The 55,983-nt window shown below is 70.3% G+C and carries 53 protein-coding genes and 2 pseudogenes (1 of these 55 running past the window's edge); 31 read left to right on the top strand and 24 right to left on the bottom strand.

Annotated elements, in window-relative coordinates:
* Positions 1-174: transposase (locus tag ABT304_RS22160; RefSeq protein ID WP_350718500.1), on the bottom strand; the 174-nt coding region annotated here is incomplete at its 3' end.
* Between the two features lie 50 nt (positions 175-224).
* Between ABT304_RS22160 and ABT304_RS22155 the strand changes: the two are divergent.
* From ABT304_RS22155 to ABT304_RS22145, 3 genes and pseudogenes are all read left to right on the top strand, one after another.
* Positions 225-977, top strand: a pseudogene (locus ABT304_RS22155) (DUF222 domain-containing protein); the annotation flags it as partial.
* Positions 978-980: 3 nt separating this feature from the next.
* Positions 981-1,193: an HNH endonuclease signature motif containing protein gene (locus tag ABT304_RS22150; protein ID WP_350718498.1), complete on the top strand. Its 213-nt coding sequence runs from the start codon at positions 981-983 to the stop codon at positions 1,191-1,193.
* Positions 1,194-1,399: 206 nt separating this feature from the next.
* Complete coding sequence (locus ABT304_RS22145; RefSeq protein ID WP_350718489.1) at positions 1,400-2,569, top strand: Cmx/CmrA family chloramphenicol efflux MFS transporter; 1,170 nt, start codon at positions 1,400-1,402, stop codon at positions 2,567-2,569.
* Here ABT304_RS22145 and ABT304_RS22140 read toward each other — a convergent pair.
* Positions 2,566-3,831: an alpha-L-fucosidase gene (locus tag ABT304_RS22140; RefSeq protein WP_350718487.1), complete on the bottom strand. Its 1,266-nt coding sequence runs from the start codon at positions 3,829-3,831 to the stop codon at positions 2,566-2,568. The genes ABT304_RS22145 and ABT304_RS22140 overlap by 4 nt on opposite strands.
* Before the next feature lie 5 nt (positions 3,832-3,836).
* Positions 3,837-4,433: a TetR/AcrR family transcriptional regulator gene (locus tag ABT304_RS22135; protein ID WP_160022259.1), complete on the bottom strand. Its 597-nt coding sequence runs from the start codon at positions 4,431-4,433 to the stop codon at positions 3,837-3,839.
* A 145-nt stretch (positions 4,434-4,578) separates the two neighbouring features.
* Between ABT304_RS22135 and ABT304_RS22130 the strand changes: the two genes are divergently transcribed.
* The 4 genes from ABT304_RS22130 to ABT304_RS22115 all read left to right on the top strand — a co-directional run bounded on the left by ABT304_RS22130 (position 4,579) and on the right by ABT304_RS22115 (position 9,165).
* Positions 4,579-5,967, top strand: a complete 1,389-nt coding sequence (locus tag ABT304_RS22130; RefSeq protein WP_350718485.1) for an APC family permease — start codon at positions 4,579-4,581, stop codon at positions 5,965-5,967.
* Positions 5,968-6,012: 45 nt separating this feature from the next.
* Positions 6,013-7,077, top strand: coding sequence for an agmatinase (gene speB, locus ABT304_RS22125; RefSeq protein WP_160022263.1), 1,065 nt, complete (start codon positions 6,013-6,015; stop codon positions 7,075-7,077).
* Between the two features lies 1 nt (position 7,078).
* Positions 7,079-8,431, top strand: a complete 1,353-nt coding sequence (locus ABT304_RS22120; RefSeq protein ID WP_350718483.1) for a flavin monoamine oxidase family protein — start codon at positions 7,079-7,081, stop codon at positions 8,429-8,431.
* A 137-nt stretch (positions 8,432-8,568) separates the two neighbouring features.
* Positions 8,569-9,165, top strand: a complete 597-nt coding sequence (locus tag ABT304_RS22115) for an adenylate kinase (protein ID WP_350718481.1) — start codon at positions 8,569-8,571, stop codon at positions 9,163-9,165.
* Here ABT304_RS22115 and ABT304_RS22110 read toward each other — a convergent pair.
* Positions 9,138-10,028: a LysR family transcriptional regulator gene (locus tag ABT304_RS22110; protein ID WP_350718496.1), complete on the bottom strand. Its 891-nt coding sequence runs from the start codon at positions 10,026-10,028 to the stop codon at positions 9,138-9,140. The two genes, ABT304_RS22115 and ABT304_RS22110, sit on opposite strands and share 28 nt — an antisense overlap.
* A 71-nt stretch (positions 10,029-10,099) precedes the next feature.
* Here ABT304_RS22110 and gabT point away from each other — a divergent pair, with 71 nt between their 5' ends.
* From gabT to ABT304_RS22095, 3 genes are all read left to right on the top strand, one after another.
* Positions 10,100-11,437: a 4-aminobutyrate--2-oxoglutarate transaminase gene (gabT, locus tag ABT304_RS22105; protein ID WP_350718479.1), complete on the top strand. Its 1,338-nt coding sequence runs from the start codon at positions 10,100-10,102 to the stop codon at positions 11,435-11,437.
* Entirely contained in the window at positions 11,434-12,918 is a 1,485-nt protein-coding gene (locus tag ABT304_RS22100; RefSeq protein WP_350718477.1) for an NAD-dependent succinate-semialdehyde dehydrogenase, read from the top strand. Before gabT ends, ABT304_RS22100 begins: the two co-directional genes overlap by 4 nt.
* Before the next feature lie 166 nt (positions 12,919-13,084).
* The gene (locus ABT304_RS22095; RefSeq protein ID WP_350718475.1) at positions 13,085-16,537 is read left to right on the top strand and encodes an indolepyruvate ferredoxin oxidoreductase family protein; all 3,453 of its coding nucleotides are present in this window, start codon (positions 13,085-13,087) and stop codon (positions 16,535-16,537) included.
* Here ABT304_RS22095 and ABT304_RS22090 read toward each other — a convergent pair.
* The 4 genes from ABT304_RS22090 to ABT304_RS22075 all read right to left on the bottom strand — a co-directional run bounded on the left by ABT304_RS22090 (position 16,534) and on the right by ABT304_RS22075 (position 20,144).
* Complete coding sequence (locus tag ABT304_RS22090; RefSeq protein ID WP_350718473.1) at positions 16,534-17,055, bottom strand: hypothetical protein; 522 nt, start codon at positions 17,053-17,055, stop codon at positions 16,534-16,536. The two genes, ABT304_RS22095 and ABT304_RS22090, sit on opposite strands and share 4 nt — an antisense overlap.
* A gap of 56 nt (positions 17,056-17,111) precedes the next feature.
* On the bottom strand, positions 17,112-17,999 hold the full coding sequence (locus tag ABT304_RS22085; protein ID WP_350718471.1) for a bile acid:sodium symporter family protein: 888 nt from the start codon (positions 17,997-17,999) through the stop codon (positions 17,112-17,114).
* A 127-nt stretch (positions 18,000-18,126) separates the two neighbouring features.
* A complete protein-coding gene (locus tag ABT304_RS22080; protein WP_350718469.1) occupies positions 18,127-19,494 on the bottom strand; it encodes a hypothetical protein in 1,368 nt (455 codons plus the stop codon).
* 314 nt (positions 19,495-19,808) lie between these two features.
* Positions 19,809-20,144, bottom strand: coding sequence for a DUF1048 domain-containing protein (locus ABT304_RS22075; RefSeq protein ID WP_350718467.1), 336 nt, complete (start codon positions 20,142-20,144; stop codon positions 19,809-19,811).
* A gap of 218 nt (positions 20,145-20,362) precedes the next feature.
* On the opposite strand from ABT304_RS22075, the gene ABT304_RS22070 reads away from it, so the two are divergent.
* Together ABT304_RS22070 and ABT304_RS22065 are read left to right on the top strand one after the other, a co-directional pair.
* Complete coding sequence (locus tag ABT304_RS22070; RefSeq protein ID WP_350718465.1) at positions 20,363-21,259, top strand: sulfite exporter TauE/SafE family protein; 897 nt, start codon at positions 20,363-20,365, stop codon at positions 21,257-21,259.
* A gap of 129 nt (positions 21,260-21,388) precedes the next feature.
* Positions 21,389-21,748 carry a YciI family protein gene (locus ABT304_RS22065; RefSeq protein WP_350718463.1) on the top strand — a complete coding sequence of 120 codons (360 nt, stop codon included), beginning with the start codon at positions 21,389-21,391 and terminating at the stop codon, positions 21,746-21,748.
* Between the two features lie 31 nt (positions 21,749-21,779).
* Here the strand turns inward: ABT304_RS22065 and ABT304_RS22060 are convergent, their stop codons facing one another.
* Positions 21,780-22,709 (bottom strand): Lrp/AsnC family transcriptional regulator, encoded by a 930-nt coding sequence (locus ABT304_RS22060; RefSeq protein WP_350718461.1) that lies wholly within the window; start codon positions 22,707-22,709, stop codon positions 21,780-21,782.
* 194 nt (positions 22,710-22,903) lie between these two features.
* Between ABT304_RS22060 and ABT304_RS22055 the strand changes: the two genes are divergently transcribed.
* The 4 genes and pseudogenes from ABT304_RS22055 (at position 22,904) to ABT304_RS22040 (ending at position 28,613) form a co-directional block, all read left to right on the top strand.
* Entirely contained in the window at positions 22,904-24,487 is a 1,584-nt protein-coding gene (locus ABT304_RS22055) for a purine-cytosine permease family protein (RefSeq protein WP_350718459.1), read from the top strand.
* Between the two features lie 45 nt (positions 24,488-24,532).
* The gene (gene speB / locus ABT304_RS22050) at positions 24,533-25,480 is read left to right on the top strand and encodes an agmatinase (protein ID WP_350718457.1); all 948 of its coding nucleotides are present in this window, start codon (positions 24,533-24,535) and stop codon (positions 25,478-25,480) included.
* Positions 25,477-26,961, top strand: a pseudogene (locus ABT304_RS22045) (thiamine pyrophosphate-binding protein); the annotation flags it as partial. The gene speB (ABT304_RS22050) and the pseudogene ABT304_RS22045, both read left to right, overlap by 4 nt.
* Positions 26,962-27,128: 167 nt before the next feature.
* Complete coding sequence (locus ABT304_RS22040) at positions 27,129-28,613, top strand: sodium:solute symporter family protein (protein ID WP_350718455.1); 1,485 nt, start codon at positions 27,129-27,131, stop codon at positions 28,611-28,613.
* Between the two features lie 51 nt (positions 28,614-28,664).
* On the opposite strand, the gene ABT304_RS22035 is transcribed toward ABT304_RS22040, so the two are convergent.
* On the bottom strand, positions 28,665-29,405 hold the full coding sequence (locus tag ABT304_RS22035) for a succinate dehydrogenase cytochrome b subunit (protein WP_502890404.1): 741 nt from the start codon (positions 29,403-29,405) through the stop codon (positions 28,665-28,667).
* Between the two features lie 82 nt (positions 29,406-29,487).
* Between ABT304_RS22035 and ABT304_RS22030 the strand changes: the two genes are divergently transcribed.
* The 5 genes from ABT304_RS22030 (at position 29,488) to ABT304_RS22010 (ending at position 32,080) form a co-directional block, all read left to right on the top strand.
* Positions 29,488-30,342, top strand: coding sequence for an esterase/lipase family protein (locus ABT304_RS22030; RefSeq protein WP_350718451.1), 855 nt, complete (start codon positions 29,488-29,490; stop codon positions 30,340-30,342).
* A complete protein-coding gene (locus ABT304_RS22025; RefSeq protein ID WP_350718449.1) occupies positions 30,342-30,977 on the top strand; it encodes a TetR/AcrR family transcriptional regulator in 636 nt (211 codons plus the stop codon). The genes ABT304_RS22030 and ABT304_RS22025 overlap by 1 nt, the downstream gene beginning before the upstream one ends.
* 64 nt (positions 30,978-31,041) lie before the next feature.
* Complete coding sequence (locus ABT304_RS22020; protein ID WP_201450986.1) at positions 31,042-31,365, top strand: hypothetical protein; 324 nt, start codon at positions 31,042-31,044, stop codon at positions 31,363-31,365.
* Complete coding sequence (locus ABT304_RS22015; protein WP_350718447.1) at positions 31,362-31,787, top strand: phage holin family protein; 426 nt, start codon at positions 31,362-31,364, stop codon at positions 31,785-31,787. The genes ABT304_RS22020 and ABT304_RS22015 overlap by 4 nt, the downstream gene beginning before the upstream one ends.
* On the top strand, positions 31,784-32,080 hold the full coding sequence (locus tag ABT304_RS22010; RefSeq protein ID WP_160022326.1) for a DUF3618 domain-containing protein: 297 nt from the start codon (positions 31,784-31,786) through the stop codon (positions 32,078-32,080). Before ABT304_RS22015 ends, ABT304_RS22010 begins: the two co-directional genes overlap by 4 nt.
* Here ABT304_RS22010 and ABT304_RS22005 read toward each other — a convergent pair.
* From ABT304_RS22005 to ABT304_RS21985, 5 genes are all read right to left on the bottom strand, one after another.
* Positions 32,061-33,488, bottom strand: a complete 1,428-nt coding sequence (locus tag ABT304_RS22005; RefSeq protein ID WP_350718445.1) for a pyridoxal phosphate-dependent decarboxylase family protein — start codon at positions 33,486-33,488, stop codon at positions 32,061-32,063. The genes ABT304_RS22010 and ABT304_RS22005 overlap by 20 nt on opposite strands.
* A complete protein-coding gene (locus ABT304_RS22000; protein WP_350718443.1) occupies positions 33,485-34,837 on the bottom strand; it encodes an MFS transporter in 1,353 nt (450 codons plus the stop codon). Before ABT304_RS22000 ends, ABT304_RS22005 begins: the two co-directional genes overlap by 4 nt.
* 53 nt (positions 34,838-34,890) lie before the next feature.
* The gene (locus ABT304_RS21995) at positions 34,891-35,886 is read right to left on the bottom strand and encodes a PGN_0703 family putative restriction endonuclease (protein ID WP_350718495.1); all 996 of its coding nucleotides are present in this window, start codon (positions 35,884-35,886) and stop codon (positions 34,891-34,893) included.
* A 389-nt stretch (positions 35,887-36,275) separates the two neighbouring features.
* A complete protein-coding gene (locus ABT304_RS21990) occupies positions 36,276-36,641 on the bottom strand; it encodes a hypothetical protein (protein WP_350718442.1) in 366 nt (121 codons plus the stop codon).
* On the bottom strand, positions 36,625-37,200 hold the full coding sequence (locus ABT304_RS21985) for a TetR/AcrR family transcriptional regulator (RefSeq protein WP_350718441.1): 576 nt from the start codon (positions 37,198-37,200) through the stop codon (positions 36,625-36,627). Before ABT304_RS21985 ends, ABT304_RS21990 begins: the two co-directional genes overlap by 17 nt.
* A 142-nt stretch (positions 37,201-37,342) precedes the next feature.
* Between ABT304_RS21985 and ABT304_RS21980 the strand changes: the two genes are divergently transcribed.
* Genes ABT304_RS21980 through ABT304_RS21970 form a run of 3 tightly spaced genes read left to right on the top strand, consistent with a single transcriptional unit; the run spans position 37,343 to position 38,990 of the window.
* Positions 37,343-37,810 (top strand): peroxiredoxin, encoded by a 468-nt coding sequence (locus ABT304_RS21980; RefSeq protein ID WP_350718440.1) that lies wholly within the window; start codon positions 37,343-37,345, stop codon positions 37,808-37,810.
* Entirely contained in the window at positions 37,807-38,646 is an 840-nt protein-coding gene (locus tag ABT304_RS21975; RefSeq protein ID WP_350718439.1) for an SDR family oxidoreductase, read from the top strand. The genes ABT304_RS21980 and ABT304_RS21975 overlap by 4 nt, the downstream gene beginning before the upstream one ends.
* Positions 38,646-38,990, top strand: coding sequence for an LLM class oxidoreductase (locus tag ABT304_RS21970; protein ID WP_350718437.1), 345 nt, complete (start codon positions 38,646-38,648; stop codon positions 38,988-38,990). Before ABT304_RS21975 ends, ABT304_RS21970 begins: the two co-directional genes overlap by 1 nt.
* An 18-nt stretch (positions 38,991-39,008) precedes the next feature.
* Here the strand turns inward: ABT304_RS21970 and ABT304_RS21965 are convergent, their stop codons facing one another.
* Complete coding sequence (locus ABT304_RS21965) at positions 39,009-40,187, bottom strand: alcohol dehydrogenase catalytic domain-containing protein (protein ID WP_350718435.1); 1,179 nt, start codon at positions 40,185-40,187, stop codon at positions 39,009-39,011.
* 99 nt (positions 40,188-40,286) lie between these two features.
* On the opposite strand from ABT304_RS21965, the gene ABT304_RS21960 reads away from it, so the two are divergent.
* Genes ABT304_RS21960 through ABT304_RS21950 form a run of 3 tightly spaced genes read left to right on the top strand, consistent with a single transcriptional unit; the run spans position 40,287 to position 42,476 of the window.
* Complete coding sequence (locus ABT304_RS21960; RefSeq protein WP_350718433.1) at positions 40,287-41,333, top strand: NAD-dependent epimerase/dehydratase family protein; 1,047 nt, start codon at positions 40,287-40,289, stop codon at positions 41,331-41,333.
* Between the two features lie 20 nt (positions 41,334-41,353).
* Positions 41,354-41,836, top strand: a complete 483-nt coding sequence (locus ABT304_RS21955) for a hypothetical protein (RefSeq protein ID WP_350718431.1) — start codon at positions 41,354-41,356, stop codon at positions 41,834-41,836.
* A 28-nt stretch (positions 41,837-41,864) separates the two neighbouring features.
* Positions 41,865-42,476, top strand: a complete 612-nt coding sequence (locus tag ABT304_RS21950; protein ID WP_350718429.1) for a flavodoxin family protein — start codon at positions 41,865-41,867, stop codon at positions 42,474-42,476.
* A gap of 5 nt (positions 42,477-42,481) precedes the next feature.
* Here ABT304_RS21950 and ABT304_RS21945 read toward each other — a convergent pair whose 3' ends face one another.
* Positions 42,482-44,620 carry a copper-transporting P-type ATPase gene (locus ABT304_RS21945; protein ID WP_502890403.1) on the bottom strand — a complete coding sequence of 713 codons (2,139 nt, stop codon included), beginning with the start codon at positions 44,618-44,620 and terminating at the stop codon, positions 42,482-42,484.
* Positions 44,621-44,817: 197 nt separating this feature from the next.
* On the opposite strand from ABT304_RS21945, the gene ABT304_RS21940 reads away from it, so the two are divergent.
* Positions 44,818-46,293, top strand: coding sequence for a multicopper oxidase family protein (locus tag ABT304_RS21940; protein ID WP_350718427.1), 1,476 nt, complete (start codon positions 44,818-44,820; stop codon positions 46,291-46,293).
* Between the two features lie 82 nt (positions 46,294-46,375).
* Here ABT304_RS21940 and ABT304_RS21935 read toward each other — a convergent pair whose 3' ends face one another.
* Genes ABT304_RS21935 through ABT304_RS21925 form a run of 3 tightly spaced genes read right to left on the bottom strand, consistent with a single transcriptional unit; the run spans position 46,376 to position 48,993 of the window.
* Entirely contained in the window at positions 46,376-47,200 is an 825-nt protein-coding gene (locus ABT304_RS21935) for a sulfite exporter TauE/SafE family protein (protein ID WP_350718426.1), read from the bottom strand.
* Between the two features lies 1 nt (position 47,201).
* On the bottom strand, positions 47,202-48,683 hold the full coding sequence (locus tag ABT304_RS21930) for a rhodanese-like domain-containing protein (RefSeq protein ID WP_350718425.1): 1,482 nt from the start codon (positions 48,681-48,683) through the stop codon (positions 47,202-47,204).
* 7 nt (positions 48,684-48,690) lie between these two features.
* Positions 48,691-48,993: a rhodanese-like domain-containing protein gene (locus tag ABT304_RS21925; protein WP_350718423.1), complete on the bottom strand. Its 303-nt coding sequence runs from the start codon at positions 48,991-48,993 to the stop codon at positions 48,691-48,693.
* Between the two features lie 144 nt (positions 48,994-49,137).
* On the opposite strand from ABT304_RS21925, the gene ABT304_RS21920 reads away from it, so the two are divergent.
* The 3 genes from ABT304_RS21920 to ABT304_RS21910 all read left to right on the top strand — a co-directional run bounded on the left by ABT304_RS21920 (position 49,138) and on the right by ABT304_RS21910 (position 50,839).
* A complete protein-coding gene (locus ABT304_RS21920) occupies positions 49,138-49,542 on the top strand; it encodes a DUF302 domain-containing protein (RefSeq protein ID WP_350718422.1) in 405 nt (134 codons plus the stop codon).
* Positions 49,542-49,808: a metal-sensitive transcriptional regulator gene (locus ABT304_RS21915; RefSeq protein ID WP_350718421.1), complete on the top strand. Its 267-nt coding sequence runs from the start codon at positions 49,542-49,544 to the stop codon at positions 49,806-49,808. Before ABT304_RS21920 ends, ABT304_RS21915 begins: the two co-directional genes overlap by 1 nt.
* Positions 49,809-49,960: 152 nt before the next feature.
* Positions 49,961-50,839 carry a hypothetical protein gene (locus tag ABT304_RS21910; RefSeq protein ID WP_350718419.1) on the top strand — a complete coding sequence of 293 codons (879 nt, stop codon included), beginning with the start codon at positions 49,961-49,963 and terminating at the stop codon, positions 50,837-50,839.
* A gap of 34 nt (positions 50,840-50,873) precedes the next feature.
* Here the strand turns inward: ABT304_RS21910 and ABT304_RS21905 are convergent, their stop codons facing one another.
* The 4 genes from ABT304_RS21905 to ABT304_RS21890 all read right to left on the bottom strand — a co-directional run.
* Positions 50,874-52,415 carry an aldehyde dehydrogenase family protein gene (locus ABT304_RS21905; RefSeq protein WP_350718418.1) on the bottom strand — a complete coding sequence of 514 codons (1,542 nt, stop codon included), beginning with the start codon at positions 52,413-52,415 and terminating at the stop codon, positions 50,874-50,876.
* 1 nt (position 52,416) lies between these two features.
* On the bottom strand, positions 52,417-53,286 hold the full coding sequence (locus tag ABT304_RS21900) for an SDR family oxidoreductase (protein WP_350718416.1): 870 nt from the start codon (positions 53,284-53,286) through the stop codon (positions 52,417-52,419).
* 57 nt (positions 53,287-53,343) lie between these two features.
* The gene (locus ABT304_RS21895) at positions 53,344-55,179 is read right to left on the bottom strand and encodes an AMP-dependent synthetase/ligase (protein ID WP_350718415.1); all 1,836 of its coding nucleotides are present in this window, start codon (positions 55,177-55,179) and stop codon (positions 53,344-53,346) included.
* Positions 55,180-55,253: 74 nt separating this feature from the next.
* Positions 55,254-55,983: the 3' portion of an SDR family oxidoreductase gene (locus ABT304_RS21890; RefSeq protein ID WP_350718413.1), read on the bottom strand. The gene runs 149 nt beyond the window's last position; 730 of the gene's 879 nt are visible here — the last part of the coding sequence; the start codon falls outside the window, past its right edge; its stop codon occupies positions 55,254-55,256.

Here is a 55,983-nt window from a genome sequence, read left to right as displayed (position 1 = left end):
CTCTGCCTGACGGATCCACTTACGCAGCGTCTCAGCCGACCCGATCCCCAACTTGCCCGCGATCGTGCGGATCGCCTCGAACTCACTGGGGTACTCACCCTGCTCCACCGACTCCGCGACTGCCCGGACCGCGCGCTCACGCAGCTCCCGGGGGTACTTACTCGGACGTGCCATGACTTCATCCTCCAACTAATGAAGTCTCCGGACATCCCGGGGCGGTTCACGCCGACCTCCGGCTCGCCGAGGCTGTGGACCGGACCTACCACCAGGTCGCGGCCGCCATGCGCCGCGGTGACTGCAACCCCGCCCAAGCCCACGTCATCGTCAACGCCCTCGACGACCTCCCCGCCGACCTCGACCCAGAGATCAAGACCAAGGCCGAAGAAGCCCTGGTCGCCTACGCCACCCGGTTCGACCCCACCCAACTGCGACGTCTGGGCCGCCGAATCCTCGACGTCATCGCCCCCGAGATCGCCGAGGCGGAAGAGGCGAAACGGCTCGCCGCCGAGGAGGCCCACGCGCGGAAGAAGACCCGCCTGGCGATGCGGCGGCTTGGGGACGGCACCACCCGGATCTCGGCGGTGGTCCCGGACGCGGCCGCGGACCGGCTGGCCACCACCTTGGAGGCCTTCGCCTCACCCCGACGCGATGACGGCACCCGCACCGAGACCGGCGAGTACCTGCCCTACGACCGGCGCCTGGGACGCGCGTTCTGCCAGCTGCTGGAAACCCTCGACCCATCGCGGTTGCCGATCCATGGCGGGGATGCGACCACGGTGATCGTCACCGTCGACCTCGACCAGCTCCGCAAGGAAGCCGGCATCGCCCAGATCCTCGGTGGCAGCCCGATCACCGCCGCCGAAGCCCGGCGCCTGGCCTGCACCGCGAACATCCTCCCCGCCGTCCTCGGCGGCGCCTCCGAGGTCCTCGACCTCGGTCGCAAGGAACGCTTCTTCACCGCCGCCCAACGCCGAGCCCTCCTGCTGCGTTCGGCCACCTGTGAGGCCGAGGGCTGCGACATCCCCGGCACCTGGGCCGAGGCCCACCACTGGATCGCCTGGGCCCAAGGCGGCGCGACCGACCTCGACAACGCCGCCCTGCTCTGCAGCCATCACCACCACCGCGCCCACGACGCCGCGTACCTCCACGAACGCTTACCCAACGGCGACATCCGCTTCACGCGCCGGACATGAGCCGAGACCGTGGTGACGCCTTCGGGTAGTGTCCGGGGCATGTCGAGTCCCGAGTCGGACAGGTCAGGGGCTGCCGGTCACACCGCCAGCCCCGTGAACCGCTGAGCAGCGCCACCCGCCTTTCGCGCGGGTGAGTGCGGCGTACTCCGGGCTTCCGGCCGTGGTGACCAGAAGCGTCCCTGTGACCTCTCACCTCGGAGTACTCGATGCCTCTTGCTCTCTACCTGCTCGCCCTGGCGGTCTTCGTCATGGGCACCTCTGAATTCATGCTCGCTGGGCTCATCCCCGCGATTGCCGCTGACCTGGACGTCTCTGTCGGTACGGCGGGTCTGCTGACCTCCGCGTTCGCCGTCGGCATCGTCGTCGGCGCTCCTGTGATGGCTGCCTTCGCCCGGCGCTGGCCGCCGCGGCTCGCGCTGCTCGTCTGTCTGCTCGTGTTCGCCGGTTGCCATGTTCTCGGGGCGGTCACGCCCGCGTTCCCGCTCCTGCTCGCGGCCCGCGTGCTCAGCGCTTTCGCCAATGCGGGCTTCCTCGCGGTCGCCCTGAGCGCGGCCACCAGGCTTGTGCCCGACGACCGGAAGGGGCGCGCGCTGGCGATCCTGCTGTCCGGTACGACGATCGCCATGGTGGCGGGCGTTCCGGCCGGGGCGCTGCTCGGCACCGCGGCCGGGTGGCGAGCGACCTTCTGGGCGATCGCGCTGCTGTGCGTTCCCGCGATCGTCGGGATTCTCCGGGGTGTCGGGTCCGCTCCGGGCGGGACCGCCCTCACCCCCGGGCTCCGTGCCGAGCTCGGCCGGCTCCGCTCGCCCCGTCTCCTCCTCGCGATGGCCCTCGGTGCCCTGGTCAACGGTGGCACCTTCGCGGCCATCACTTACCTGGCGCCGGTCGTGACCGGGACGGCGGGCCTGGCCGAGGTGTGGATCTCGGTGATGCTGGTGATGTTCGGGGTCGGGTCGTTCCTCGGGGTCACGCTCGCCGGGCGGCTCTCGGACCACCGGCCCGGCCTCGTGCTCGCCGTCGGCGGCCCGCTGCTGCCGGTCGGCTGGATCGCGCTGGCGCTCGCCGCGCCTCGTCCTGGGCTCTTCCTCGGCCTGGTCCTCGTCCAGGGGATGCTGGCTTTCGGGGTCGGCAGCACCTTGATCGCGCGGGTGCTCTACGCCGCCGCGGGCGCACCGACGATGGCCGGGGCGTACGCGACCGCCGCCCTGAACACCGGAGCCGCGGCCGGGCCCGTGCTCGGTGCTCTCGGCCTGGCGACCGGAGCGGGCGCGCTGGCTCCGGTGTGGGTCGCCGCCGCGCTGACCACGCTGGCGCTCCTGGTCATGCTCCTCTCGAGACGAGCGTTGATGACGTCGGTGCCCGCACGCCTCGGCTAGTGCGACTCGTGCTCGCGGTGCACCGACACCTCGCCGTCGAGCTCGAGGGCGATGACGGTGCACAGTGGGTCGAGGACGTCGTCGGTGGTGAAGACGTACTCCCAGCCGGGGACGTCGTGGAGCCCGCCGATGCGCTGGTGGTCGAGCTCGGCGCCGGACCCGAGGACGTACGCCTTCAGGACCTGGTTGCGCAGGCCGCGGACCACGACGTAGTCGTTGGGCCGGTCGAGGACGTAGAGGAACAGGGTCCGGCCGTCGGCCGAGACGGCGGTCGGACCGTAGAAGTGACCGTGGGGGAGACCGCGGCGGATGCCGTGGACCGCGGGGGAGTGGCGCGCGACCCACTCGCCGAGTGCCTCGAGCCGCTCGGTCTGCTCGGGCGTGATCGTGCCGTCCTCGCGCGGCCCGACGTCGAGCAGCAGGTTGCCGCCACCGCCGATGGTCTCGACGAAGGTGCGCACGAGCTGGCGCGGTGACTTGTGGTTGTGGTCCTGTGGCTGCCAGCCCCAGGAGTCGTTGATGGTCAGGCAGAGCTCCCACGGGCCGTCCGGCGGCACGATCGGAACACCCTGTTCCGGGGTCACGTAGTCGCCGTGGCCGAGCATCCGGCCGTTGACGACCATCTCGGGTGCGAGCTCGCGCAGCTCGGCACGCAGCTCCCGCATCCGCCACTGCCGCTCGTCGCGCTCCCACTCGCCATCGAACCAGAGCAGATCCGGTTGGTAGCGGGTGACCACCTCCCGGATCTGGGTGCGGTGGAACTCCAGGTAGCGCTCCCAGCGCTCGGGCTCCTCCGCACCCGGCCGCGGGACGGCGTACGGGTTGTCCTGCACCACGTGGTGCTGCACCTCGGGCCGCACGGTCGCGTAGTCGGGATGGGACCAGTCGAGGTGGGAGAAGTAGAGGCCGACCTTCAGCCCCCGGCGGCGTACGGCCTCGACGAACTCGGCGACGAGGTCACGACCCGCCGGGCTCCGCTCGACCACGGAGAGGTCGTTGGCGTCGGTGTCGTAGAGCGCGACCCCGTCGTGGTGCTTGGCGGTGAGTACGGCGTACGTCGCCCCCGCCTTCTCGAAGAGCTCGGCCCAGGCGTCGGCGTCGAACCTGGAGGCGGTGAAGCCGTCGAGCTGCGCCATGTAGTCGGCGTAGGGGACCCGGCCGTCGTAGAACGACCAGGACTCCGCGACGCCGTCGACGCTGTAGATGCCCCAGTGGACGAAGATGCCCAGCTGGGCCTCGGGGAACCAGGACGCGATCGGCATGCCCGCTACCCCTCGTGTCCGGCGACGACGGTGCGGGTGTGCGCGAGGGCGTGCTCGCGCAGGGTGGTGCCGCCTCCGGTGACGATGCCGATGCTGAAGCCGTCCCACATGGCGCGCAGGCGCTCGGAGACGGCCTCGCGGTCGGGCACCTCCGGGAGCGCCGCGGCGAACAGCCGGACCAGGTCGGCGTGCCACTCGTCGTCCATAGCGCGCTGCGCGGCGGCGAGCTCGGAGTCGTACGGCGCTCGTGCCCACAGCTCGAGCCAGAGGAGCCAGCGCGGGTCACGCTCGTCGAGGGCGAGGTAGACGTCGGTGAAGGACACCAGCGCGTCGACGCCTCCGGAGCCGTCCTTCTCGGCCTTCTCCAGGATGGGCGCTCGCTGTGCTGCGTACTCGTTCTCGCTCCATCGCAGGGTCTCGAGGAGAAGGCCGTTGCGGGTGCCGAAGTAGTAGAGGAGGTGGCCTCCGCTGGTGCCGAGCCGAGCGGCGAGGGAGGCCATCGTCACCTTGGCGAGCCCCTGCTCGGCCACCATCTCCAGAGTGGTCGCGAGCACCTGCTCGCGCGGTCGTTCCAGGCGTCTGTTGGAGCGTGTGCGCGTCACCTCGACAGTGTCTCCTTGTGCTCGCTCGGTGAAATCTTCGGTCCCACCCCTTGACTCTAGCGGTGATCTGGGTCACTTTGAATGCCGTTCAAAGTTTTGTACGGCGTTCAAAACCCGCTGTACCCTCATCACAAGGAGACCCGCGATGATCGAATCCATGCAGGTGAGCCCCGACGGGGTGAAGCCGGCGCAGGAACGGCGGCGGCTCGCGCGGGTGCTCGGACCCGGCGCCGCGGTCCTGCTCGTGCTGTCGTGCATCACGCCCGCATCGAGCCTGTTCATCATCGTCCCGGAGCTGTTCGCGACCCAGGGGAGCGGCGCGGTGCTGGCCGTCGTCGCCGGCTTCGCGGTCTCGATCGCGATCGCCGCGTGCTACGCCGAGCTCGGCACCCGGACCGCCAGCTCCGGCGGTGAGTACGCGATGGTCACCCAGACCCTCGGCAAGTCGATGGGCTGGCTGACGTTCTCCCTGGCGGGCGTGCTGCTCTGGCTGATCCCGCCGATCTTCGCCCTCGGCACCGCCGACTACCTGGCCGACCTGGTGGAGCTGCCGCGGGCCGCGACCGGTGCGATCGTGATGCTCCTCTCGACCGCCACGGCGATCCTCAACATCAAGGCCAACGCCGTCGTCACCGGCACCTTCCTCGCCCTCGAGATGATCGCCGCCGCCGTCGTCGTCGTGCTCGGGCTCGGCCACGTCCAGCGCGGCCCCGGCGAGCTGGTCTCGCCGCACGTCATCGGTGAGAACGGCCTGGAGCCCTTCACCCTGGCGATCCTCATCTCCGGTCTCGCCGTGAGCACGTTCCTGGTCAGTGGCTTCGGCACCACGGTCTACCTCTCCGAGGAGATCGTCGACCCGCGTCGCAACGTCGCCCGCGTCATCTTCTGGACCCTCGGCCTGGGCGGCCTCGTCATCCTCATCCCGACCGTGACCACGGTCCTCGCGGTCGACGACCTCGGCGATCTCGCCTCCGGCAACTTCTCCCAGTGGGTCGCCGCCTGGGGTGGCGAGCGCGTCGCGGTCGCCGTGAACGTCGCCATCGCCATCGCGATCCTCAACGCCGTCATCGTGATGGTGCTGCAGAACGCCCGGGTCGTCTACGCCTCCGCCCGCGACCGCTCCTGGCCCGCTCCGGTCAACAACGTGCTGACCAAGCTGCACCCCCGCTACGCCACCCCGTGGCTCGCCACCCTCGTCATCGGCATCCCCGGAACGATCCTGGCGGGCGCCGTCGAGATCGAGTCTCTGCTCGGCGTGACCTCGGTGGTCATGTCCACGATGTACGTCGTGGTCGCGATCGCCGCCCTCCGCGCGCGTCGACTGGCACCGGCCGCCGAGAGCTGGAGGATGCCGTTGTGGCCGTTGCCCCCGCTGGTCGTCATCGGCGCGATCGGCTACGCGCTGGCCGGCTCCGCGCGGATGGACGTCCTGATCACGGCCGGCGTCGTGGTTGCGGCCCTCGCCTACTACTACGTCTACCTCGCCCGCCGACCGGGCGAGCGGTTCCTGGTCGTCGACCCGACCGAGGACTGAGCACGACCGACGTATCCAGAGAAACGAACGAGAGAGAAGAACGCCATGGCTCGCTACGGAACCCAGTTCGGCCCCGACATCACCTTCCTGGGTGTCGACCGGTGCGACTGGGCCGACCCCGCGACGTACGAGGGGGCCGACGTGGTCATCCTCGGTGCCCCCTTCGACGGAGGTACGTCGCACCGGTCGGGCACCCGGTTCGGCCCGCAGTTCATCCGGCAGACCTGCTACCTGGCCCACGACGGGTCGCGGCCCTCGCTCGCGATGCGGGTCGACGCGCTCAAGGATCTTCGCGTGCTCGATGCAGGCGACGTGGAGATGTTCTCCGGCGACGCCGAGCGCTCGGTGCGCGACCTGCAGGAGGCCGTCCACGCCGTGACGAGCAACGGCGCCATCCCGCTGGTGCTGGGCGGCGACCACACGATCGCCTGGCCCGACGCCGCCGGCGTCGCCCAGCACCTGGGCCAGGGGCGCGTGTCGATGATCCACTTCGACGCCCACGCCGACACCGGCGACATCGAGTTCGGCTCGCTGATCGGGCACGGCCAGCCGATGCGCCGGCTCATCGAGTCCGGCGCGCTGCGCGGCGACCGGTTCCTGCAGATGGGGCTGCGTGGCTACTGGCCCGAGCCCGAGACGCTGGACTGGATGGCCGAGCAGGGCATGCGGTCCTACGAGATGACCGAGATCGTGCACCGTGGCCTGGAGGAGTGCCTCACCGAGGCCTTCACCATCGCCACCGACGAGTGCGACGGGGTCTTCCTCTCGGTCGACATCGACGTCTGCGACCCCGGCCACGCTCCTGGCACCGGCACCCCGGAGCCGGGTGGCCTGACCGCGCGTCAGCTGCTCGACTCGGTCCGCCGGATCGCCTACGAGCTGCCGGTGGTCGGCATCGACGTCGTCGAGGTCTCTCCGCCCTACGACCACGCCGACATCACCTCGTTCCTCGCCAACCGGGTCGTCCTCGAGGCGCTCTCGGGCATCGCCCGCCGCAAGCGCGACGAGGCCGACGGGACCCGCTGGGACCCGAGCCTCCCGCTGCTGGCCCAGCGTCCCGATCAGCGTCCCGACCGACGGCCCACCGACACTGACAAACAGGAGAACTGACATGACCACCCACGACGTGATCGTGGTCGGCGCCGGCGTGACCGGCCTGACCGCGGCCTGGCGACTGGCCCAGGCAGGCCAGGACGTACTCGTCCTGGAGGCGCGCGACCGTGTCGGCGGCCGGCTGCGTACCGAGGCGCACGGTGCGCCCGGCGAAGAGGCCGACTTCGAGATCGGCGGTCAGTGGGTCTCGCCGGACCAGGACGCCCTGATCGGGATCCTCGACGAGCTCGGCCTGCCGACCTACCCGCGTTTCCGTGAGGGCGAGTCGCTCTACGTCGACAAGGCGGGGGTAGCGCACCGCTTCGGCGACGACCTGCCGGTCGGCGAGGCCACCTCGGCCGCCATCGCGCAGCTCACCAAGACGCTCGACGCGCTGGCCGCGGCCATGGACCCGGCCCGGCCGTGGGAGCTCGACGACGCCGACCACCTCGACAGCGTCTCGTTCCGTGTCTGGCTCGAGCAGCAGTGCGACGACCCGGTCGCGGTCGACAACATCGCCCTCTACATCGGGCCGGCGATGCTGACGAAGCCCGCCCACTCGTTCTCCGCGCTCCAGGCGGTGCAGATGGCCGCCAGCGCGGGGTCGTTCAGCAACCTCGTCGACGCCGACGTGATCCTCGACCGCCGAGTCGTCGGGGGCCTGCAGCGGGTGCCGCTGACGCTGGCCGGGCGGCTGGGCGATCGCGTCCGGCTCGGCCAGGACGTCACCCACATCGAGTGGGACGAGGACGGTGCCGTCGTCCACGTCGGCACCGAGATCCACGCCGCCCACCGGCTGGTCCTCGCCGTGCCGCCGACCCTGGTCAAGCGGATCCGGTTCAGCCCGGAGCTTCCGGCCGAGCACCGGATCGCCCGCGAGCACCAGTCGTTCGGGCTGGTCATCAAGGTGCAGGCGCAGTACGAGACGCCGTTCTGGCGCGCCGACGGGCTCAGCGGCACCGGCTTCGCGCCCTGGCAGCTGGTGCACGAGGTCTACGACAACACCCCCGAGGGCGAGTCGCGCGGGACGCTGGTCGGGTTCGTCTCCGACGAGCGCGCGGACGCGGTCGGCCGTCTCTCCGACTCCGAGCGACGCCGTGAGGTGCTCGAGTCGCTGGCGGCGTACTTCGGGGAGGCGGCGCTCGAGCCGCTCACCTTCGTCGAGAGCGACTGGCAGCACCAGGAGCTCACCGGCGGTGCGTACGGGACGAGCTTCGACCTGGGTGGGCTGACCCGCTGGGGTGCGGTGCTGCGCGAGCCGCTCGGGCCGATCGAGTTCGGCAGCAGCGATGTCGCCGGCCACGGCTTCCAGCACGTCGACGGCGCCGTACGCGTGGGCGAGGAGATCGCTCGCCGGATCGGCGGCCGCTGACCGAGAGGTCTGCCAGAGATCTGTCAGAGGTCGGCACGGATGCAACGTGATCGCAGCGAAGCGGTGCCTAGCCTCCGACCGGGCGCGCTCATCGTGGGGGTGAGCGCGCCACCCCTCGAGAAAGGTCCACCCTTCGTATGCGCCTCCTCCTCATGGGACCGCCCGGTGCCGGCAAGGGCACCCAGGCCGTCGTCATCGCCGAGCGGTTCGCCGTGCCGGCGATCTCGACCGGCGACATCTTCCGGACGAACGTCGCCCAGCAGACCACGCTGGGCGTGGCGGCACAGACCTACATGGACGCGGGCGAGTACGTCCCGGACGAGATCACCAACGCCATGGTCGCCGACCGCCTCGCCCATCGGGACTGTGCCGACGGGTTCCTCCTCGACGGCTATCCGCGCACCCCGCAGCAGGTCGTCGAGCTCGACGCGCTCCTCGAGCTCTCCGGCGTCGGGCTCGACGCGGTGGTGCTGCTCGAGGCGGATCCCGACGAGCTGGTGAGCCGGCTCCTGACCCGGTCCGAGGAGCAGGGCCGAGCCGACGACACCGAGTCGGTCATCCGCCGGCGGCTGGAGGTGTACGCCGCCGAGACCGGCCCGCTCGCTGCCGACTATGCCGAGCGTGACCTCCTCGCCACCGTCGACGGACTCGGCCCGGTCGACGAGATCACCGAGCGGATCCTGGCCGCGCTGACGTCGATGTCCGCTCAGCGGACGGCGACCTCGGCGCCGTAGCGCTCGACGCAGAACACCGAGAGCCGCTCGGCCAGGCCCGCGAGGGCCTCGGCGGCGTGGTGCTGGGGGTCCCAGGCGGCGTACAGCCTGATCCGGACCCTCCCGGCCGGCGCCTCGATGTGCAGGGGCACCAGGCCGAAGCGGGGGTCGTCGGAGACCACCGCGATCCCGCGGCCCGAGGCCGCGAGCGCCTGCGCGACCTGGGCGTTGGACACCTCGAGGACGTCGCCGTAACCCACGGCGGCGTCCTCGGCCGCTGCGTCCAGGAGCGGCCGCGGCCGCAGATCCTCGGTGAGGAGCACCAGAGGCCGCGCCACCAGATCGCGTACGTCCACAGAGCCCCGCGCCGACCACGGGTCGTCCGGCCGGACATAGGCCCACACCGGCAGCACGGCGAGGGCATGGGAAGCCAGGGACCGCGCCGGCGGCCGGGTGACGATCGCCAGGTCGGCGCCGGCGCGGACGGCAGCGGCCGCGCCGCGCGGATCGAGCTCGCGGACCATCGCGACCGGGTCGTCGGGTCCGAGCGTCGCCAGGAACGGCGCGAGCACGTCGGTGAGCGTCGTGGAGGGCACGGCGAGATGGAGCTCGTCGAGCCGGCCGGAGGCCAGGACACCGACCGCGCGCTCGAGGTCGCCGGCGTGCGCGAGCAGGTCCCGGGCGCGGGGGAGGAGATCCTCGGCCGTCCGGGTGAGGCGCAGCCGCCGTCCCTCCCGCGCGAACAGCGGAACACCCAGGTTCGTCTCGAGCTGCCGCAGCTGCCGCGACAGCACCGGCTGGGTCACGTGCAGCACCTCGGCGGCACGCGTCGCCGAGCCCGCGTCGGCGGTGGCGACGAAGTAGCGCAGCAGCCGCAGATCCATGCTCACGAGACATGATTGTAGTAGTCAAAAGGTCTTGGACGACATGTGTCGCCGAGGCTCATGCTGAACCCATGACCGAGTCCTCGACCCTCGAACAGTCCCGTCTCCTGCGTACGCCGCTTCCCGGCCCGCGCTCCCAGGAGCTCATGGCCCGCAAGGTAGCGGCCGTGAGCCAGGGCGTGGCCACGACCATGCCCGTCTTCGCCGCGCGCGCGGCCGGCGGCATCGTCGAGGACGTCGACGGCAACCGCTTCATCGACCTCGGCTCCGGCATCGCGGTGACCACCGTCGGCTCCAGCGCCGCCAAGGTGGTCGAGGCGGTCTCCGATCAGGTGGCGGCCTTCACCCACACCTGCTTCATGGTCACGCCCTACGAGGGCTACGTGGCCGTCGCCGAGCAGCTCGCCCGGCTCACCCCCGGCGACCACGAGAAGCGCACCGCGCTGTTCAACTCCGGCTCCGAGGCCGTCGAGAACGCGGTCAAGATCGCCCGCTCGTTCACCGGCAAGGACGCGGTCGTCGTCTTCGACCACGCCTACCACGGGCGCACCAACCTCACCATGGCGATGACCGCGAAGAACATGCCCTACAAGCACGGCTTCGGGCCGTTCGCGGGCGAGGTCTACCGGGCGCCGATGTCCTACCCGTTCCGCGACGCCCCCGAGATCGACGGCAAGCTGGCGGCGGCTCGGGCGACCTCCCTGATCGAGACGCAGGTCGGTGCCGAGAACCTCGCCGCCGTCGTGATCGAGCCGGTCCAGGGCGAGGGCGGATTCATCGTCCCGGCGTCGGGATTCCTCTCCGCCCTGGCGGAGTGGTGCCGGGCCAACGACGTGATCTTCGTGGCCGACGAGGTGCAGTCGGGCTTCGGTCGCACCGGCACCTGGTTCGCCGTCGAGCACGACGGCGTCGTCCCCGACCTCGTGGTCAGCGCCAAGGGCATCGCCGGCGGCCTGCCGCTCTCCGCGGTGACCGGTCGCGCCGACGTCATGGACGCCGTCCACCCCGGCGGGCTGGGCGGCACCTACGGCGGCAACCCGCTCGCCTGTGCCGCCGCACTGGCCGTGATCGAGACCATCGAGGCCGAGGACCTGCTCACCCGGGCCCGCGAGATCGAGACGCGTCTCCTCGGAAGGCTCCGTGACCTGCAGGCGAGCGACCCGCGCATCGGTGACGTACGCGGCCGGGGCGCGATGATCGCCGCCGAGTTCGTGGACCCGGCCACCGGCAACCCGGACGGCGCGGTGGCCAAGGCCGTCGCCGCCTACGCTCACAGCCAGGGTGTCATCACCCTGACCTGTGGCACCTGGGGCAACGTCATCCGCGTCCTGCCCCCGCTGAGCATCTCCGACGAGCTGCTCGACGAGGCCCTGGACGTACTCACGACCGCACTCGAGGAGACCAAGTGACCACCAGCCCCAAGACCAGCCCCAAGACCAGCATCGAGACCAGCTACCTCGACTCCCTCGAGCCCGGCAGCGGGGTCCTCGTCGGCGGCCGGTGGCGTCCGGGCACCGCCGGGGTCTTCGCGGTCGAGAACCCTGCCACCCGTGAGCTCGTCGCCGACGTCGCCGACGGCAGCACGGAGGACGCGACCGCGGCCGTCGACGCGGCCGCCGCGGCGCTCCCGGAGTGGTCGGCACTGCCGCCGCGGACCCGCAGCGACCTGCTCAGCCGGGTACGCGACCTGATGCTGCGCGACGCCGACGAGCTCGCTGCCCTGATCGCGCTCGAGAACGGCAAGTCCCTCGCCGACGCCCGCGGCGAGGTCGTCTACGCCGCCGAGTTCTTCCGCTGGTACGCCGAGGAGGCCGTGCGTCCGCACGGCGACTTCGGGTCCTCGCCGGCCGGTGGCACCCGCACCATCGTCACCCACAAGCCGGTCGGCGTGGCCGCCCTCGTGACCCCGTGGAACTTCCCGGCCGCGATGGCCACCCGCAAGATCGCTCCGGCCCTCGCGGCCGGCTGCACCGTCGTGCTCAAGCCCGCTTCCGAGACGCCGCTGACGGCTCTCACGGTCGCCCGTCTGATCGCCGAGGCCGGCGTGCCGGACGGCGTCGTCAACGTGGTCCCCGGAACGGATGCCGCCGGCATTGTCAGCACCTGGCTCGCCGACGCGCGGGTCCGCAAGATCTCCTTCACCGGCTCGACCGGCGTCGGCCGCATCCTGCTCCGCCAGGCCGCCGACCGGGTCGTGAACACCTCGATGGAGCTCGGCGGCAACGCGCCGTTCGTGGTGACCTCCTCGGCGGACATCGCCGCAGCGGTCGAGGGCGCGATGGTCGCCAAGTTCCGCAACGGGGGACAGGCCTGCACCGCGGCCAACCGGCTCTACGTCCACGCCGACGTCGCCGAGGAGTTCACCGCCCGCCTCGGCGCGGCCGTGGAGGCGCTCCGCGTCGGCCCCGCCGAGCAGGGCAGCGACATCGGCCCGCTGATCTCCGCGAAGGCGTACGCCACCGTCACCGGCCTCGTCGACGACGCCGTGGCCGCTGGAGCCGTGATCGCCCACCGCGCCGAGATCCCGCAGTCCGCCGGCTACTTCTACCCGCCGACGGTCCTGACCGGCGTACCGGCCGACTCGCCGCTGCTGCGCGAGGAGATCTTCGGGCCGGTGGCCCCGATCGTGGTCTGGAACGACACCGAGGAGCTGCTGGCCTCCGTCAACAACACCGAGTTCGGCCTGGCGGCGTACGTCTTCGGCGAGATGGGCGAGGCGCTGCACGTCGCCGAGCGGATCGACGCCGGGATGGTCGGCGTCAACCGTGGCCTGGTCTCCGACCCGTCGGCGCCGTTCGGCGGGGTGAAGCAGAGTGGCATCGGGCGCGAGGGCGCGCGGGCCGGTCTGGAGGAGTACCTGGAGACGCAGTACCTCAGCGTCGCCTGGTGATCTGCGCCTCAGGAATTGGCAGAGCGCAGGCCCTATCCACGATGATGTGACCCAGGCCACCCGCACACCCTGCGGGTGGTCGCTCGGGACAGCCTCACCCGGCAGTCCCGGCACAACGCTCCAGACGGACCACCAGCGCCGCCCGGCAGATTGAGGAGTCACACCTATGACCGCAGTGTTCGAGCCCGGGACCTCGTTCGAGGCCTACGACCTGGCAGACCGCTATCGAGTCGGAGCCGGACCGGTGTTGCTCACCGGGATCCAGGCGATCGCGCGGATGCTCGTCGAGCAGCGGGCCCTCGACCAGCGCCGCGGCCTGCGGACCGGCACCTTCATCTCCGGCTACCCGGGCAGCCCGCTCGGCGGTCTCGACCAGCTGCTGCTGGGTCTGCCGAACGAGATGGCCGACGCCGACATCACCGTGGTCCCCGGCCTCAACGAGGAGCTCGCGGCCACCGCGGTGTGGGGTTCGCAGTCCGCGGTCACCCTCGACACCGAGCGCTACGACGGCGTCACCGGCGTCTGGTACGGCAAGGGCCCAGGCGTCGACCGCGCGCTCGACGCGATGCGCCACGCGAACATGTACGGTGCCCACCCCACCGGCGGCATGCTGATGCTGGTCGGTGACGACCCGGCCGCGAAGTCGTCCACTGTGCCGGCTGTGAGCGAGCGGACCCTGGCGAGCCTCGGCATCCCGGTGCTGTTCCCGCGCAACGCCTCCGAGATCGTCGAGTACGGCATGGAGGGCATCGCTCTCTCCCGCGCCTCCGGCTGCGTCGTCGCGCTCAAGATCGTGGCCGACGTCGCCGACGGCGCCTGGGTGGTCAACCCGGAGATCGGCGTCCTCGACCCGGTCACCCCGAAGACCGAGTGGGAAGGCGTCCCCTACACCTACGAGCCGACCAAGATCGAGCTCTTCCCCGACCGGATCGTCGGCGCCGAGGCGAAGCTCTACGGCCCCCGGATGAACGTCGTGAAGGCGTACGCCGCCGAGAACCGGCTCAACCGGATCGAGGTCAAGGCACCGAACGCCAAGGTCGGCATCGTCGCCTCCGGCTCGTGCTACGACTCGATGCGCCAGGGCCTGAAGGACCTCGGCCTCGACCGCGACGAGCTGATGGCCGCCGGGATCCGGGTGCTGCGCCTGGGCATGATGTGGCCGGTCGAGCCGACCATCGTCTCGGAGTTCGCCGACGGGCTCGAGGAGATCGTCGTCGTCGAGGACAAGACGTCCTTCATCGAGCAGGGCATCCGCGAGATCCTCTACGGCGCGCCCTCCGCTCCCGTCATCATCGGCAAGAAGGACCGCAACGGCGTCCCGCTGGTTCCGCTCGACGGCGAGCTGACCGCCGGCCGCCTGCTCGCGCCGCTGCGTCGTGCGCTGAAGGGCCACGCCCAGCTGAAGGCCGCCGGGCCCGCCCGGATCGACCTGCCGCTGCTCTCGACCTCGCGCACCCCCTACTTCTGCTCCGGCTGCCCGCACAACCGCTCGACCGCGCTCCCGGACGGGAGCCTGGGCGGCGGCGGCATCGGCTGCCACACCCTGGTGACCGCATCCCAGCGTGAGGACAGCGCTGTCGTCGGCATCACCCAGATGGGCGGCGAGGGCTCGCAGTGGATCGGCCAGGCGCCCTACAGCCACGCCGGTCACACGTTCCAGAACGTCGGTGACGGCACCTTCTTCCACTCCGCGCAGCTGGCCATCCAGGCGTGCGTCGCGGCCGGGGTGAACATCACCTACAAGCTGCTCCACAACGACGTCGTCGCGATGACCGGTGCCCAGAAGCGGCAGGGCGAGGTCGCGATGGCGCAGCTGACCCACAAGCTGATGAACGAGGGCGTCAAGGCGATCATCGTCGTCGCGGACGAGCCGAAGCGCTACCGCCGCGCCCACTTCCCCGCAGGCGTACGACTGTGGCACCGCGACCGCCTCGACGACGCCCAGCGGGAGCTGCGTGAGGTCGAGGGCGTGACCGTCCTGATCTACGACCAGCACTGCGCCGCCGACGCGCGGCGTCAGCGCAAGCGCGGCACGATCGAGGCCCGTAACACCCGGATCGTGATCAACGAGGCCGTCTGCGAGGGCTGCGGCGACTGCGGCGTGAAGTCCAACTGCCTCTCCGTGCAGCCGGTCGAGACCGAGCTGGGCCGCAAGACCCGCATCGACCAGACCTCGTGCAACACCGACTACACCTGCGTCGAGGGGGAGTGCCCCTCCTTCATGGCCGTCGAGACCGACCCGACCGCCAAGAAGGCGAAGAAGCCGACCCCCGAGCCGCCGACGGTGGCCGACCCGGGCTACGGCGAGCTGGAGCGGACGTACGGCCTCTTCATGGCCGGCATCGGCGGCACTGGCATCGTCACGGTCAACCAGGTGCTCGCGACCGCGGCGCTGCGCGCCGGCTTCGGCGTGGAGTCGCTCGACCAGGTCGGGATGAGCCAGAAGGCGGGCCCGGTGACGGCCCACCTGCGGTTCGGCCCGGGATCGATCGACCCCTCCAACCGAGTCACCCCGGGGTCGGCCGACGCGCTGCTCGGCTTCGACCTGCTCACCCTGGCCGAGGGCAAGAACCTCGCCTACGGTGACCCGGCGCAGACCCGTGCCGTCGTGTCGACCAGCAAGACGCCGACCGGGCCGATGGTCTACGACAAGGACATCGCCTACCCGGCCGACGACGAGCTGCTCACCCGGGTCAACAGCGCGACGTCCTCGCTGCGTGCCTTCGACGCACTGGCGGCGGCGGAGACCCTCTTCGGCAACACCGCCGCGGCCAACTTCCTGCTGGTCGGTGCCGCCTACCAGGCCGGCGCTCTTCCGATCCCCGCCGAGGCGATCGAGGAGGCCATCGGCATCAACGGGGTCGCGGTCAGCGCCAACGTCGCCGCCTTCCGCTGGGGCCGCGCCTCGGTCGCCGCGCCGGAGGAGTTCGCCAAGGTCACCGGCACCGCGACCGCTCCGGTCGAGCAGATCGCCGTGCCGGCCCTGGACGCCGCGACGTTCGACGGCGAGGTGCGTCGCCTCGCCGAGTTCCGTGCCCCGAAGCTCGTCGCCTTCCAGAACCAGGCGACCGCGCGTGACTACGTCGAGACCGTCGACCGGATCTGGAACGCCGAGCGTGCGGTGACCGAGGACACCCGCTTCTCCGAGGCGGTCGCTCGCTACCTGTTCAAGCTCACCGCCTATAAGGACGAGTACGAGGTCGCCCGGCTCCTCACCGCTCCGGCCGCCCTGGACGGCGTCCGTGCCGAGGTGCAGGGCAAGATCAGCTTCAAGCTCTCCCCGCCGGTGTTCGGGGCGTTCCTGAAGGGTCGCAAGATGACCTTCGGGCCGCGCACCCACTTCATGCTCCGCCTGCTGGCGACCATGAAGTTCCTCCGCGGCACGGTCCTCGACCCGTTCGGTCAGGCCCACGTACGCCGCACCGAGCGGGCCCTCCTCGCGCACTACTCCGCCCTGGTCACCGGCCTCGCCGAGGACCTCACCGAGGAGTCCTACGCCCGGGCCGTCCGCCTCGCGGAGCTCCCGGACATGGTGCGGGGCTACGAGAACGTGAAGATGCGCAACGTCGAGGCCTACCGCGAGGCGCTCGCCGCCGAGGGGATCGACCTGACGGTCTAGAGCACCTGGTGGGTGCTGGACGGACCGTCACCCACGCCGAACGCCTCTGCCAGCCTCGACGGCGCACCAGCGCTGTCGAGGCTGGCCTCCACCTTGCGGATGTTGCGCGCCGACGGGTAGGCGAAGTAGGCCATCAGCACCAGCGAGACGGCCCCGCCGATGAGGTACGTCATCAGCTGCCCCTCGGTGAGGACGAAGGCCAGGCCGAGAGAGACGAGCGCGACGACCTCGCTGAGGACGAGCCGCAGGATCATCGAGGTCTGGTGCTTCTGCAGGCCCTCGCTGGTCGCCTTCTCCGGCGGGGTCCCGGGCGCGATCGGAACCGCGCGGAACCCGATCGCCGAGCAGAGCAAGGCCATGACCACTCCGGCCGCGACCTGCCCGCCGATGACGTACGCCGAGGGCAGCTGCAGGTCGGCGTCGGGGATGCTGAGCGCGACGACGACCCCCAGCCCCACGACCATGGTCATGAACGCGAGCGCCATCATCTGTGCCGTACGTGCCAGTGGTGCGGTCATCTGAGCTCCTCCTCGACGGGGTGACGACACGCAACCTAGCCGACGGTGCCCGTGCGTCAGGTGATGGCGTCGTGCGGCGCGGCGGGCTGCCCTACCCGCGAACGTGTGATCAGGAAGCCGAAGGCGGTGGCGAGGACGTACATCACGATGCTGTAGACCGCGGCCGGGATCGCCACAGTGGTGTTGTCGAGCACGCTGAGCGCGATGGTGAGGGCGATGGTGGTGTTGTGGATCCCGACCTCCATCGAGGTGGCGATCGCCTGCTTCTCTCCGAGACGGAAGATCCGGGCGCCGAGGTAGCCCAGGCAGAGGCTCGCGCAGCAGAACAGCGTCACGACCACACCGATCTCGCGGAGGTAGTCGGCGATGTTCTCGCGCTCCCCGAGGATCGCGCCGACCGAGACCATGACCAGTACGACGATCGAGAAGATCCGGACCGGACGATCCGCCCGCGCGGCGAACGTCGCCGACCGGCTGCGTACCAGCATCCCGATGCCGACCGGAACCAGCACGATGGCGATGACCTGGACGACCTTGCCGAACTGGAGGCCCAGGGTGTCGCCGGCGTCGAAGTAGGTGATCGCGGCGTTGGTGATCAACGGGATCGAGACCGCCGCGAGCACCGAGTTGACCGCCGTCAACGTCACGTTGAGCGCGACGTCGCCACGGAACAGGTGGCTGAAGAGGTTCGCCGTCGTCCCACCCGGCGAGGCGGCCAGCAGCATGACCCCCACGGCGATCAGCGGATCCACGTCCGCGACCACGACGAGCCCGAACGCGATCATCGGCAGGACCACGATCTGGAGCGTGAGCGCGACGAAGACGGCTCGCGGGGTGCGTACGACCCGACGGAAGTCTCCCGGGGTCAGGCTCAGGCCCAGGCCGAACATGATGATGGCCAAGGCGATGGGGAGGCCGACCGAGAGCAGGGCCGAGTCGTTCACTGTTTTCCTCCAGCATGCAGGGCAGCCGCCACGATCGGCCGTATGAGATGTGCGTCACAGTGGATCATGCGGACGGGAGGAAGCACAGCCTTATGCGGACATTTACCCGCTCGGCGAAGGCGTTCGGCTAAGACAGGGAGATGGACGAGTCCGATGGCGTAGAGGTTTCGGGTCCGTCCTGCGACGAGATCGCCGTCGATGTCAGAGCAGGGCGCTCGTCGGGCACCGGGGCCGGCTCGCGAAGTTTCGGCGCCGCAGGAGACCACGCTTTCAGGTGTTGCACGACGTCGCCGTAGAACGTGTCCAAGAGGTCGATCACGGAGTCGATGAACGCTCCGCGTCCGCGTCCGCGCTTTGCGCCCATAGGCGCCGACAATGCGATGCGGAAGGTCCTGATCTCCTTTTTGGGGTCTGTGATGAGACACGTCGGTTCCTCGCGGACCTTTCCGAGGAGCTCGGCCGATCCTGTGCCTCGGGAGTTGGCCACGAACGACTCGACCCTTGTCGAGTCCGGTGCGTGCTTGAGTTGTCGGACTATCCAGTTGATCCGTGTAGTCGGGCGACCTTCACGAGGTGCGTCGAGGTCGATGAAGCACGTAACGCGCCCTGCCCGGAGATCGGCAAGGATATTGATCGGGCCGACTGCGTTCGGAATACGGATGGATCCGGCGAGCTCGGCCTGGTTGACCATTCGTGTGAGGACGGCCTGTGCGCGGAGGGAGGGATCTGCCTGCTCCTTCCGCGTCAGTATCGGGAGAACGTCGGTGCCAAGTTTCTGGCCGAGCCGAAGGCTGACGTACTGGAGCAGGGCGTCAAACCGCGCCGCGACCTCAGGTGCGCTCTTGTCCGACGCGCGAAGGGTGCCGGCGATGACCGCGTCCCGAACCGCAACCCAGTTCGCTCCCATGTCCTCGAGCTCCATCGCGCCGGAGCGAGGGTGCTCTAGGTAGCGAATCAGTTCGCCGAGAATCCAGGCTTGCTCAGGGTCGGAGACTCCTCGATGCTCCTTCTGCATCACGGCGGTCGACAGAACGTACGACCATGACCAGTGGTGGAGCGCGACCTTCTTGAGTTTGCGCTTGTCGACCTTGGTGGGGTGCTGTCCGGCAATGCCTGGAATTTCGTTGCTGATGGTGATCAGCGCGTCGAATCCCTCGTCGCGCGCGATATCGAGGTAGTTCTCGAGTTGTTCTGCCTGGAGTTCGTTCTTGCCCGTCTTGACCTCGACGAGCGCGGTCCAGGACTTCGTGCCGCGGCTCACGCGGATTAGGCCGTCTGGATAACAGCGTTTGTCGCCCAGCATGAAGGGGACCTCGATGTACGTCTCGACCTGTCCGGCCGGCGCTCCGAGATGTCCGAGAAGGGCCTTTCCGAACTCCTTGACACTGCTCATGACCGCTAGGACCGCGGAGGTGGCGCGTCTTTCTTGTTCTTCCGCGCCACTGATTCCTGAGGTTGGGATCAAGCGTGCTTCATGCCAGGTTTCCTCGGACATGGGTCACGACGCTACGCCGCTCGGAACGTCAATGCTCATCAAACGAGCGAATTGCGTGTCTAATTCGCCTAAATGGCTCACACTTCGTGGAATTCGCGCCCAAAGGTCAGTGCGGGTGGCTGATGCTGATGTGCTGAGCGCGCCTCTTCGGCTGTTCCTCAATGGCTGTCATTGGCTCCGGGTCATTGGATCCGGGCCATGCACGAGGATCGCGCATGGTTGAGCGACGTATCCCCGCGGCGAAGCCTTTCGGTTCGCCGCAGGGGTACGTCGGTCTCCGATGCCAGTTTGACTGGCGGTGCGCGTCGCCGTGCTCATGCCAGCTTCTGGGCGACCTCGTTGAGGTTGGCGCGGAGCTTGGCGCGGTAGGCGTCGTGCTGCTCGGGCAGCCGGGCGTCGCAGAAAGCGGCGAGGTCGGGTCCGGTGACCTCGATGACCGGGCGTCCGGCGGCGGCCTCGGTCTCGAACAGGTCGAGGATCTCGCGCAGGATCTCGACGATGTCCATGCCGTCGCCGGCGGTGAAGCGCCACATGTAGCTCTTCATCTCGGCGTAGACGGTGCGGTAGTCCGCGGGCAGTGCGGCGGCGCGGGCTTCCATGCGCTTCCAGTCCTTCTTGTCACCTACGAGGCGGCTGAGGATGTTGTTCATCGTGGTGCTCCTTCTTCGATGGTTTCGGGTCCCGTGTTCGGGGCGATGGAAGAAGCGTGCAGCCCTGACGCTGCGTCAAGGTCAAGCACCGGTCGAAGGAAAAGTTATCGGCGCTCGCGCTCAGGTCGTGAGATGGCCCGTCGGGCTTTGGCGGGACGGTCTAGAGTCTACTAAATTACGTGACTATCGTAGTTTGATCCCGTCCCTAGGAGGTCCGCGTGGAGCGGCTTCTCATCTTCGCTCTGGTCGGTCTCGCGGCCCAGGCTGTCGACGGTTCCCTCGGCATGGCGTACGGCGTCACCTCGAGCACCCTGCTGGTCGCGACCGGTGTCGCGCCGGCGGTCGCCTCGGCGTCGGTGCACCTGGCCGAGGTCGGCACCACCTTCGTCTCGGGCGTCTCGCACTGGCGACTCGGCAACGTCGACTGGAAGGTCGTGGCCAAGATCGCGATCCCGGGCGGCATCGGCGCCTTCGCCGGCGCGACCGTCCTGTCGAGCCTTTCCACCGAGAGCGCCACCCCCTGGGTGGCCGGTCTCCTGCTCGTCCTGGGCGTCTACATCATCGCCCGCTTCGTCTTCGGCAAGCCTCCGGTCTTCATCCCGGGCCGTCGCCCGGGGCTGGGTCTGCTCGCGCCGCTGGGTCTCTTCGGCGGCTTCATCGACGCGACCGGTGGCGGCGGCTGGGGCCCGGTGACCACGCCGACCCTGATCTCCAGCGGCACCCTGCACCCGCGCAAGGTGATCGGCTCGGTCTCCACCGCCGAGTTCGTGACGACGCTCTCCGCGAGCGTCGGGTTCCTCGTCGGACTCGCCGGAGAGGCGCTCGACTGGCGCGTCATCGCCGGCCTCCTCATCGGCGGCGTGATCGCCGCCCCGTTCGCCGCCTACCTCGTCAAGCACCTCTCGCTGCCGGTGCTGGGCGGTCTCGTCGGCAGCATCATCCTGATCACCAACGGACGTACGCTGCTGCGCAACTTCGACGCCGAGTCGGTCGGTGCCTACGGCCTGCTCTTCGCCGTCGCCGCCGTCATCGTCGCCATCGCGGTGGGCAAGGCCGGTGGCAAGATCGCCCCGGCGCAGGAGCCGACGCCCGAGTCCGAGGCCGCCAACGCCTGAGCGTCGACCTGCCGGCGACCTCGTGACCGGTGGAAAGTTCTTCCGATGTCGATGTCGAAGGAGAACGATGTGGTTCGACGCACAGGTGTCGGCCACCAGAAGCGGTGGCCCTGAACTGAGGAGCACGTCATGCCGCGTTTCATGGGTTTCGTGAAGATGGAAGAGGGAAACGGCCCGGCGCCTGAGGCCCTCTACAAGGCGATGGGCGACTACGTCGGCGAGCTGGCGGCGGCCGGGCACTTCCTCGACGGCGGCGGTCTCTTCGGCAGCGAGGACGCGGTCAACTTCGTGGTGGACAAGGGCGAGGTCACCCGGGTCGACGGTCCGTACGCCGAGGCCAAGGAGGTCGTCGGCGGCTGGGCGCTCACGCGCTACGACACGCTCGAGGAGGCGATCGCCGCGCAGCGGGAGTTCGCGCAGCTGCATGCGACGTACTGGCCGGAGTGCAAGATCGTCGCCACCCTGCGCCAGGTCTCCGAGGGCGACTAGACGTCTGCGAGGGCGATGCCGCGGCGGTCGCTCAGGCGCCGCCGAGGTGCAGGGAGGCGTAGGTCTCCTTGACGAAGCGGAGGTGGCTCCAGGTCTGGACCTCCCGGACGCCGTCGAGCTCGCGGATGTGGTCGAGGACCCCGACGAGGTCGCCGGAGGTGGCGGTGTGGACCGTGAGCAGGGCGTCGTAGCGCCCCAGGGTCCGGGCCACGAAGGTGACCGAGGGGAGCCGGGCGAGCTGTTCGGCGATCGGGCGGTGGGCGGCGCCGTCGAGACGGAGGCCGATGCCAGTCGCCGTACGCCGCTCCTGACCCGAGTGACGCACGACGGCGCCGACCCGGACGACGTTGCCGTTGAGCAGCCGGACGACGCGGCGCCGGGTGCCGGCGGGGGAGAGGCCGACGCTCGCGGCCAGGTCGACGAAGGAGGCGCGGCCGTTGGTCTGCAGGGCGCGCAGCAGGGCGTAGTCGGTCTCGTCGAGCGTCCCGGCGGCGGGTGCGGGCCCGACCGGGGCGGCCACGTCGCGGACGACCTCGGTGTAGAGCAGGGTCTCGGTGGTGACGATGCCGTCGATCGCGCGCACCTCGGCGAGGGCGTCGTCGATCCGGCCGATGTCCTTAGCCCGGAGCTCCAGGACCAGGGCGTGCTGGCCGCTGGTCATCGAGACCAGGGTGGTGTCCTCGCGCGCCGCGGCGGCCCGCGCGACCTGGGTCGCGGAGCCGTCCACCGTGACCGAGACGTGGGCGAGCACGTCATGACCGAGAACGGCCGGGTGGACGACGCCGCGGACGTCGATGTGGCCCTCGGTCAGCAGCCGCTGGACCCGGGTGGCCGCGGCTGATCGGGAGAGGCCGACCTGGGCGGCGATCTCACGGTGGGTGAGGCGACCGTCCTCCTCGAGCAGGACGAGGATCGCCTCATCGGTGCTGTCGAGGACCCCGGGCGTGATTTCGTTCGACATTTTTTGGGAGCGTCTCCAAGGTCGGATCGATCCTCCAGGCGGTGGATCTGGTGCCATTATGACGGATCGTCCGAGCCTGACCGGCATATCGACAGGTATTACGGGCAGGTTAAGAACGAAACGATTGCGGCGGCGTTCCGGGTGCTCCTACAGTGACGCAGATCTCGGCCGACCCACAGACCCAGGAGGCCTCGGTGTCCACGGAACCGATCACCATCCCCTCAGCCACGCCGACCCCGCCGAAGGTCACCGAGGTCGAGCAGCACGGCGTCGAGCCGATTCCCGACCCCGAGCGCAGCGCCCGCCCGCTGGACCTGTTCCGGCTCACCTTCGGTGGTGCCAACACGATCGCCACCGTGGTGCTCGGCAGCTTCCCGATCCTCTTCGGGCTCTCCTTCGCCCACGGTCTGCTGGCCACGCTGCTCGGGCTGCTGCTCGGCGCCGTCGTCCTCGCCCCGATGGCGCTGTTCGGCCCGCGCAACGGCACCAGCAACTCGGTCAGCTCCTCGGCCCACCTCGGCGTGCACGGCCGGATCGTCGGCTCGTTCCTCTCCCTGCTCACCGCGCTCGCGTTCTTCTCGATCTCGGTATGGAGCTCGGGCGACGTGCTCGTCGGGGGCGCCAACCGCGCGGTCGGGCTGCCGGAGAACGACCTGACCCTGGCGCTGGCGTACGGCCTCTTCGCCGTGCTGGTCCTGGTCGTGTGCATCTACGGCTTCCGGTTCATGCTGCTGGTCAACAAGATCGCCGTGATCGCCGCGACGCTGCTCTTCCTGCTCGGCATCGTCGCGTTCGCCGGCGACTTCGACCCCAGCTACGCCGGTGCGTTCGGCTCTGGCTCGGAAGCGTTCGGCGAGCCCGGCTTCTGGGCGGCCTTCGTCGGGTCGGCGCTGATCGTGATGTCCAACCCGGTCAGCTTCGGCGCCTTCCTGGGTGACTGGGCCCGCTACATCCCGCGCGAGACCCCCGGACGCTCTTCGATGGCTGCCGCGTTCCTGGCGCAGATCGCCACCCTCGTACCGTTCTGCTTCGGACTGGTCACCATGACGATCATCGCCACCCGCGAGCCGGAGATCTTCGCCTCCGGTGCGTACGCCTCCGGCCTGCTCGCGATCGCGCCAGGCTGGTACTTCGGGCCGGTCGCCCTGATCGCCCTGATCGGTGGCATGTCGACCGGCACCACCGCGCTCTACGGCACCGGCCTGGACTTCTCCAGCGTCTTCCCGCGCTTCAACCGCGTCCAGTCCACGGTGCTGATCGGGGTCTTCGCGATCGGCGTCATCTTCATCGGCCGTTTCGTCTTCGACGTGGTCTCCAGCATCTCCGCCTTCGCCGTCCTCATCATCAGCTGCACCGTCCCGTGGATGATGGTGATGATGATCGGCTGGTACGTCCGGCGCGGCTGGTACGACTCCGACTCGCTGCAGGTCTTCAACCGCCGTCAGCGCGGCGGCCGCTACTGGTTCGCCCACGGCTGGAACTGGCGCGGCCTGGCGGCCTGGCTGATCGCGGCCGCCGTCGCGCTGACCTTCGTGAACCTGCCCGGCCAGTTCGTCGGGCCGGCCGCACCCCTGATCCCCGGCGGGGTCGACATCTCCATCCCGCTCGGCATGGGTCTTGCCGCGCTGCTCTACCTCGGCCTGCTCTTCGCCTTCCCCGAGCCGCGGGACGCCTACGGCCCCGAGGGAGCCCGGCTGGTGCCCACCGGACCGCCCGCGAACACCCCGGTCATCTCGGTCGACGACGGGCCGGCGCCCGCCGCCTCCGTCGTCGGCTGAGCCGAACCACCCCGCATTACTCGCACCACGCAAGGAGAACCACCCATGCCCATCGGGCCCGTCGACGCCTCCAAGAACCCCCGCTATGCCGGCTTCGCGACGTTCGCGCGGCTGCCCCGCCTCGATCAGGTGGAGCGGGCCGACATAGCGGTCGTCGGAGTGCCGTTCGACACCGGCGTCTCCTACCGTCCGGGTGCCCGCTTCGGCCCGGCGCACGTACGGGAGTCCTCGCGGCTGCTGCGTCCCTACAACCCGGCGCTGGACGTCTCGCCGTTCGCCTCGGCCCAGGTGGTCGACGCGGGCGACATCGCGGCCAACCCGTTCCACATCGAGGAGGCGCTCGACACCGTGCAGGCCTCCGCGCTCGAGCTCACCTCCGACGGCACCCGGCTGGTGACGATCGGCGGCGACCACACCATCGCGCTGCCGCTATTGCGAGCCGCCGCCGAGCGGCACGGTCCGGTCGCGCTGGTGCACTTCGACGCCCACCTGGACACCTGGGACACCTACTTCGGGGCCGAGTACACCCACGGCACCCCGTTCCGGCGGGCGGTGGAGGAGGGCATCCTCGACACCGAGGCGCTGTGCCACGTCGGCACCCGCGGCCCGCTCTACGGCAAGAAGGACCTCGAGGACGACCGTCGCTTCGGCTTCGGGATCGTCACCTCCTCCGACGTCTTCCGGCAAGGCGTCGACGAGGTCGTCGAGAAGATCCGGAAGCGCGTCGGCACCCGGCCCGTCTACGTCTCGGTCGACATCGACGTCCTCGACCCCGCGCACGCCCCCGGCACCGGCACCCCCGAGGCCGGCGGGCTCACCTCCCGTGAGCTGCTGGAGATCCTGCGCGGCTTCGCCGGCCTGAACCTGATCGGCGCCGACGTGGTCGAGGTGGCCCCGGCGTACGACCATGCCGAGCTGACCGGCGTCGCGGCCTCGCACGTGGCCTACGACCTGGTCTCGCTGCTCGCGATGCGCCACTCGGGTCAGGCATGACGAGACGCAACGGCGGCGACGTCACCGTCGAGAGCCTGACCGCTCTCGGAGCGACCCACGTGTTCGGCATCCCGGGCCAGCACGCGCTGGGTCTCTTCGACGCCATCCGCCGCAGCGACCTGACCTTCGTCTCCTCCCGGGTGGAGAACAACTCGGTCTTCGCAGCCGACGGCTACGCACGGACGACCGGCCAGGTCGGGGTGGTGTTCTGCTCCACCGGACCGGGAGCCCTCACCGCGTTGGGCGCGCTCCAGGAGGCGTACGCCGCCTGTGTCTCGATCCTGATGATCACCAGCCAGATCCCGCGCGACGGGCTCGGGGGCGCCCGCAAGGGCTACCTGCACCAGCTCGACGATCAGCAGGCCAGCGCCCGCAACGTCACCAAGACCACGGCCGTCGTCCGGGACGCGGCCGCCATTCCGGGGGTGCTCGCCGATGCCTGGGCCACCGCCCAGAAGGCGCCGGCGGGGCCGGTGTGGGTCGAGATCCCGCAGGACGTCCTCCTCGAGGACGTCACGGTGCCGCCGGTGACCGGTCTGACGGCGGCGGTGCGCACGCCGCGCCGGCCTCGTCCGGATATCGCTGCCGAGGCCGCCCGGCTGCTGGCCGCGGCCGAGCGCCCGGTGATCCTCGCCGGGGGAGGCGTACGCCGCTCCGCGGGCGCTCCGCAGGCGCTGGTCGCCCTCGCCGAGTCCCTGGACGCGCCGGTGGTCTCCACCTCCGGGGGCAACGGCTCGATCCCGCTCGCGCACCCGCTGAGCGCGGGCGCGTGGATCGAGGACCGGTTCACCACCGACCTGCTCGACGACGCGGACGTCCTCCTCGCGGTCGGCACCTCCTTCGGCGAGGTGACCAGCAACTACGGCACCTTCGCGCCGCGCGGCCGGGTGATCCAGGTGGACGCCGAAGCCCGCGTGCTCGGCTCGAACCACGACGTGCTCGGCGTCCATGCCGATGCCGCCGCGGCTCTCGCCGACCTGGCCGCGGCGCTTCCCGGCGCCGGTTCCGGACCGGGCTCGAGGCGATCCGGTGCCCAGGTCGCCCAGGAGCTGCGTACCCGGGTCCAGGCCCGGCTCGACGCCCAGGACCTCGCCGCCGAGCAGCGGCTGCTCGCCGACCTGCGCGCGGCCGTGCTGGACGACACCGACACCTTCTGGGACATGACGATCGCGGCGTACTGGGCCTGGTCGGCCTGGGACCCGCGCTCCGGCGGCTTCCACACCGCGCAGGCCTCGGGCGGTCTCGGACCGGCCTTTCCCTCCGCGATCGGCGCAGCCGTCGGGACCGGACGGCGTACGTTCGCGGTCACTGGCGACGGCGGCGCGATGTACTCCATCGCCGAGCTCGCCACCGCCCGCCAGCACGACGCCGAGGTCACCTGGCTGATCATCGACGACGGCGGCTACGGGATCCTGCGCGAGTACATGACCGGGGCCTTCGGCGCTGCCACCGCCACCGAGCTCACCCGTCCCGACTTCGTCCTCCTCGCCAGGCGTTCGGTATCCCCGTCCACGCCGCGACCCCCGAGACCGTCGGCGAGATCGTCGCCGGCACCTTCACCACCGGCGGTCCCGCCGTGGTGGTCCTTCCGACGACCCTCCGCATGTTCGCCGCCACCTGACCGCCCACCTCGATCTGGAGCCCCCACATGGATCTCACCATCATCGTCATCTACCTCGCCGCCATGGTCGCCTTCGGCTGGTGGGGCAAGTCCCGGACCAAGGACAGCTCCGACTTCCTCGTCGCCGGCCGCCGGCTCGGACCGGTGCTCTACACCGGGACCCTGTCCGCGCTCGTCCTCGGTGGAGCCTCGACCGTCGGCGGGGTCGCTCTCGGCTACGAGTACGGCCTCTCCGGGGCGTGGCTGGTGGCGGCGATCGCCCTCGGCGTCCTGGCGCTCAGCCTGTTCTTCGCCGGGAAGATCCAGCGGCTGCGGATCTTCACCGTGGCCCAGATGCTGGCGCTGCGCTACGGGGTCGGCGCGACCGCGGCCTCGGGCGTGGTCATGGTGGCCTACACGCTGATGCTGGCGGTCACCTCCACGATGGCGTACGCGACCGTGTTCAACGTCCTGTTCGGGACCGACCGGGTCGTCTCCGTGCTGATCGGCGGCGTCATCGTGGTGATCTACTCCACCATCGGCGGGATGTGGTCGATCACCCTGACGGACATGGTACAGTTCGTGCTGCAGACCGTCGGCATCTTCGTACTCCTGCTGCCCTTCACCTGGAACCACGCCGGCGGTCTCGACGGGATCAAGGCCCGGGCGACGGATTCCATGTTCGACCTCGGTGCGATCGGCACCGGCACCGTGATCACGTACGTCGTCGTCTACACCTTCGGGATGCTGATCGGGCAGGACATCTGGCAGCGCGTCTTCACCGCCCGCTCGCCGCAGGTCGCGCGCTGGGGCGGAACCGCGGCCGGTGTCTACTGCCTGCTCTACGGTGTGGCCGGCGCGCTGATCGGCACCGCGGCCTCCACGTTCGTCACGGTCGAGGACCGCAACGACGTCTACGCCACGATCGCCGAGTCGATCCTTCCGGTCGGCGTCACCGGCCTGGTGCTCGCCGCAGCCGTGGCCGCGATGATGTCGACCGCCTCGGGTGCCCTGATCGCGACCGCGACGGTGGCCCGCGCCGATGTGCAGCCGCTCCTGGCCCGGCTGATCGGACGCACCCCCGTGCGTGTCCAGGACGAGGCGGAGAACCCCGAGCACGATGTGCTGGCCAACCGGATCTACGTCGTCGCGATCGGCGCAGTCGTCGTCGTGATCGCCTCGCTGCTCGACGATGTCGTCTCGGCTCTGACGATCGCCTACGACATCCTCGTCGGCGGTCTGCTGGTGCCGATCCTGGGCGGCTTCGTGTGGCGCCGGGCGACCGGCGCCGCGGCAGTGGTCGCCATGGCCGCCGGCACCACCGCGACGCTGGCGACGATGGTGGTCGTCGGCGACGTCCTCGCCAACGAGCCGGTCTACGCGGGCCTCGCGATCAGCGCCGTGGCGTACGTCCTGGTCAGCCTGCTCACCCGCCCGACCGACCCCGCGGTGATGCGGGAGTGGACCGATCGACTCGCAGGTCGAGAGACGTCGGTCGACTCCGGCCGGGCGGACGCTCTGGATGCCCGGTAGCGCTCTGTCTGAAAGGCGGCACGGAGAGCGGGCCGAGGGTCGGGGGGAGGTTCACAGCCCGATGAAGCCGAGCTGGATGGCGATGGGGGAGAGCGAGAAGCCGCCGGCGACGAGGACGGCGACGGCCATGGCGGTCGCCTTCGCCGCCTGACGCCGTTTGGCGGTCAGCGTCCAGCCGAGGGTCTGCAGGGAGCTCCAGGTGCCGTGCCACAGGTGCATCCCGAGGACGAGCATCGCGGCGAGGTAGAGGGCGGTGGACCACCAGACGCTGAACGTGTCGACCACCAGGTTGAACGGGTCGTTCGTCGGGCCGCCGCGTACGTTGACCTTGCCGATCGTGAAGTTGACCAGGTGCCACCCGAGGAAGAGGAAGAGCCCCAGGCCGCCGGTGAGCATCGTGCGGGAGGCGAGCGAGGAGGCGCGCCGCGGCGGCCGGGCGGCGTAGCGGCCCCTCGCGCGGCGTGCGCGTCGGGCGAGGACGATCGCGCTGGAGACATGCGCCACCAGCGCGGCGATCAGCCCGACGCGCATGATCCAGAGCAGCCCGGAGCGAGGAAATATCGGCTCGCCCAGCGTGCGCAGGTGCTCGGCGTACTCGTTGTACGCATCGTGGCCGCTGAACGCCTTCAGATTGCCGTAGACGTGACCGAGAACGAACGTGATGAACAGCAGGCCGCTGATGGCCATGACGAGTTTCAACGTGATGGTCGACGACCAGGCCCGGCGTCGAGATGTCGAAGTGTGCACACTCAGTCGACCGGGCAGGGTCGCCGTCTGTGACACCCGATCCATCTGAAAATGAGCATTGTCAAATTCGCCCGGGTCGGCTTAGGGTCGGCTTGTCCGGTCCGCCTGGAGAGAAGTGGTCTCTGTCATGGTCAAGCGCTCTGCTGTCATCCGTGCCGTCGTGGTGCTGCTCGCGGCATCGACCCTGCTGATCGCCCCACCGGCGCAGGCGGCGGGAGGCGTCAACGACGCCGCCTGCCGGCCATCGGCCGACCACCCCAACCCGGTCGTCTTCCTGCACGGGCTGGGAGCCAACAAGGACGAGGACCTCAACTTCCTCCAGGCCGACGTGGCGGCGCAGGGCTACTGCACCTACAGCCTGACCTACGGCACCGGCGCCTACGGCCCGTTCGTCGGCGGGGTGGGGGACATCGCCCGGTCGGCGGCTCAGATCAAGGCCTTCGTCCAGGAGGTGCTGGCACAGACCGGCGCCGCGAAGGCCGACCTGGTCGGCCACTCCGAGGGAGGGTTCCAGACGCTCTACGTCACCAAGACGCAGGGGATCTCCGGCCGGATCGACAAGGTCGTTGCCATCGCGCCGCCGACCCACGGCACCACGTTCGCCGGCCTCTACCGGCTCGGCATGGCCCTGGGCGCGGACGAGCTGGCCGGACAGGTCCTCACCACCTTCGGCTGCATCGCCTGCACCCAGCTGGTCACCGACGGCAGCGCCGTACGCACCCTGACGAGCGGTCCGATCGCGCAGCCCGGCGTGACGTACACGATCATCCAGTCCAGGTACGACGAGCTCGTCACGCCCACCGAGACCGCGTTCGTGCGCGAGCCGGGCGTCACCAACACCTACGTGCAGGACGTCTGCCCGCACGACCCGGTCGGCCACATCGGCGAGGCCTATGACACCAACGTCTGGCACATGGTGAAGAACGCGCTCGACCCGGCCGATGCCGCCCCGTTCGTCTGCTCGGTCGGGTCGCCCGGCTGATGGCGCAGGAGGGCCGTTCGTACGGCGGGCTGACCCGCGAGGAGCGTGACGCCCAGCGCCGCCAGCGGCTGCTGGAGACCGCCAAGGAGATCATCGGCACCCAGGGTTACGCGGCGACCACGATCCCGGGTGTCTGTGCCGCCTCGAAGGTGTCGACCCGGCACTTCTACGAGATCTATCCCGGCAAGGAGGATCTCTTCGTCGACCTCTACGACCGGATCACCGCGGACTCCTACGCTCGAGTGGCCGCGTCGTTGACGGCGACCGCCGGTGAGCCGATCTCCGAGCGGGTGCCGGCAGCGGTGTTGGCCTATCTCGACCCGATGCTCAAGGACCCGCACGTCGCCCGGATCGCGTTCGTGGAGATCATGGGCGCGAGCCCGCGTATCGAGAAGCTTCGGCTCGACTACCGCGAGACCTTGGTGGAGATCGTGGGCACCGAGTGCACCGCCTCCGTGGGCCGGGGCGAGATCCGCGATCGTGACTGGCGCTTCGCCGCGCTGGCTCTGGTGGGCGCGGTGACCGCGATCGTCTACGACTGGGCGCTGCATCGGCCGCGCTCGAGCCGCGAGGCGCTCGAGGCCCAGCTGACCGACCTCGCGCTCGTCCTGCTCACCGCGGACCCTCCGACTTAGGTCGCCCGCGTATCTCCTCGTCACCTGGGTACCGGCCAGGTGTACAGCGATGAGGAGGAACAACATGTTCAAGAAACCAGGATGGCTGGCTGCCTTCGGTATCGGCTACGTCCTCGGCGCTCGCGCTGGACGTGAGCGGTACGACGCGATGGTGGCCAAGGCACAGGACCTGTGGCACGACCCGCGGGTCCAGGAGAAGGCGCACCGCGCTCGGGTCGTGGCCGAGGAGAAGGCAGACCTGGCCAAGCACACCGTCCGGGACAAGATGCCCGGCGACTCCACGCCGCCGCCGGCAGCTCCGACTCCCCAGACGACGCCGAGCACTCCGCGTCCCCACACCACCTCAACGGACCCGGTGACCGACATGCCGCGGGGGTGGGAGTCGTGACGCTTCATCATCAGACCGACGCGTCGATGGGTGAGCTGGTCTCGCGACTCTCCACGGAGATGTCCAGCCTCATGCGAGGCGAGCTCGAGCTCGCCCGCCTCGAGCTGACCGAGAAGGCCAAGCACACCGGCAAGGGGGCCGGGGCGTTCGGCGCCGCCGGCCTGGTGGCGCTCTATGGCGTCGGGGTCCTGATCGCCGCGGCGATCCTCGCCCTCGCGCTGGTCATGGACGCCTGGCTGGCCGCGGTGCTGGTCGGAGTCGTGCTCCTGATCATCGCCGGCGGCATCGCCCTCTTCGGGAAGAAGCAGGTCTCGGAGGGGACCCCGATGAAGCCCGAACGCGCCACCGAGAACATCAAGCGGGACGTGGAGACCGTCAAGCACCGTCACGCCGAGGACCACACCCCGAGGAGTACGTCATGACGCAGGACCATGTGCGCCGGCCCGTCGAGGCCGGCGACGACAGCATCGCTGCGGTCGAGGCCGAGCTGGACACCACCCGGCACGAGATGGCCGACACCCTCGACGAGCTCGCCGCCCGGCTGGACGTGAAGACGCGGGGGAAGGAGAAGGCTCACGAGGTCAAGCAGCGTGCGCAGGTGGCTGCCAGGTCTCGAGACGTACAGATCCGCAGCGGCATCGTCGCTGCGATCGTGCTCAGCCTGATCCTGATGCTGGCCCGGAGGAAGCGCCGGCTCAGCGACTCCGCCGAGTAGGCCGGGTCAGCCGGTCGAGAAAGGCCACCAGCAGCGCCTCGCGCATCGCGGCGGAGGCCAGGTCGAGCATCGCGTTGACCTCGGCCATCCGCTGAGGCAGCGCGAGGCCGCTCTCTGCGCCGACGAGCCCGGCGGCGACCAGCAGGCCGTCGAAGTCCTCCTCGGACAAGGAGAACGGGTCGAGGTCGCCGATGAACGCGGCGACGGCCGGGTCGACGGTGACCGGGCCTGCCGCCACGGCGGCCTCGACCGCCTCCGCGAGAGCGGCGAGAAATTCAGGTACGTGGGGGAGCGTCGCCGCGCTCACCGACAGGTGGATCGTGGCGGGGGAACCGGCGAAGGACATCTGTGGCTGGACGTACCAGCCGCGCGCCGCCATCTCGTCGCAGACCGTGAACGGGTCACAGCTGCCGTCGGTGGTGAGCGCGAGAAGCGTCGAGTCGGGAGTGCTGACCACGGCGAGCTCGGGCATCTCGCCGACCCCGGTGCGGATCCGGTCCACCGCCTCGAAGACGTCGCGGGCGAGCCGCTCGTACCCCTCATCGCCCAACGAGCGCAGGACCGCCCAGGCACCGGCCAGCGGTCCGCCCGACTTCGTCGACTGCATCGTGGAGTTGAGCATGGTGTAGCCCGGCCAGGCGGCCGAGGCGAAGAACTGCGGCCGCCTCAGCTCCGGGGTGCGGTGCAGCAGCACCGAGGTGCCCTTGGGGGCGTAGGCGTACTTGTGCAGGTCGACCGAGATCGAGGTGACGCCTTCGACCGCGAACGTCCAGGCCGGTACGTCCCGCCCCAGCCGCGTCGCATAGGGCAGCACCCAGCCGCCGATGCACGCGTCGATGTGGCAGCGGATCCCGCGTTCGGCCGCGGCGGCCGCGATCGCGGTGACCGGGTCGACGACCCCGTGCGCGTAGGACGGTGCCGAGGCGACGACCAGCACGGTGCGCTCGTCCATCGCCGCGGCCATCGCGGTCGGATCCGCCCGGAAGTCGGGCCCGACCGGCACCAGCACCGGCTCGACCCCGAAGTAGTGCGCCGCCTTGTGGAAGGCGGCGTGCGCGGTCGAGGGGAGCACCATCCGCGGCCGCTCGATCTCCGGATGGGCGTCGCGCGCGGCCTGCACCGCGAGCAGCACCGACTCGGTGCCACCGGAGGTGACCGTGCCGACCACGGTCTCGGGAGCGTCGAGCAGATCGGCGGCCATGCCGACCACCTCGGTCTCCATCCGGAGCAGGCTCGGGAAGGCCGTCGGGTCCAGTCCGTTCGAGCCGGCGTAGGCCGCGACCGCCTCGCGGCCGATCCGGTCGATGTCGGGCAGGCCGGAGTCGTAGACGTAGGCCAGCGTGCGGCCGCCGTGCACCGGCAGGTCGGCGGACTGCATCTCGCGGAGCTGGGTCAGGGCGTCGGTCATACGGTCACGGTCCCATCCTTGTCGCCGTCGACGCCGTCGACGTCTTCGGCGGTGAGCGAGTAGCGCCGCAGCCAGAGCAGGCTGAGCAGTGCGAGGCAGGCCGGCAGCACCGAGAAACCGAGCGTGATCGCGGTCAGTGCCGAGTCCGGCTGGGCGACGTCGCTCCCGGTCGAGGAGCGGTAGCCGCCGAGCGCGAGCACCGCGGCGTAGACGCCGGGCCCGAGCGCGAGCCCGAGGGTCTCGCCGGCGGTCCACACGCCGGTGTAGACGCCGATCCGGCTCGACCCGCTGCGCCGGGCGTCGACGGCGGCCGCGTCGGGAAGCATCGCCATCGGGAACACCTGGCACCCGGCGTACCCGGTCCCGACGAGCACCACCGCGGCGTAGACCAGGGCCACCGGTGCGGTCTGCGCGGTCGCGGCGAGGAGTGCCCCGACGGCAAGGACGACCGAGGCGGCGACGTACCCGTTCTTCTTGCCGATCCTGGCGCCGAGCGCCGCCCACGCGGGCGTGAGCAGCAGCGCGGGGCCGACGAAGCAGACGAACAGGATCGTCGCCGCGCCGTCGCGGCCGATCACGTCGCCGGCGAGGTAGTCGACGCCGGCCAGCATCGCGCCGAACGCGACCGCCTGGATCACGAACGTGATGAGCAGCCGGCGGAAGTCGGGCGCCGCCGCGACGATCTTCAGCTGGTCGCGCAGGCTGCCCGGCCCCGGCTGGACGGTGTGGACGGGCGCCCGGCGGGTGCCGACGTACGCACTGAAGACTCCGGCCAGGATGAGCACCGCCATCACGACGCCCATCACCCGGTAGCCGTCGCGGCCACCGACGGCGTCGCGGATCATCGGCGCGGTCGCACCGGCGAGCAGGATGGTGAGCGCCAGGATCGCGACCCGCCAGGTCATCAGCCGGGTGCGCTCGTCATAGGACTCGGTCAGCTCGGCGGTCATGGCGACATAGGGCACCTGGAAGAACGCGTACGCCGTCGCGCAGGCCAGGAACAGGACCAGCACCCACAGCGCCTCGAGCCCGGTCGCCATCGACGGCGCCGCGAACAGCAGCGCGAACGTCACCGCCAGCGCGATCCCGGCCCGGCGCAGCCACGGCCGCCGCGGGCCCCGTGGATCCACCGTCCGGTCGCTGATCCGGCCCGCGATCGGGTTCAGCACGACATCCCACGCCTTCGGCGCGAACACGATGAAGCCCGCGGCCAGCGCGGCGATGCCGAGGCTGTCGGTCAGATAGGGGAGCAGCATCAGGCCCGGGATGGTCCCGAACGTGCCGGTCGCCACCGAGCCGGAGCCGTAGCCGATCCGTACGCCGAGCGGGAGGGTCGGGCTGGCGGGCATGCCCGACATAGTGCCGTGGGTGAGCCCCCGGCGTCCGGGATTTCGCCTCATCCTCACCACAGGTAGCGGCGTACGAATGCCTCCTTGACCGGTCCGCCGTGGGCGAATGCGGCATCCACGGTCTGCTCGAGCGTGAGCGCCGAGAACGAGGTGTCGCCGTCGACGAGAAGGTCCGCGTACGCCGCAGCTGCCTGCGTGAAGCTCACGTTCCGAGCCGGGTGGAGCAGGACGTAGCGGGTCTGGGGCGTCCACTGGTCGGGGTGGTTCCGCATCGAGAGCGCGAGGAGGTGGTCACGCCAGATCTGGCGCAGCGCGGTGTCGAGGACCTTGTCCTGCCAGCCCGGTCTGAACACGCCGGACGCTTCCGCGACAGCGATCAGGAACTCGGTCTGGTCCTCGTGCCTGGCGACGGCGGCCGGTCTGTCGGCGGGCGGCTTGGGGTCCTTCGCGGAGTGCTCGTGGTACTTCGTCTCGACGCCGACCACGGTCAGCGGTGCGTTCGGCCGCCCGAGCACCAGCGCGACGTCGAAGGCGGTGCGGTCACGGGTGTAGAGGTCGCTGCCTCGTCCCGGAGACCACTCGAAGAGGACCGCCGAGGGCTCGGCGTCCGGCACGCCGAACAGCTCCGCGAGCCGGCGTCGGGAGGCATGGTTCTCCGGCAGGGACGCCTCGCCGAAGAGGTTGAACGCCATCGGCATCGACGACAGCAGATCGCGATAGAGGCGTTTCGCGTCGAGGGTCTGGTGATCCTGCTTCTCCGCGACCCGAGCTCGGGCGATCCGATGGATCTCCGGAGTGAGGAAGTTCGCGCCCGCCTCCGCGTCGCCGTCGCCGAGCTTGGTGCCGTTGGGGATGTCCTCGACCGGGGTCTCGTCGAACGTCCGCCTCCCCGCGTGGGTGCCGAAGGAGACGATCCCCAGCTCATCGACCGCCCAGCGGTGCTGCCGCCACCGGGCCTCCTGCTTGAACGCGGTCATCATCTGCCCGCCCGCCTTGTCGGCGTCGAACCAGCAGCCGGCGTCCTTCAGGTCATCGTGCGACGGCATCATCGATGTCACCGTGATCGTCCTTCCTCGGGGATGCCGTGATCATCGAGGCCCGAATCCTCTGCGCGCGGCCGCACGAAACGGCTCATACCTTGCGTTGGGTACGTGGGCGCCGATCCCGCCTGTGGCGCCGGCCCGAGTAAAGGAAACCGCTAACTACTCCGACAAGCGCGGCACCGTCGCCATCGTGTGGAACCCGCCCAGCTCGCGCAACTATCGGCTGTACTACGCCGGGGATGCCTACACGTACGCCGACGCGTCCGGGGCGTTCTGGCTCCGGAACCGCTAGCTCGATGAGGCGACGTGGGAGTCCTGAGGTCACCTGGTGACCTCAGGACTCCCAGGTTCCCGATCTCCGGCGTCGTGTGACCGACAGCTACGGCGTACGTGCGTCACGCGACAGTGGTGTAGGACAGGATGAGCGCGCCGGCGGCGATGCCGAGGAAGCCCAGGCAGTTGATCCAGAGCTCGAAGCCGATGAACCGTGCTCGAAGGTGCGCGACCACCGCGGCCAGGAAGTATGCGACGACACCGACGTTCGCGGCCAGGCCGATGCCCTCGTGCCAGATGCCGGCGAGCAGGCCTGTGACGGCGAGTGACTTGATGGCGATGAGCGTCCACCAGTAGTTCTCGGGGAACGCCACTCCGTTGAGACAGGTCCGGATGAACCCGACGGGTCGCAGAGACAGAGCTACGTCGAGAGCCAGCAGCCCGGCGAGCAGCAGCTGCGGCCAGTCCGGATCAGGAATGAGGGTCACGGTTGGGCCTTCCGATGGTGAGGTGCTGAAGGACGGCGACGAAGTCTTCGCCGGGCTTCGGGTCGTTCGGGTCGCCGGTCCCGGCGCTCATGAAGAGCGTGCCGAGGTACGCGAGGTGCACGGCGATGGCCGTCTGATCTGCGACCTCGGGAGCGAGGCCGGTCTGCTGCAGGGCCTGGGAGATCTCGCGCCGCAACGTCGCTGCGAGGTCGTGGAACACCCCTGCTCGATGCTTGCCGCTGACGAGTGCAGCGGCGTAGTCCTGCGCGAGGGTGGGGTTGGCGGCGAACATCTCCACGAAGGGGGCGAAGATGTCGAGCAACGCACCGACGGCGTCCCCGCCCGCCGCCACGGGGGCCTTTGCGGCGCGGTTCCCGTGCACCTGACCGATGCGAGCGTCGAAGACCTCGACCAAGAGCGCCGACTTGTCTCCGACAGCCATCACGGTGCCCACGCTGACGCCTGCAGCTTGGGCGATGTCCCGGACAGTCGTCGAGTCGAACCCACGCTCCTCGAACATCTGCGCCGCGACCGCGAGCACGTGCTGGCGTGTGGCCATCCGCTGTTCCTGGCGTTTCATGCGGCGCCCCGAAGTTGATGAACATGTTCACTGAACATGTTCATCAAACTATCCAAGCGCGGCACTCGCGTCAACCCCGCCGAACCGCGTCGCCGGTGGACCTGCCGGGTAGGTTGGCGCCATGCCGCTCGAGACCGGTGCCGTTGCGCCCGACTTCACGCTCCCCGCCCAGGACGGTACGTCCGTCTCCCTCGCTCCGCTGCTCGAGAAGGGCCCGGTGGTGCTCTTCTTCTACCCGGCCGCCGAGACGCCGGTGTGCACCAAGGAGGCCTGCCACTTCCGCGACCTCGCCGGCGAGTTCGAGGAGATCGGGGCCTACCGGCTCGGGATCAGCAAGGACAGCGTGGAGAAGCAGGCCGGCTTCGCCGCCAACCACGACCTCGACTATCCCGTCCTCTCCGACCCCGCGGGGTCGGTGGCTGAGCTCTACGGGGTGAAGCCCAGCCTCCTCGGCAAGCTCGGGCCGCTGCAGCGTACGACCTTCGCCATCGGCACCGACGGACGGATCAAGGCCGTCGTCGAGGGGATGCTCAAGGCCGAGATCCACGCCGACGAAGCCCTCGCCGCGCTCAGGAATGATCTGGGATGACCACCATCGCCGTCACCGGGGCCACCGGCTACGTCGGCGGCGCCGTCGCCCGTGCGCTCGGCGGCTCGGACGCCACACTCCGGCTTCTCGTACGTGACACCGCCAGGGCCCCCGAGATCCTGGGCGCCGACGCGTTCGCGGTCACCTACGGCGACAGAGAGGCCGCGGTGCGGGCCCTCGACGGCGTACAGACCGTGCTCATGGTCTCGGCCGCCGAGTCGGCCGACCGCCTGGAACAGCACCTCACCTTCGTCGACGCCGCCGCGTCGGCTGGGGTCGAGCACATCGTCTACACGTCCTTCTTCGGGGCCGCGCCGGATGCCGTCTTCACGCTCGCGCGCGACCATTTCGCGACCGAGGAGCGGATCAGGGCGAGCGGGATGGGCTACACCCTGCTGCGCGACAACTTCTACCTCGACTTCCTCCCGTCGCTGGTCGGCGAGGATGGCGTCATCCGGGGTCCGGCCGGCAACGGGCGCTTCGCGGGGGTCGCCCGGGCCGACGTGGCTCGCTCCGCGGTGGCGACACTCACCGCGCCGCAGCAGCACCGCGGGCTCACCTACGACCTCACCGGCCCCGAGGCGCTCACGATGAGCGAGGTCGCCGACATCCTCACCGAGCATCGTGGCAGTGACGTGCGCTATCACGACGAGACGATCGAGGAGGCCTACGCGTCGCGTCGCCGCTGGGAGGCCCCCGACTGGCAGTACGACGCCTGGGTCTCCACCTACACCGCGATCGCCGCCGGGCAGCTCGACGGAGTCAGCGGCGCCGTGGCCACGCTCACCGGGTGTGAGCCCCTCAGCCTTCGCGACCTCCTCGCCGCCGGCGAGTAGTGCGGGCGCCGGCGAGCCCGGCCTGGGATCCTGATGACGCGGACGCCGCCATCCAACGGGCTCACCACCAGTTCCGCTGGTTCGGCGGTGGCTGGCCGGTCAACAGCGAGCTTCCGACCACAGCGAGCTTCACCGCGGCCTCGCAGTTCGTACGTCACGAGGACGTCGCCTCGTCGATCCCGTGCGGTCCCGACATCGATGCGATCACCGACGGGATCCGGCCCTTCTGGGAGGCCGGATTCACCGACGTCGCTCTGGTCCAGGTCGACGGGTCGACGAACGACCGGTTCCTGGCCGAGGCGGCCGGACCTCTGCTCGACGCGCTGCGCTCGGCGTCGGGCTGAGGCCCGGCCCGCAGGGGCTCAGGGCTTGAAGACGACCTTCACCATCCCGTCGGACTTCTCCTGGAAGGACTTGTACGCCTCCGGAGCCTCGGTCAGCGGGAGATGGTGGGTGGCGAACGAGTCCACGCCAAGCCGGTCGTCGTCGCCCTCGAGGAACGGCATCAGGTCCTCCGTCCAGGCCCGTACGTTGGCCTGGCCCATGCGGATGCCGACCTGCTTGTCGAAGAGCTGCATCATCGGGAACGGGTCCATCGCGCCGCCGTAGACCCCGGCGATCGAGACGGTGCCGCCGCGGCGTACGGCGTCGAAGGCGGTGTGGAGTGCGGCCATCCGGTCGACGCCGGCAGCCTGCATCACCGGGCGGTTCACGGCTCCCGGCATCGTGGCCAGCAGCTTGGTCATCCCCTCGACGATGGGCGAGCCGTGGGCCTCCATCCCGACGGCGTCGACGACGGCGTCGGCTCCGCGTCCATCGGTGAGGTCGCGTACCCGCTCGGCGACGTTGCCGGAGTCGAGCTCGATCGTCTCGGCCCCGCGCTGCCGCACCCTGGCGAGCCGCTCGGGCTCGCGGTCCACGCTGATGACCCGGTGGCCGGCGTCGAGCGCGAAGCGACTCACCATGTCACCGATGGGACCGGCGCCGAGGACCAGCACCGTGCTCTCCGGGTCGGGGTCGGCGTACCGCAGTGCCTGCCAGGCGGTCGGCAGGACGTCGGAGAGGAAGAGGAAGCGGTCGTCGGACGGACCGTGCGGGACCTTGATCGGCAGCTGGTTGCCGAAGGGAACGCGCAGATACTCTGCCTGTCCGCCCGGGACCTGGCCGTAGAGCGAGCTGTAGCCGAAGAGGCTGGCGCCGGTGCCCTGGTCGCGGTTCTGGGTGGTCTCGCACTGTGAGTGCAGGTTGTGCCGACACATCCAGCAGGTGCCGCAGCTGATGTTGAACGGCACCACGACGCGGTCGCCGACGCTCACCTCGCGAACCCCGGGGCCGACCTCGGCGACGATCCCCATCGGCTCGTGCCCGACCACGTCGCCCGGTGTCATGAACCCGGTGAGCACCTCGTAGAGGTGCAGGTCGGAACCGCACAGTCCCGTCGAGGTCACCTCGACGATGATGTCGTCGCTCTCGACGATGTGCGGATCAGGAACGTCGTCCACTCGGATGTCGCGCCGTCCTTGCCAGGTGACTGCCTTCATGGATGTGCCTCCTACGGATCGAGTCACCCCTGCGGTACCCGGATCCGGCGATTCAAGCCTGGCGAGCGGCAGTGCTGAACCCGGTCGCGATGGGTACCGGTGAGGCTCACCCAGCAGACGGGCCGCAGGGAGGGCGTGGACAACATGAAGGTGGTCGTCATCGGTGCGTCGGGAAACCTCGGCAGCGCCACCATCCGGGCACTCACCGCCGACGGGGCCGCCGAGGTCGTCGCCGTCGCGCGACGGGCTCCGGACGGGCCTCGGACCCACGAGCATGCCTCCGTCGAGTGGCGGGTGGCCGACGTGTCGACGGCCAACCTGGAGCCGGTGGTGGAAGGTGCCGACGCAGTCGTGCACCTCGCCTGGAAGTTCCAGCCGACACATCGGCCCGAGGAGACCTGGGCCACCAACGCCGTCGGTACGCGCAGGGTGCTCGAGGCCGTGGCCCGGGCAGGTGTCCCGGCTCTCGTGTGCGCCTCCTCGGTGGCGGCCTACTCGCCGGTCGGTCACGACGATCCGGTCGACGAGACCTGGGAGACGGACGGGGCCTCCTCCGCCGCGTACTGCCGGGAGAAGGCGTACGTCGAACGGGCCTTGGACGCCTTCGCCTGTGCCCACCCCGAGGTCCGCCTGGTCAGGGTCCGGCCCGCATTCGTCTTCCAGCGCTCGGCCGCCAGCGAGCAGCGCCGCATCTTCGGCGGCGCCCTGGCCCGGCCGGAGCTCCTGGACCGGCGGCGCATCCCGGTGGTGCCAGTGCCTGCCGGCCTGCGGTTCCAGGCCGTGCACGCCGGAGATGTCGGCCGGGCCCTCGCCACGGCAGCGACCACAGATGTGACGGGCGCGTACAACCTGTCAGGGGACGGCGTCATCGGCCGCGACGAGCTCGGCGAGCTGATGGACGCTCGAACGGTCGAGGTCCCGCCGCGTCTCGCGCGTCATGGCCTGGACGGTGCCTGGTATGCCCGGCTCGCGCCGGTCCCGGGCAGCCTCCTGGACGCGGTCATGCAGCTGCCGCTGATGTCGACCGCTCGGGCCGAGCTGGAGCTCGGTTGGCAGCCGCGCCACTCGGCCATAGACGCGCTCGAGGCCGTCCTGTCCGGGATCCCGCAGAAGGCGGGCAGCGAGCTCCCGCCGTTACGACCCTGAAGTCCGGACAAGGAGCAGCCATGAACGACGACATGTTGCACGCCTACCTGCAGCACCACTGGGCAGGGTCTAGCGCCGGAGCCGCGCTGTTCGAGCGAGTCGGCCGCTCGCACTCCGACACCGACGTGGCCGCCCGGGTACGTCAGCTGGCGACCGAGATCGACGAGGACCGGGAGCAGCTGCGGCAGATCATCATCGCGACCGGGGCCACCCCGTCGCGCATCGCCGCCACGACGGGGCGCGCGATGGAGTTCGCCGGCCGGTTCAAGCCGAACGGACGGCTGGTGCGGCGCTCGCCGCTCTCGGACCTGTTCGAGCTGGAGGCACTGCGGGACGCGGTGACCGCCAAGCGGGCCGGGTGGCAGCTGCTGCGTGCCGCCACCGAGGACGACTCTCGTATCGACCCGCTGCAGCTGGACGAGCTCATCCGCCGCGCCGACGACCAGATCGCCCGGCTCGAGGACCTGCACCTGCGGGTGGGACGTACGGTCATCGGCGCATGAGGGCGGAGCCCGCCGGTTACCAGGTGGCATGACGTCAACGACCTGTCTGATCCTGAACTGCACCCTCAAACGCTCGCCCGACGAGTCCAGCTCAGAGCTGCTCGGGTCCCAGATCCTCTCGGCGCTCGCGGACCACGAGGTGAAGGGCGAGATGGTCCGGGTCGTCGACCACGATGTCCGCTTCGGAGTGTCCACCGACGAGGGGGACGGCGACGCGTGGCCGCAGCTGCGCGAGCGGATGCTCGCCGCCGACGCGCTCGTGCTGGTCACCCCGATCTGGCTGGGCCAGCCGTCCTCGGTGTGCAAGATGGTGCTCGAGCGCCTCGATGCCGAGCTCGGCGAGACCGACGAGGACGGCCGGATGCTGACCTACGACAAGGTCGCCGGCATCGGCGTCGTCGGCAACGAGGACGGCGCCCACCACGTCACCGCCGAGCTCTGCCAAGCCCTCAGCGACGTCGGCTTCACCATCCCCGCCAACGGCTCGACCTACTGGGTCGGCGAGGCCATGCAGGGCGTGGACTACAAGGACAAGAACCCGACCCCGGAGAAGACCGCGGGTACGACCAGGACCATGGCTCGCAACATCGCCCACCTCGCCGGGCTGCTGGCGGAGTCGCCGTATCCGGCAGGGGAGTGACCTGATCAGCCCAGCCGTGCGGTGCGCAGCCGCAGGGCGTTGGCGATCACGCTGACCGAGGAGAGTGCCATGGCCGCGGCGGCGATGATCGGGGAGAGCAGAAGTCCGGTGAACGGGTAGAGCACGCCGGCGGCCACCGGGATGCCGGCCACGTTGTAGACGAAGGCGAAGACCAGGTTCTGCCGGATGTTGCGCATGGTCGCCGCCGAGAGGCGGCGGGCGTTGGCGATGCCGGTGAGATCACCGTGGAGAAGTGTGATGCCGGCGGACTCCATGGCCACGTCGGTGCCCGAGCTCATGGCCAGGCCGACGTCTGCTGCGGCGAGAGCGGGGGCGTCGTTGACGCCGTCCCCGGCCATCGCGACCACGCTTCCTTCGGCGCGGAGCTGATGGACGACGTCTGCCTTACGGTCCGGCAGCACGCCGGCCTCAACCCGGTCGATGCCGAGCGAGGCGGCCACTGCCCGTGCGGTCACAGGGTTGTCGCCGGTGAGCATGACGACCCGAACTCCCTGGGATCGGAGGTCGGCGAGGGCGGCCGGGGTGGTCTGCTTGATCGGATCGGCGATGGCGAGGGCACCGGCGAGCCGACGGTCCACGCCGACCAGGATGACCGTGGCCCCGGTGCCGCGCAGCCGGTCGCTCTCGGGTCTCAGTGCGGCGGGGTCGATTCCTTGCGAGTTCAGGAAGTCGGCGCTGCCCAGCGCCACCCGGTGACCCTCGACGGTGCCGAGCACGCCACGTCCGACAGGGGAGTCGAAGCCGGTCACGTCCGGGACCGCCAACCCGCGAGCGGTGGCGGCCTCGACGATGGCGCGGGCGAGCGGGTGCTCTGAGGCTCGCTCGGCGCCCGCGGCCAGCCGCACCAGCTCGTCCGCGTCCGCTGCCGGGTCGGCGAGCACGATGTCGGTGACCGCCGGGCGCCCCTCGGTCAGCGTCCCGGTCTTGTCGACGACAACGGTGTCGACCCGTTCCATCCGCTCCAGCGCTTCGGCGTTCTTGATCAGCACGCCGTGGGTGGCGCCACGGCCGACGCCCACCTTGATGCTGATCGGTGTCGCCAGTCCGAGCGCACATGGGCAGGCGATGATCAGGACCGCGACCGCGGCGAGCAGGCCGTGGACGACCCGCGGGTCGGGGCCGACCACCGCCCAGACCACGAAGGCGATGACCGCGATCGCGATCACCGCCGGGACGAAGTAGCCGGCGACCCGGTCGGCCATCCGCTGGATCGGGGCACGGGACCGTTGAGCCTCGGCGACCAAGGTGACGATCCGCGCGAGCACCGTGTCGTGGCCGATCCGGTCCGCCCGGATGACCAGAGCGCCGGTGGTGTTGATGGTGCCGCCGATCACCGCGTCGCCGGTCGTCTTGGGCACCGGCATCGACTCGCCGGTGACAAGTGACTCGTCCACGCTGGACCGGCCGTCGAGGACTTGGCCGTCCACCGGGACCTTCTCACCTGGCCGCACTCGGAGCGTGTCGTCGATCCGCACCTGGTCGAGACCGATCTCCTCGTCGGTCCCGTCCGGGCGCAGGCGGCGCGCGGTCGTCGGCGTGAGGTCGAGGAGTGCTCGGATCGCTCCCGATGTCTGCTCCCGTGCACGCAGCTCGAGCACCTGGCCGAGCAGGACGAGCACCGTGATGACGGCCGCCGCCTCGAAGTACACATCGACGGCACCCGTCCCCATGCCCATCTCGGACGCGGACCGGAATGACTCCGGGAAGATCCCCGGCGCGATGGTGGCGACCACGCTGTAGAGCCAGGCGACCCCGGTTCCCATCGCGATCAAGGTGAACATGTTGAGGTTGCGGGTGCGCACCGAGACCCATCCACGCTGGAAGAAGGGCCATCCGGCCCACAGCACCACCGGGGTGGCCAGGACGAGCTGCAACCAGTTCGAGGTCGACTGTGGGATCGCCTCGCCGACCCGGTCGATGAAGTGACTCCCCATCTCCAGAGCCACCACCGGGATCGTGAGCGCCAGCCCGATCCAGAACCGGCGGCTCATCGCGAGGAGCTCGGGACTCGGCGCCTCACCCGCCGTGAGGGTCACTGGCTCCAGTGCCATCCCGCAGATGGGGCACGCCCCGGGTCCGGGGCGGCGGATCTCGGGGTGCATCGGGCAGGTCCACTCGGTCACGGTGGCAACGCTACCCCCGCGGGGTATCGGAGAAGTCCGCGGAAGGTCCTTCGGGCTCGGGACCTTCGGACCTCCGTGCGCATCCCAACGGCTCCTGCCGGTCCGCGTCAGGCGGGGGAGGATGGCGGAGGACGTGGGGATCGAAGGGAGCCCGTCATGTGGTGGGATCGCAGCAGCGACCGGGCAGGCGGCACCTGATGACGCCGCGCCCCGTCGGTCGGCGCGCGGTCCTGGTGGGCTCGGTTCTCGCCATGACCGGAGGGGCACTGGCCGCCTGCGCCGACGAGCGCGGCGGACCATCGGCGGCCCGGGTGATCGGTCCGGGCTCGGACGAGGTCCGCGCGGCCGAGCTGCGGCGGCGATCACCCGGGCAGCGGGTGCACACCGAGCGCCTGACCGCTCGGCCCGCCACCATCGATCTCGGCTCGCGGACCGTCCAGACCTGGTCCTACGGTGAGTCGGTGCCCGGGCCGCTTCTGCGGACGAGGGCCGGTGACCTGCTCCGGGTCGAGGTGACCAACCAGCTGCCGGCGGAGACCAGCGTCCACTGGCACGGTCTGGCGCTCCGCAACGACATGGACGGCGTACCCGGGATCACCCAGAAGGCGATCCGCCCGGGCGCTCCCTTCACCTACGAGTTCACCACCTCGGATCCCGGCACCTACTTCTTCCACCCGCACAGCGGCGTACAGCTCGACCGTGGTCTCTACGGGGTGCTCGTGGTCGACGATCCCGCGGACCCCGGCGACTACGACCTGGAGTGGGTCGTCGTCCTCGACGACTGGGTCGACGGGACCGGCCGGACCCCCGACGAGGTCCTCGCCGATCTGATGTCGACGGCAGGGATGGGCCCCGGCGGGATGATGGGAGGGTCGATGCGTTCCCCGGTGCTCGGTGGCGCCGGGGACGTCGACTACCCGGCCTACCTCCTCAACGGCCGTACGCCGGACGCGCCCGTCACGCTGGCGGGCAAACCCGGACAGCGGGCCCGGCTGCGGATCGTGAACGCCGGCTCCGACACCGCCTTCCGGCTCGCGCTCGCCGGCCACCGCCTCACCGTCACCCACAGCGACGGGTTCCCGGTCGTACCGACCACGACCGACGCGCTGCTGATCGGCATGGGCGAGCGGTTCGACGTGACCGTCGACCTCGCCGACGGGGTGTTCCCGCTCATGGCCTCGGCCGAGGGCAAGACGGGTATCGCCCTGGCGGTGGTCCGCACCGGCCGGGGGACGCTCGCTGGCGCCGCGATTCCCGAGCTCTCCCGCCAGTTGGTCCTTGGCAGCGACCTCACCGCCGACCCGGCCGTACGCCTGGACCCCGCCCCCGTCGACAGGCGCCTCGACGCGGTGATCGCCGGTGGGATGATGCGCTACCGGTGGACCATCAACGGGGCGATGTTCCCCGATCACGAGCCGCTGGACGTAGCGAGCGGGGAACGGGTGCGGCTGCGTCTGCGCAACCGGTCGATGATGTTCCACCCCATGCACCTCCACGGACACACCTTCGGTCTCGTGGACGGTGGCGCTCGCAAGGACACCGTGATCGTACGGCCCATGCAGTCGCTCGAGGTCGACCTCGTCGCCGACAATCCCGGCCAGTGGGCCCTGCACTGCCACAACGTCTACCACGCCGAGGCCGGCATGATGACGGTCCTCTCCTACGGGAGATGATCCGTCCGTCCGTCCGTCCGGCGGCCGAGGTCAGGGCCGCGATCGTCGCTGACGAGTGCTGGAATGCGGGGGACGGCGCGAATCAGAGGAGTGCGGGCAGGGCCCGGGCGGCGGTGTACACGGCGACACCGACGACCAGGACGGCGAAGCTCCTCTGAAGCCAGTCGGTATCGATGCGGTCGGCGAGACGTGCCCCGGCGATGGCCATCGCTGCCGACGTCGCGGTGAGAAGAGCGACGGGCGTCCAGTCCGGCTGGACGCCGGATCCGGCTCGGACGGCCAGAGCTGCGGCGGTGGTGATGGTGATCACCACCAGGGACGTGCCGGCGGCGTACTCCATGGGCAGCGCAAGGGCGAGGAGGAGGGCGGGGACGACGAGGAAACCGCCGCCCACGCCCAGAAAGCCTGTCAGTGTTCCGACGGCTGTCGCGGTCGCCACTACCTTGAGCGCCCGGGGGCATTGGCACGCGAACCTCGGACTGAACGTGATGATCGGGTCGTCCAGGGCCGGCTTCGCAGCATGCCGAGGACCGCCTCCCCGCCCGTGACGTAGCTGGCGCCAGGCCAGCACCCCGCCGACCAGCAGCATCAGAGCGGCGAAGGCGGCCAAGAGGACGTCTTCGGGGACCCGGCTGGACGCATCTGCTCCCACCGCCGCTCCGCCGATAGCGACCAAGCCGAAGGCGAGACCGCGGCCGAGCAGTACGTTGCCCGCGCGGTGTGCGGCGATGGCCCCGATGAGCGAGGTGATGCCGACGACGACCAGCGATCCGGTGGTCGCCTGGGGTGGGGACTGCCCGAGCAGGTACACCAGTACCGGAACGGCCAGGATCGAGCCACCGCTACCAAGTGCCCCCAGGGACAGGCCGATGAGCGCGCCGGCGACGACGGCGAGGACCAGGGTCATCTCAGGCGTCGGCCCCGACGGCGCCTGCGGTGGTGGTGCCCTCGGGACTGACTGTGTGCAGACCGACCTTCTCCGCGTTCTCGAAGGAGTCGTCGACAGCGACCGGGGTGCCGCCGGCGGCGGCGATGAACGAGGCGGCGACCGAGGCGCGGTAGCCGCCGGCGCAGTGCACCCATACCTCGCCGGCCGGCACCTCGTCGACGCGGCCGGGCAGCTCGGGGATCGGGATGTTGACCGCTCCAGCGATCGCCGCGTCCTCGTACTCTTCGGTGCGGCGCACGTCGAGCACGACGACGTCGCGGTGGTGGCGCACCTGCGCCAGGTCGGCGAAGGTGGCGGTGGGGAAGCTGCCGAGCTCGCCGTCGGTCCAGTTCTGCGGTCCGCCGGTGGCCTGGGCCGCGGGCCGGTCGATGCCGATCCGGACCAGCTCGCGCTGGGCGGTGGCAACGTCCTCTGCGGTCTCGCCGAGCAGGGTCACGGGGGTGCCCCACTCGATCAGCCAGCCCAGGTAGGTCGAGAACGCACCGTCGAGTCCGAAGTTGAAGGTGCCGGGGGAGTGTCCGGCGGCGAAGGCCCTGCGGTTGCGCAGGTCCACCACCCACTCGCCTGCCTCGATACGGCGCCGCAGCTCGGTCGCGTCTGCCTCCTGCACCGGGGAGAGGTCGGGTGCGGACGGACCGGCGGCGTTGGCGGGCCCCATGTGCGCGTAGTACGCCGGCCAGGCACCGAGGGCGCCCAGCAGCTCGCGGACGTAGGTTTCCTCGTCCTGGGTCAGGACCGGGTTCGAGCGCTTCTCGTCGCCGATCGTCGAGGCGGTGGAGTCGGACTGCGTTGCCGAGCAGAAGGATCCGAAGCCGTGGGTCGGATAGACCTCCGCCTCGTCGGGCAGCTGCTCGGCGAGCTTGTGCGCCGAGGCGTGCTGGTGGCGTACCAGGGCGTCTGTGTGCTCCTTGCCGAGCAGGTCCGGTCGGCCGGTGGCGCCGTAGAGCAGCGAGCCGCCGGTGAACGCGGCGTACGGCTCCTCGCCGTCAGGACCGTCGACCGAGAGCTCGTAGGACAGGTGCGTGAAGGTGTGACCGGGGGTGGCGATCGCGCGGACGCGCATCCGTTCGCCGACCTCGACGACCTCGTCGTCAGCGATCGGGGTGCGGTCGAAGGACACCTCGTCCTCGCCGTTGACCAGGTAAGTTGCGCCGGTCGCCTGCGCGAGTGCCAGGCCTCCGGTGACGTAGTCGTTGTGGATGTGGGTCTCGAAGACGTGGGTCAGTCGGACGCCGTCGGCCTCGAGCACCTCCAGCACCCGGTCGATGTCGCGCTGAGGGTCGACCACGAAGGCGACCTCGCCGTCGTGGACCAGGTAGGTGCGGTCCCCGAGCGAAGGGGTCTCCAGGGTGCGGACGGTCAGCCCCTCGGCCGGCTGTGGCTGCGTCTCCTCGGTCGCCGAGGCCGGCGCGGTGACTTCGATGGCGGTGTCGTCAGTCATGTTCGCCTCACTTCTCGATCGGTCGCCCGGAGCGGATCCAGGCGTTGGTGCCGCCGGCGACGTTGATCGCGTCGAAGCCGTTCGCCCTCAGGACGTCGGCCATCGCGCCGCTGCGATTGCCGGAGGCGCACACCATGTGCACCGAACGATCCCGATCGATCTCGCCCAGTCGGGCGGTCAGCTGACCCATCGGGATGTTGATCGCGCCGGGCACGTGGCCCTCGCGGAACTCCGCGGGCTCGCGGACGTCGACCACAGCCGCGCCCCGATCGAGCGCCGCAGCGAGCTGGTCGATGGTGGTCTCACGCATGAGAAGGACTCCTTTGCTGGCTTGTCGAGTTGTAACCCCCCGGGGGGTTACCCTCCAGACGTTAACACATCCCCCTAGGGGGTTGTATGGTTGTGAGCGCAAGCCGCCGCAGACCCAGTGATCGGTATCCCGGAGGACAGACCCATGACGCAGTACACGCTCGAAGCCACCGTCCGCCGCCCCTATGACGAGGCCGTCGAGGCGGTGCGCGCCGAGCTCGCGGCTGCCGGGTTCGGAGTCCTCACCGAGATCGACCTGAAGGCCACGCTGAAGGCGAAGCTCGACGTCGATGTCGCACCCCAGGTCATCCTGGGAGCCTGCCGCCCCCAGCTGGCTCACCAGGCACTGCTGGCAGATCCCTCGATCGCCGCACTGTTGCCCTGCAACGTCGTCGTCCGGGCCGTCGATGAGAGCACCACCGTCGTCGAGGCCTTCGATCCCGACGCCATGATGTCCCTCGCCGGCCAGGCCGGCGACACCCTTCGCACCGTTGCGACCGACGCACGGCAGCGCCTGACCGCGGCTCTGGCCGCACTGGAGAACAACTGATGGACCTCGAACCCGCCGAGATCAAGGCGATCATCACCCGTATGAAGCGCGCCAACGGCCACCTCGCCAGCGTGATCCGCATGATGGAAGAGGGGTCGGACTGCGAGTCCGTCCTCACCCAGCTCGCTGCCGTGAACAAGGCGCTCTCCCGCGCTGGCTACGCGATCGTCGCCACCGGCCTGCAGCAGTGCCTCGCCGAGACCGACGAGGGTCTTGACGACGTGGACGTCAAGAAGATGGAGAAGCTCTTCCTCGCCCTGGCATGACGCGGCCCGCGCGGCCGAGATGGCCTCGACGGTCATCGCCGGCAGCAGACTTGCGCGCGTCCGGCACCAGGCAGTTCGTCAGCGGCGCGGAGGACCAACGGCACTGAGGCCGGGGTGGCCGCTCGGGCTACGTTGGCCACGAGGTGAATCCTGTGACCGAACCAACGCCTCCCGGCAAGCCAGGTGAGTCCACGCGCACCATCCGCCGGTGGGTGTGGGCGCTGGCCTCCGTCGCGGCCGCGCTCGCGGTTGCGGTCGCCGTGCTCTTCGTCCTTGTGGTGCGCTCGGATGACGATGATCGTCGTGCCGTTCCGACACCGTCTGCGAGCAGCACCGCGACGCCGGCGCCGTCTACGAGCACGACCCCGACGGAATCGGCCACCCCGAGCGCGTCGCCCACGGAACCGACGACGACACCCCCTTCGGCGTTCGGCTATCAGCCGCTGTGGCCGTTCGCCGGCGTCGAGGACGCGGCGGTGTGGCAGCAGGCATATCGAGACGGCGGGCACCAGCCGTGGCACCTCGATGCGGGGCTGGTCGCGCGACGGTTCACCCAGAGCTACCTGGGCTACCAGGAGCTCGACCGGGTGCTTCGGGTGACGATCTCCGAGAACCAGGCGTGGGTCGACGTCGGCTTCCGGCTGCCCGACGGCAAGGACAGCAGGGCGGCCGTCGTACATCTGGCGAAGATCGGAAGCGGTTCGTACGCCCCGTGGGAGGTCGTCGGCACGAAGGACAGCACCCTGTCGCTGACCACCCCGCGCTATGGCGCGACGGTCACGTCACCGATGGCCGTCGGCGGCAGGATCACCGGGGTGGACGAGAGCCTGGTGATCCGGGTCTTGCGATTGGGCACCGGCGAGGTCGGCCGGTCCCCGGGCATCCCCGCCGGCGGGCAGAACAGCCCGTGGTCGACCACGATGCCGTTCAGCGCCCCCGCGGGCAGCGTACTGACCATCGCGGTGTCGACCGGCGGCCACGTCGCTGCCGTTGAGCGGTTCGCCATCACTGGCGTCCGCGTCGGTCCGTAGCACGTTGGCCGAGGCCCGGCATGAGGACGTTCTCCTACCGGAGATGGCCGGTCGTCCCGAAGCGGGGTACCCGACGTCGCAGGTCGCGTGCCGCGACGGCGTGGAAGAGACCTCGGGCGAGCAGGGCCCGGCCCCGGGAGTAGGGGAACCAGGCCGGCTCGCGCTCGAGAGTGGGGAAGCGGGGTGCGGTGATCGCCTGCTGACGGGTGTACTTGCGCAGCCCGTGCGCGCCGCCGAACCGGGCACCCGAACCCGACGTCTTCCACCCGCCGTGCGGCAGGGTCAGGGCGAAGAGGTTCGCGTACGCGTCGTTGATGTTGACCGCACCGACGTCGAGCCTGCGCGCGATGCTCTGGGCGCGGACGAGGTCTCGGGTCCAGATGGTGGCCGAGAGGCCGTAGCTGGAGTCGTTGGCGAGCCGTACCGCCTCGTCGGCATCGGCGACCCTGATCACCGGGATGGTGGGACCGAAGGTCTCCTCGCGGATGCAGGTCATGGAGTGGTCGACGTCGACCAGCACCGTCGGCCGGTAGCCGGTGCCGACGCCCGTGGGCCGGCCACCGGTCAGCGCTCGGGCGCCGCTCGCGACGGCCTCGGTGACGTGTCGATGGACGAGGTCGCGCTGCGCCGTGGTCGCCATGGCCGCGGTGTCGACGGAGTAGGCCGTCTTCTCCTCGCCGTGGCGCAGGCCGTCGACCAGCGTGGTGAGCCTGGAGACGAAGCTGTCGTGGATCGAGTCCTCGACGTAGACCCGCTCGATGGAGACGCAGGCCTGGCCCGAGTTGAACAGGGCTCCCCAGGCGACACCGGCGACGGCCCGGTCGAGATCGGCGTCGGCGAGCACGATGGCGGGATCCTTGCCGCCGAGCTCGAGGCTGTAGGGGACCAGCCGCTCCACGGCCCGATGGGCGACCAGCCGTCCGGTGCTGGTCGAGCCGGTGAACTGGACGAAGTCGACCACGTCGACCAGCGCCTGGCCGGCCGGCGCCGATCCTGTCGCCACGGCAAGTACCGGGGGAGCGCCGATCTCGCGCCAGCCGCGGGCCAGCTCCAGTGCCGAGAGCGGGGTCACCTCCGACGGCTTCAGGAGCACCGCGGAGCCGGCGAGCAGCGCCGGGATGACGTCCATGCCAGGCATCGCGAGGGGGTAGTTCCACGGCGAGATCACGCCGACCACGGGATAGGGCCGGTAGACCTTGACCATCCGCTTGGTCGCGGACAGCAGACCGGAGCTGCCGACGCGTTCGTCCGCCAGGAACTCGTGCGCGTGGTCGGCGAAGTAGTTGATCAGCTCCGCCATCCACGGCGCCTCGAGCTGCGCCTCGGCCCGCGGCTTGCCCGACTCCGCCTGGAGTACGTCGGCCAGGTGGTCGGCCTCGTCGAGGAGCCAGTCGCGGAGCCTGCGCATCCATCGTGCGCGCCCCTTCGGGCCCAGCGCCTCCCAGGCAGGCTGGGCGGCCCGGAGCGCGGTGACGGCCTCCGCGACCTGGGCCGGAGCGAAGTCGGCGACCTCGGCGAGCAGCCGATCGTCGACGGGGGAGCGGACCTCGAACGTCGAGGTGGTCGGTCCGTCCATGTCAGGCCTGCCTGCGCAGACGCCTGTGGTACGCCTCGCGGGCAACCGGGTCCGCCTGCGTGTAGGCGGTCGACGCCCCCGTCGCCTTCTCGGCGAGGCCGCGGAGGCGGTACGGCAGCAGGCTCATCGTCGTGAGCGTCGCGGCCAGGCTCCGGGGAACGGTGACCAGCGGCTTCTTCGAGCCGACGACCCGCACGATCGCCCGGGCGACGTCCTCGGGGTCGACGGTCGTGATCGTCTCCGTCCAGGCCGGGGTGTTCGCGCCGGCCGAGAGCTCGGTGCGTACGACCCCGGGAAGGACTGCGGTGACGCCCACCCCGTGCACCGCGAGCTCACGGTGCAACGACTCGGTGAACCCGACGACGGCATGCTTGCTGGCGCAGTAGGTCGCCAGACCCGGGAAGCCACTGACGCCGGCGAGGGAGGCGATGTTCACCAGATGTCCCGTCCCCCGGGACGTGAAGCGCTCGGCGGCGAGCCGGCTCCCGTTGATGACGCCGCCGAGGTTGATGCCGAGGATGCGGGCGGTCATCGCCGGGTCCTCGTCGGTGAACAGCCCGGTCGGCATGATGCCGGCGTTGTTCACCAGGACATCGAGCGGCCCGAGCTCGGCCTCGGCGGCCTCCAGGAAGGCGGCGAAGGACACCGGCTCGGTGACGTCCAGCGGCAGCCCGACCACCCGGGTGCCCACGTGTACGGGGCCCTCGAGCTCAGCCGCGGTCGCGGCCGCCAGGTCGGCGTCGAGGTCGCCGATGGCGACCTTCGCCCCCGCGGCGAGGAAGGCCTCGGCCGTGGCTCTGCCGATCCCGCGGGCGGCGCCGGTGATCGCCACGACCTTGCCGCTGACCTCGTTCCCTCGTGTACGTGCCATCGCTGTGCCTACCTTCGATCGATGTGTCGAGCAGTGGGTGGTCGAGCCCGTCCGGTGTCAGGACGCGGACGAGGACGCGGACGATGATCCGGACGGCGATCCCGGGGACGACGAGTAGAGCGACTCCAGGACCGCCGCGTGCCTCTCGTTGACGACCTTCCGCTTGACCTTCAGCGTGGGCGTCAGCTCGCCGTTCTCGACCGAGAGGTCCTCGCTCAGGATCGCGAACCGCTTGATCTGCCCCACCCTCGCCTGCCTGGCGTTGGCCTCGTCCAGGTCCTTCTGGACGAGCTCGAGGACCTGCGGGTGGGTGGCCAGCTCGGCCAGCGACGTCGGCAGCCCGTGCGCCGCGGCGTACGCGGTGATCTCGTCGGGATCCAGCGTGATCAGCGCCACCGGATACGGCCGCCGGTCGCCGTGCATCACTGCCTGGGAGATCCAGCGGGAGCGCTTCAGGTCGTTCTCGATGTTCGCCGGGCTCAGGTTCTTCCCGCCGGCGGTGATGATGATGTCCTTCTTGCGGCCGGTGATCGACAGGTAGCCGTCCGCGTCGAGCTCGCCGAGGTCGCCGGTGTGGAGCCAGCCGTCGACCACGGTCTGGGCGGTCGCCTTCGGGTTGCCGTAGTAGCCGAGGAAGACGTTGTCGCCCCGGGCGCAGACCTCGCCGTCCTCGGCGATCCGGACCTCGACCCCTGGCAGCGGCTTGCCGACGGTCCCGAAGCGGGGCCGGCCGAGGGGCGTCGTCGAGATCGCCGCGCCCGACTCGGTCATGCCGTAGCCCTCGACCACCGGGATGCCGACGCCGTAGAAGAACTCGAGGATCTCCGGCGAGATGGGGGCCGCTCCGGTGAGGCAGTAACGGACCCGGCCGCCGAGGACCCCGCGTACCTTCCGAAAGACCAGGCGGTCGGCGATCGCCGCCTGGACGGCCAGCGGCCCGTGCGGTGTCCGCCCCTGTTCGCTGAGCCTGGCCGTACGTCGGGCGACTCCCATGGCCCAGTCGAAGATCCTGGCGCGGGCGCCCCCGGCATCGCTCGCGTCGGTGGTGACCCTGACGTAGATCTTCTCGAAGATCCTCGGCACCGAGGGCAGGATCGTCGGCCGGACCTCGGCGAGCTCCTCGACCACTCGGGAGAGATCGCCGCCGTAGTAGGTCACGGTGGATCCGACATCGGCGGACAGCATCTGGATGATGCGCGCGAACATGTGCGCCAGCGGCAGGAACAGGTAGGCCAGGTCGTCCTCCCGGATCAGTCCGAGAGCGCGCGTCGAGCGGCACAGGGCGATCATGTTGCCGTGGCTGATCACGCAGCCCTTCGGCGGGCCGGTCGTGCCGGAGGTGTAGACGATCGACCAGGTGTCCTCGGGGCGTACGGAGGTGCGCCGCCGTTCGAGCTCCTCGGTGTGGTCCACGCCGTCGGCCAGGAGGTCGGCCAGGAGAGCGGCCGGCGTCACCAGGTCGTCGTCCTGCTCGGAGGCGTCGATCACCACGACGGAGCGCAGGTCGGGGAGCCGGTCGCGGACCGAGGCGACCTTGGCGACCTGGGCGGCGTCCTCGCACACGATCATCCGAGCACCGGAGTCACCGATCACCCAGGCGCAGTCCTCGGGGCTGCTCGTCGGGTAGATCGGCACCACGACGGCGCCGATGCGGAGGAGCGCGAAGTCGACCAGCGTCCACTCGGGGCGGGTCTCGGCGAGGATGCAGACCCGGTCTCCGGGCGCGACGCCCCTGGCGATGAGTCCGCCGGCGAGGCGGGTGATCTCGGCGTCGAGCTGGCGGTAGGTGCGCTCCACCCAGCTGCCGTGCTGCTTGGACCGGATCGCGACCCGGTCGCCGTGGTGCGCCACGTCGGCCGCGATGTCGGTGATGGTGTGTGCCAGGTCGGTCATGGGTGTCGCCCCTCGTGAGGTCCGGTACGTGGTGAGCTCCCCGGGAGCCGCCGCGCGGCTCCCGGGGACGGGGATCAGGCCCAGTCGGCCAGCCGTCGCTCGAGGTCGTCGACGAGCCACGGCCCGTCGGTCTCGATGGTCTCCTCGATCGTCCAGCCCACGAGCCGCTGGATCGCGCCGCCCTGCACGGCCAGGACCTGCCCGCTCAGCGGGCACTTCTCCTGGGCCAGGTAGGCGACGATGGGGGCGATGTTGGCCGGGCTGAAGGCGTCGAACTCGCCCTCGGGCACCTCCTGCGCGAACAGCGCGCCCATGCCGGGCGTGGCCAGGGTGAGACGGGTCCGGGCGACGGGCGCGATCGCGTTGACGCGGACGCCGTACCGCTCCAGCTCCTGCGCCGCCACGAGGGTCATCGCCGCGATGCCGGCCTTCGCGGCGCCGTAGTTGGCCTGGCCCGAGTTGACGGCGAACGTCCCCGACGCCGACGCGGTGTTGATCACCGACGCGGCGACCTGCTCGCCGGCCTTCGACCTCTCCTTCCAGTACGCCGCGGCGTGGTGCAGCACCGCGAAGTGGCCCTTGAGGTGGACGTCGATGACCGAGTCGTACTGCGCCTCGGTGATGCCGGCCACGAACGCGTCTCGCAGGATGCCGGCGTTGTTCACGACGATGTCGAGACCGCCCAGCTTCTCGACGGCCTGGTCGACCAGCGCCTGGGCACCGGCCCAGGTGGCGATGTTGTCGGTGTTGGCCACCGCGCGGCCACCCGCCGCCTTGATCTCGTCGGCGACCTCCTGGGCGGGA

This window comes from Nocardioides sp. NPDC000445 (assembly GCF_040300245.1).
Taxonomy (GTDB): Bacteria; Actinomycetota; Actinomycetes; order Propionibacteriales; family Nocardioidaceae; genus Nocardioides.
This window is presented reverse-complemented; position numbering and strand designations above follow the sequence as displayed.

What these genes read in the sequence shown, in the direction of transcription:
- ABT304_RS22145 (WP_350718489.1), top strand. Translation starts at nt 1,400, where the DNA reads ATGCCTCTTGCTCTCTACCTGCTCGCCCTGGCGGTCTTCGTCATGGGC.
- ABT304_RS22140 (WP_350718487.1), bottom strand. Translation starts at nt 3,831, where the DNA reads ATGCCGATCGCGTCCTGGTTCCCCGAGGCCCAGCTGGGCATCTTCGTC.
- ABT304_RS22130 (WP_350718485.1), top strand. Translation starts at nt 4,579, where the DNA reads ATGATCGAATCCATGCAGGTGAGCCCCGACGGGGTGAAGCCGGCGCAG.
- speB (WP_160022263.1), top strand. Translation starts at nt 6,013, where the DNA reads ATGGCTCGCTACGGAACCCAGTTCGGCCCCGACATCACCTTCCTGGGT.
- ABT304_RS22120 (WP_350718483.1), top strand. Translation starts at nt 7,079, where the DNA reads ATGACCACCCACGACGTGATCGTGGTCGGCGCCGGCGTGACCGGCCTG.
- ABT304_RS22115 (WP_350718481.1), top strand. Translation starts at nt 8,569, where the DNA reads ATGCGCCTCCTCCTCATGGGACCGCCCGGTGCCGGCAAGGGCACCCAG.
- ABT304_RS22110 (WP_350718496.1), bottom strand. Translation starts at nt 10,028, where the DNA reads ATGGATCTGCGGCTGCTGCGCTACTTCGTCGCCACCGCCGACGCGGGC.
- gabT (WP_350718479.1), top strand. Translation starts at nt 10,100, where the DNA reads ATGACCGAGTCCTCGACCCTCGAACAGTCCCGTCTCCTGCGTACGCCG.
- ABT304_RS22095 (WP_350718475.1), top strand. Translation starts at nt 13,085, where the DNA reads ATGACCGCAGTGTTCGAGCCCGGGACCTCGTTCGAGGCCTACGACCTG.
- ABT304_RS22090 (WP_350718473.1), bottom strand. Translation starts at nt 17,055, where the DNA reads ATGACCGCACCACTGGCACGTACGGCACAGATGATGGCGCTCGCGTTC.
- ABT304_RS22080 (WP_350718469.1), bottom strand. Translation starts at nt 19,494, where the DNA reads ATGTCCGAGGAAACCTGGCATGAAGCACGCTTGATCCCAACCTCAGGA.
- ABT304_RS22075 (WP_350718467.1), bottom strand. Translation starts at nt 20,144, where the DNA reads ATGAACAACATCCTCAGCCGCCTCGTAGGTGACAAGAAGGACTGGAAG.
- ABT304_RS22065 (WP_350718463.1), top strand. Translation starts at nt 21,389, where the DNA reads ATGCCGCGTTTCATGGGTTTCGTGAAGATGGAAGAGGGAAACGGCCCG.
- ABT304_RS22060 (WP_350718461.1), bottom strand. Translation starts at nt 22,709, where the DNA reads ATGTCGAACGAAATCACGCCCGGGGTCCTCGACAGCACCGATGAGGCG.
- speB (WP_350718457.1), top strand. Translation starts at nt 24,533, where the DNA reads ATGCCCATCGGGCCCGTCGACGCCTCCAAGAACCCCCGCTATGCCGGC.
- ABT304_RS22040 (WP_350718455.1), top strand. Translation starts at nt 27,129, where the DNA reads ATGGATCTCACCATCATCGTCATCTACCTCGCCGCCATGGTCGCCTTC.
- ABT304_RS22035 (WP_502890404.1), bottom strand. Translation starts at nt 29,405, where the DNA reads ATGGATCGGGTGTCACAGACGGCGACCCTGCCCGGTCGACTGAGTGTG.
- ABT304_RS22030 (WP_350718451.1), top strand. Translation starts at nt 29,488, where the DNA reads ATGGTCAAGCGCTCTGCTGTCATCCGTGCCGTCGTGGTGCTGCTCGCG.
- ABT304_RS22025 (WP_350718449.1), top strand. Translation starts at nt 30,342, where the DNA reads ATGGCGCAGGAGGGCCGTTCGTACGGCGGGCTGACCCGCGAGGAGCGT.
- ABT304_RS22020 (WP_201450986.1), top strand. Translation starts at nt 31,042, where the DNA reads ATGTTCAAGAAACCAGGATGGCTGGCTGCCTTCGGTATCGGCTACGTC.
- ABT304_RS22010 (WP_160022326.1), top strand. Translation starts at nt 31,784, where the DNA reads ATGACGCAGGACCATGTGCGCCGGCCCGTCGAGGCCGGCGACGACAGC.
- ABT304_RS22005 (WP_350718445.1), bottom strand. Translation starts at nt 33,488, where the DNA reads ATGACCGACGCCCTGACCCAGCTCCGCGAGATGCAGTCCGCCGACCTG.
- ABT304_RS22000 (WP_350718443.1), bottom strand. Translation starts at nt 34,837, where the DNA reads ATGCCCGCCAGCCCGACCCTCCCGCTCGGCGTACGGATCGGCTACGGC.
- ABT304_RS21995 (WP_350718495.1), bottom strand. Translation starts at nt 35,886, where the DNA reads ATGATGCCGTCGCACGATGACCTGAAGGACGCCGGCTGCTGGTTCGAC.
- ABT304_RS21985 (WP_350718441.1), bottom strand. Translation starts at nt 37,200, where the DNA reads ATGGCCACACGCCAGCACGTGCTCGCGGTCGCGGCGCAGATGTTCGAG.
- ABT304_RS21980 (WP_350718440.1), top strand. Translation starts at nt 37,343, where the DNA reads ATGCCGCTCGAGACCGGTGCCGTTGCGCCCGACTTCACGCTCCCCGCC.
- ABT304_RS21975 (WP_350718439.1), top strand. Translation starts at nt 37,807, where the DNA reads ATGACCACCATCGCCGTCACCGGGGCCACCGGCTACGTCGGCGGCGCC.
- ABT304_RS21965 (WP_350718435.1), bottom strand. Translation starts at nt 40,187, where the DNA reads ATGAAGGCAGTCACCTGGCAAGGACGGCGCGACATCCGAGTGGACGAC.
- ABT304_RS21955 (WP_350718431.1), top strand. Translation starts at nt 41,354, where the DNA reads ATGAACGACGACATGTTGCACGCCTACCTGCAGCACCACTGGGCAGGG.
- ABT304_RS21950 (WP_350718429.1), top strand. Translation starts at nt 41,865, where the DNA reads ATGACGTCAACGACCTGTCTGATCCTGAACTGCACCCTCAAACGCTCG.
- ABT304_RS21940 (WP_350718427.1), top strand. Translation starts at nt 44,818, where the DNA reads ATGACGCCGCGCCCCGTCGGTCGGCGCGCGGTCCTGGTGGGCTCGGTT.
- ABT304_RS21935 (WP_350718426.1), bottom strand. Translation starts at nt 47,200, where the DNA reads ATGACCCTGGTCCTCGCCGTCGTCGCCGGCGCGCTCATCGGCCTGTCC.
- ABT304_RS21930 (WP_350718425.1), bottom strand. Translation starts at nt 48,683, where the DNA reads ATGACTGACGACACCGCCATCGAAGTCACCGCGCCGGCCTCGGCGACC.
- ABT304_RS21925 (WP_350718423.1), bottom strand. Translation starts at nt 48,993, where the DNA reads ATGCGTGAGACCACCATCGACCAGCTCGCTGCGGCGCTCGATCGGGGC.
- ABT304_RS21920 (WP_350718422.1), top strand. Translation starts at nt 49,138, where the DNA reads ATGACGCAGTACACGCTCGAAGCCACCGTCCGCCGCCCCTATGACGAG.
- ABT304_RS21915 (WP_350718421.1), top strand. Translation starts at nt 49,542, where the DNA reads ATGGACCTCGAACCCGCCGAGATCAAGGCGATCATCACCCGTATGAAG.
- ABT304_RS21905 (WP_350718418.1), bottom strand. Translation starts at nt 52,415, where the DNA reads ATGGACGGACCGACCACCTCGACGTTCGAGGTCCGCTCCCCCGTCGAC.
- ABT304_RS21900 (WP_350718416.1), bottom strand. Translation starts at nt 53,286, where the DNA reads ATGGCACGTACACGAGGGAACGAGGTCAGCGGCAAGGTCGTGGCGATC.
- ABT304_RS21895 (WP_350718415.1), bottom strand. Translation starts at nt 55,179, where the DNA reads ATGACCGACCTGGCACACACCATCACCGACATCGCGGCCGACGTGGCG.